Genomic DNA, 56,362 nt, shown 5'->3' on the forward strand with positions numbered 1-56,362 from the left:
TGCTACGTGCACGACCAGCTCGGCGTCGATGGCGAGCAGACCGCTGTCGAACAGACGGTGCACGTCCGACCGCAGGATCAGACCTTCCTCCACACGGTGCTGCTCCGTTTCGGCGAAGGGGCGGAGGTGGGCTGCCTCCAGGACCTCGGCCGGCGCCGCGCCGGTGACGGCGCAGATCAGCCCGTACTCGCGTACCAAGGCACGGCGGAACCCATCCTGGCCACGTCGCACTGCGGACGCCGACCTCCGGCGCCCGCCCGGCAGCTCCTGCGGTCGATGTCCGTCCGCACGGCGGAGTTCACGACGGCTCGGCAGGCGGACTCCCCGGGCATCGATAGCGGTCAAGGTTCGGCGACGGTCCATCTTCTTGATCGACTGCTGGTCGGACCGGCTCAGGCTGAGCTCGCTCAACTGCGCCTTGTCCAGACAGCCGTCCAGAGGCTGCCAGGTCCCTCCGTAGTGCGCCCGGAAAGCAGTGACGCGGACGGTTTCGGAAGTCGGGGTGTCGAAGGCGTTCTTACAGCGACTGCACCAGAACCGGGGCAGCATCGTGGCTCGCTCTTTGAAGCCGGTACTTCTGCAGAAGGGGCATCGGCTGCGGACCTTCTCCTGGTCGGGCAGTACCTGGAGAGCTTCTACGTATCCCGCCCCGAGGGCTTCCTTGCCGTTCCGTACCACCACCAGGTCACCGACCGCCACGTGTTGGTGGTTCCCCACGGTCGAGTCGTAGCTGTACGACTCCTCGATGATGTCCTCGTAGCCGGAGTTTCCCTGAAACTGCCGTTCCTCCCCGGTCACGAGAAAAGACCATGCCATGCCGCGGGTGTTTGGTGCCGCGCTCTCCGCCTCCGTCATGCTCAGGAGCATACGAACGGCCACGGACAACGGGCCCGGCGGTACTCACCGCGGGGCCCGTTGCGTGCCGTCGGAACCTCCGGCCGAAAACACGGCCGCTCCGGGACTCAGGAGTTACAGCACCGGCAGCAACGCCTTCAGCTCAAAGGCGGTCACCTCGCTGCGGTACTCCTCCCACTCCTGCTTCTTGTTGCGCAGGAAGAAGTCGAAGACATGCTCGCCCAGGGTCTCGGCCACCAGCTCGCTCTTCTCCATCAGCGAGATCGCCTCGCCCAGGTTCTGCGGCAGCGGCTCGATGCCCATCGCGCGGCGTTCCGCGTCGGAGAGGGCCCAGACGTCGTCGTCGGCGCCGGCCGGGAGTTCGTAGCCCTCCTCGATGCCCTTGAGGCCCGCGGCGAGCAGGACCGCGTACGTGAGGTACGGGTTGGCGCCGGAGTCGATGGAGCGGACCTCGACGCGGGCCGAGCCGGTCTTGCCGGGCTTGTACATCGGGACGCGGATGAGGGCGGAGCGGTTGTTGTGGCCCCAGCAGATGTACGAGGGGGCCTCGCCGCCCGCGCCGGCCGCGCGGGAGGAGCCGCCCCAGATGCGCTTGTAGGAGTTGACCCACTGGTTGGTGACGGCCGAGATCTCCGCCGCGTGCTTCAGGAGGCCCGCGATGAAGGAGCGGCCCACCTTGGAGAGCTGGTACTCCGCACCCGACTCGTAGAACGCGTTGCGGTCGCCCTCGAAGAGGGAGAGGTGGGTGTGCATGCCCGAGCCCGGGTACTCCGAGAACGGCTTCGGCATGAACGTCGCCTGCACGCCCTGCTCCAGCGCCACCTGCTTCATCACCAGGCGGAACGTCATGATGTTGTCCGCCGTGGAGAGCGCGTCCGCGTAGCGGAGGTCGATCTCCTGCTGGCCCGGAGCGCCCTCGTGGTGGCTGAACTCGACCGAGATGCCCATCGATTCGAGCATGGTGATCGCCTGGCGGCGGAAGTCCATGCCGACGTTCTGCGGCGTGTGGTCGAAGTAGCCCGAGCTGTCCGCCGGCGTCGGGCGGGTGCCGTCGACCGGCTTGTTCTTCAGCAGGAAGAACTCGATCTCGGGGTGCGTGTAGAAGGTGAAGCCCAGGTCGGACGTCTTGGCAAGGATCCGCTTCAGGACATAGCGCGGGTCCGCGAAGGACGGCGAGCCGTCCGGCATCAGGATGTCGCAGAACATCCGCGCGGTGCCGGGAGCCTCCGCGCGCCAGGGCAGGATCTGGAAGGTCCCCGGGTCCGGCTTGGCGATCATGTCCGACTCGTAGACCCGTGCGAAGCCCTCGATCGCCGAGCCGTCGAAGCCGATGCCCTCGTCGAAGGCCTGCTCCAGCTCGGCCGGGGCGACGGCGACGGACTTGAGGAACCCGAGGACGTCGGTGAACCACAGCCGCACGAAGCGGATGTCGCGCTCCTCAAGGGTCCTGAGGACGAATTCCTGCTGCTTGTCCATTGCCACATCCTTGCAGTTCAGACGGTCCGTGCACCACCGCCCGGGGTAGGGGGACACTTCAGTATCGCGACCCGGGATTTCCCCCAGATTACGCACACGGTGTGAGAGAGAGCACTCGGCCACCCACTACGATCGGCGACCGAGCAGCGGTCGGCTTCGGTGCCTGCTTCCTCTCCGGCTTTCCGCCCGTCCGCGCACCCCGGTCCACGGACCGTTCTCCCGTCTCCCGGCCCCTTCGCAGAAGGACTCCACGACATGAGCTTCGACCCCCGGTACCCCCAGCCGCAGGCCCCCGCCCCCGGTGCGCGCTCCACCCGCAACCGGGCCATCGCCATAGGGCTGGGCGCCGCCGTCGTGGCCGGTCTCGTCGCTTTCGGCTCGTTCCTGCTGCTGGAGAACTCCGCGGCCGACGAGAAGTCCGACAACGCCTCGGCGGCCCACGACGGCAAGCACCCGGGCGGGCACGGCGGCGCCAAGGGCGGGGCCATCGAGGGGCTGAAGTCCTGGGACGCGGCGAAGCTCGGCCGCCAGCATGTGGCGGGGACGGTGGACTATCCGATGAAGCCTCCGGTCGGCGGCGACCACAACGCGTCCTGGATGAACTGCGACGGCGACGTATACGAAAAGGCCCTCCCGGACGTCAACGCCGTCCACTCCCTGGAGCACGGCGCGGTCTGGGTCACGTACAACGGCTCGGCAGCCGAGACGGATGTCGCCGCGCTCGCGGAGCGGGTCGAGAAGACCCCGTTCACCCTGATGAGCCCGTACGCCGGCCAGGAGGGCGCGATCACGCTCAGCGCCTGGGGCAAGCAGGTCACCGTGGACTCCGCCGACGACCGGCGGGTGGACCAGTTCCTCACCGAGTACGTCCAGGGCGCCCAGACGCCCGAGCCCGGCGCCCCCTGCACCGGCGGGCTGGCGACGGTGCCGCAGTGACCGGCACGACAGACCCTACGGACCCGGCACCGACTGCCGAGCGGCGGAAGACCGCGCGTGTGCGGTGGGCGGCCGGGGCCGCCGTGGCCCTCGCCCTGCTCTTCGCCGGGGCCGCCGCCGTCGCCGCCGCCCGTGAGGACGGTTCCGCGCCCCGCGCGGCCGGTGCGCCCGCCTCGGACTCTGCCGACGCCGGGTTCGCCCGGGACATGGCCGTCCACCATCAGCAGGCCGTCGAGATGTCGTTCATCGTCCGCGACCGTACGGAGGACGAGGACGTCCGCCGTCTCGCGTACGACATCGCCAACACCCAGGCCAACCAGCGCGGCATGCTCCTCGGCTGGCTCGACCTCTGGGGGCTGCCCAAGGTCGCGGGCGGTGACCGACGCCCGATGGCCTGGATGGGCGGCGGCGAAGGCGACGGTGGGCATGAGCATGGTGGGCACCGGCCGGACCGGGGCAGCGACGGTGTGCTCATGGCCGGAATGGCTTCCCGCGCCGAGCTGGAGCGGCTCGCGCGTCTCGACGGCAAGCAGGCCGAGGTCTTCTACCTCCAGCTCATGACGGACCACCACAAGGGCGGCGTCGCCATGGCCGAGGCCTGCGCCTCCCGCTGCACCGTCCCGGTGGAGCAGCGGCTCGCCCAAGGCATGGTCGAGGGGCAGCAGTCCGAGCTGGGGCTCATGCGCGACATGCTCACCGAGCGGAAGGCCCGGCCCCGGTCCTGAGCCCGGGGCCACGGCCCGGACGACGCGCGTCAGCCTGCGTCCTCGCGTCGGCGCACCCGAACGGGTGATTGCGGTCGCGCGTGCGTCCCCCGCCGATGACGATGGGTGCGCTCGGGGCCGTACGGCAGTGCCATCGGCACGCAGGAGGAAATCCCCCATGACGACCGCCAAAGACATCATGCACAGCGGGGCCCGCTGGATCCCGGCCCACGAGACCCTCGACCGTGCGGCGCAGCTGATGCGCGAGCACAACGTGGGCGCCCTGCCCGTCTCCGCCGACGGCGACTCGGACCGGATGGTCGGCATCATCACCGACCGCGACATCGTCGTCGGCTGTGTGGCCAAGGGGCACGACCCGTCGAAGGTCACGGCGGGCGATCTGGCGCAGGGCACGCCCCGCTGGATCGAGGCGGAGGCCGATGTGGACGCGGTCCTGGAGGAGATGCAGACCCACCGCATCCGCCGGCTGCCCGTCGTCGAGAACAAGAAGCTGGTCGGCATGATCAGCGAGGCCGACCTCGCGCAGCACCTCACCGAGGAGCAGATCGCGGGCTGGGCGGAGAAGGTCTACTCCCGCAGCTGAGAGGCCCCGTCGTGCGCGTGACAGCTGCCCGGCGCCCCTGGTCCGCTTCGGCGGGAGGGTGCCGGGCCGCCGCCCGTCCGTATACCCGCCGGGGGTAGGGTGGCCCGCATGGCGGGCAGGACGCGGAGCAGGAGCGTGACGTACGGGCAGCTGATGCTGTTCGCCGCCCTGCTGTTCGGCATCGTCACCATGCATACGGTCGGGCATCCGGCCGAGCACGGCGAATCGGCCGCGATGTCGGCGACCTCCGCGTCGTCGGCTGCGTCGCCGGGTGCCATGGACGAGCACCCCTCGCAGCACGGCTCCCCCGGGGCCGATGCCCCCATGAGCGGCATGGATCCGCTCTCCGTCTGCCTCGCCGTCCTCGGTGTCTGGGGCCTCGCCCTCGTCGGCTCCTGGCTGCTCGGGCTGCGCGCCGACGGGCGGCCTCTCGGTACGCCGGTGGGGGCGGGGCTCCTGCGCGTGCTGCGGCCGAATCCGCCTCCCCCGATATCGGTGCTCGCCAGCGTCTCGGTGCTGCGCATTTAGGAGTGGGCGTCTCACCTCCGCCCCTTCCCTAAACCACCGGATCACCCAGTACTTCAGAGGTGTCTTCAGCATGCCCATGCACCAATTCCCCCGCCGCGCCGTGCTCGGCGCCGCTCTCGCCGTCGCCGGTACGGGAGCCCTCGCCGCCTGTTCCGACGGCGGCAGCGGCCACGGCGGCGCCCACTCCCCCGGCGGCGGGGCCCAGGACTCCGGTACGTACGTCACGCCCGGCGGCAAGGAGGTCGAGGCCGCCGAGGCGGCGCGCGGCTCCGGGCCCGTACGGAAGGTCTCCCTCACCGCCACCCGGACCCGGCTCGATCTGGGCGGCGGCACCACCGTCGCCTCCTGGGCCTACGGGGACCGGCTGCCCGGGCGTGAGGTGCGGGTGACGGCCGGGGACACCCTCGCCCTCACCCTGGCCAACCACCTTCCGCAGCCCACCTCCCTGCACTGGCACGGGCTCGCGCTGCGCAACGACATGGACGGGGTTCCCGGGCTGACCCAGCGGGACATCGCCCCGGGGGCCGAGTTCGCCTACCGGTTCGCCGTACCGCATCCGGGGACGTACTGGTTCCACCCGCACTCCGGTGTCCAGCAGGACCGGGGGCTGTACGCGCCGCTGATCGTCGAGGACCCGAAGGAGCCGTTGGCGTACGACAAGGAGTGGGTCGTCGTCCTCGACGACTGGGTCGACGGGGTGGACGGGTCCACTCCGGACGCCGTCCTCGATGAGTTGTCCGGAGGTATGAGCGGCGGCGGGCACGGCGGGATGGATCATGGCGCGCACACCATGTCCGGTTCCGGTGAGGACGATCCCGGTGACAGCGGGCCCTCCCGGATGATGATGGGCGCCCGCAGTGAGCTGCTCGGGGGCGACGCCGGAGATGTCGCCTATCCGCACTACCTCGTCAACGGGCGCGTCGCGGACGATCCGGAGACGTTCCGGGCGCGGCCCGGGGACCGTATCCGGCTGCGGATCATCAACGCAGGCGGCGACACCGCCTACCGCGTCGCGCTCGGCGGGCACCGGATGACCGTGACGCACACCGACGGGTTCCCTGTCCGGCACACCACGGGGGACGCGCTGCTGCTGGGGATGGGTGAGCGGTACGACGTCCTCGTCACCGCCGGGGACGGGGTCTTCCCGCTGACCGCCCTGGCCGAGGGGAAGAAGGCGGCCGCCCTCGCCGTCCTGCGGACCGGGGGCGGGGCCGCGCCCGCCGCCTCCGTACGGCCGAAGGAGCTGGAGGGAAAGGTGGTGCAGGCGGGGCGGCTCGCGCCCGACCCGTCGGTGGCGCTGCCCGCCCGTCTGCCGGACCGGACCATCCGGATGAGGCTCACCGGCGGGATGGCGATGTACGACTGGGCCTTCGACGGACAGCCGTACGACGCGAAGCGGCGGCGGCCGGTGGAGGCGGGCGAGCGGGTGCGGCTGATCTTCGACAACGGGACGGCCATGTGGCATCCGCTGCATCTGCACGGGCACACGTTCGCGCTCGGCGGGAACGCCGCCGGGGCCCGTAAGGACACCGCGATCGTGCTGCCGCACCGGTCGTTGACGGTGGACTTCGACGCCGACAACCCGGGGCTGTGGATGGTCCACTGCCACAACGTCTACCACGCGGAGGCGGGGATGATGACGGTCCTCGGTTACCGGGGCTGACCTTCCGCGACTCTCGGTGGGCGGCGCGGACAGCCGCTCCCACCTGCGGTTCCGGTGGGCCGGAGCAGATTTTGCCCGGCCCGCCGGGACATCGCGTCAGAAAGACGATTACACTGGCGGACGTGCCTCAACTACGCCTCGCACTGAATCAGATCGACTCGACCGTCGGCGACCTCGCCGGCAACTCCGAGGCGATCGTCCACTGGACCCGGCACGCCGCCGAGCAGGGCGCCCACCTCGTGGCGTTCCCCGAGATGGTGCTGACCGGATACCCCGTCGAGGACCTGGCCCTGCGGTCGTCCTTCGTCGAGGCCTCGCGGCAGGCGCTCCGCGCGCTGGCCGTCCGGCTCGACGCGGAGGGCTTCGGCGAACTGCCGGTCGTCGTCGGCTACCTGGACCGCTCCGAGCACGCCGCGGCGCGCTACGGACAGCCGGCCGGCTCTCCGCGCAACGCCGCAGCGGTGCTGCACCGCGGCGGGATCGCGCTCAACTTCGCCAAGCACCACCTGCCGAACTACGGCGTCTTCGACGAGTTCCGGTACTTCGTGCCGGGCGATTCGATGCCCGTCGTGCGGGTCCACGGCATCGACGTGGCCCTCGCCATCTGCGAGGACCTGTGGCAGGACGGCGGGCGCGTCCCGGCCGCCCGGTCCGCCGGGGCCGGGCTGCTGCTGTCGATCAACGCCTCGCCGTACGAGCGGGACAAGGACGACACCCGGCTCGACCTGGTCCGTAAGCGGGCCCAGGAGGCCGGCTGCACGACGGCCTATCTGGCGATGATCGGCGGTCAGGACGAGCTGGTCTTCGACGGTGACTCGATCGTCGTCGACAAGGAGGGCGAGGTCATCGCCCGCGCCCCGCAGTTCTCCGAGGGCAGTGTGATCCTCGATCTGGAGCTGCCCGCCGCGGCGGCCGAGGCGCCTTCGGGCGTGGTGGACGACGGGCTGCGGATCGACCATGTCGTGCTGTCGGACGAGCCGGTCGCCGCGTACGAGCCGGAGCTCGCGGGCGGGTACGCGGAGCGGCTGGAGGACGAGGAGGAGATCTACTCGGCGCTGGTCGTGGGGCTCCGTGCGTACGCTGCGAAGAACGGTTTCAGCAGTGTGCTGATCGGGCTCTCCGGCGGGATCGACTCGGCGATCTGCGCGGCCATCGCGTGCGATGCACTCGGTGCGCAGAACGTGTACGGGGTCTCGATGCCGTCGAAGTACTCCTCGGACCACTCCAAGGGCGACGCGGCCGAGCTGGCGCGGCGTACCGGGCTCAACTTCCGTACGGTGCCGATCGCGCCGATGTTCGACGCGTACATGGAGTCGCTGGAGCTCACCGGGCTCGCGGAGGAGAACCTCCAGGCCCGGCTGCGCGGGACGACGCTGATGGCCATCTCCAACCAGGAGGGGCAGATCGTGCTGGCGCCCGGCAACAAGTCGGAGCTGGCGGTCGGCTACTCCACGCTGTACGGGGACGCGGTCGGGGCGTACGGGCCGATCAAGGACGTCTACAAGTCGTCGGTGTTCCGGCTGGCGAAGTGGCGCAACCGGGCGGCGGAGGAGCGGGGGCAGACCCCGCCGATCCCCGAGGCCTCGATCACCAAGCCGCCGAGCGCGGAGCTGCGGCCGGGGCAGGTCGACACGGACTCGCTGCCGGACTACGAGGTGCTCGACGCGATCCTGGAGATGTACGTGGACCGGGATCAGGGGATGGACGCGATTGTCGCGGCCGGGTTCGATGCGGAGCTGGTCGCGAAGACGTTGCGGATGGTGGATACGGCGGAGTACAAGCGGCGGCAGTATCCGCCGGGGACGAAGATTTCGCCGAAGGGGTTCGGGAAGGATCGGCGGTTGCCGATCACGAATCGCTGGCGCGAGTCGTCTTAGTGGGGGGTGGCGGTTGCCGGGGGCGTCCGGCGGCCGCCCTTGTCCTCAAGCGCCGGACGGGCTGGGCTCCCACGGGGGTGTCCGGCCCGTCCGGCGTGTCGGTTCCGTCCTCAAGCGCCGGACGGGCTGGAGTTGGCGGATTTGGCTGCGGGCCCACCCGGCGAACCGGTTCCGTCCTCAAACGCCGGACGGGCTGAAGCGGGTGCCGGACGGGCTGGAGTGGCCGAGTGCGCCGCCACCACCCGGGAGCTCTTCCCCTCGCCCCGGTCCAGGAATCCCGCCGTCGCCGCTATCGCCAGGCCCGCCACCGCCAGGACCGCGCCCACGAACGCCGGGGACGTCCAGCCCCAGCCTGCCGCTATCGCCACGCCGCCCAGCCAGGCGCCGCCCGCGTTGGCCAGGTTGAAGGCGGAGTGGTTGGAGGCGGAGGCCAGGGTCGGGGCGTCCTTCGCCTTGTTCATGACCAGCATCTGGAGCGGGGTCGTCGTCATGAAGCCGACCGCGCCCAGCAGCATCACCATCGTCAGCGCCGCCCACTGCACGTGCACCGTGAACGGGAACGCCACCAGCACCACCGCGAGGGCGCCGAGCGAGCCGTACAGGGTGGGGCGCAGCGCGCGGTCCGTCAGGGGGCCCGCGGCGAGGGCGCCCAGGGTCATGCCGATGCCGAAGAGGGCCAGGACCAGGGTCACGGAGGACTCGCCGAAGCCCATCGCCTTCGTCGTCATCGCCGAGAGGTACGAGTAGACCGCGAAGACGCCGGCGAAGCCGAAGACCGCGGTGAGCAGGCCGAGGAGCACCTGGCGGTTGCCGAGGGCGCGCAGTTCGCGGCGTACGTCCTGATGGGCCTCGACGGGGATGTGCGGTACCAGGCGGGCCAGGGCTGCCATGGCCGCCAAGCCGATCGCCGCGACGACGAGGAACGTGGCCCGCCAGCCGAGGTGCTGACCGAGGAGGGTGGCGGCGGGGACGCCGACGATGTTCGCCACCGTCAGGCCGAGGAACATCGTCGCGACCGCACGCGCCTGGCGGCCCTCGGAGACCAGCCGGGCGGCGACCACCGCGCCGACGCCGAAGAACGCGCCGTGCGGAAGACCGGCGAGGAGGCGGCCCGCGACCAGCCAGCCGAAGTCCGGGGCGAGCGCGGAGGCCAGGTTGCCGATGGTGAACAGCGCCATCAGGAGCAGTAGCATCTTCTTGCGCGGGACGCGGGAGCCGAGGCCGGTGAGCAGCGGTGCGCCGAGGACGACGCCGATCGCGTACGCGGAGACGAGGTATCCGGCGGTGGGCACGGACGTGCCGAGGTCGTCCGCCACGTTGGGCAGCAGGCCCATCATGACGAACTCCGTCGTGCCTATGCCGAAGGCGCTCACGGCCAGGGCGAGCAGGGCCAGGGGCATGGGGAACCTTCGCAATCTCGGAGCGGGGGCAACGAAGAGCCGTCGCCTCGGCGTGGACGCCGGGCGACGGCTGGGTCTTCTTTATGTATGCGACTGGAACAAATTGTCGCAGACGTTTTATGCCGCGCGGTGAACGGGCGGTTGCGTGGCCGTGATCACAGCTCCACGCGGGCCGCGATCGGGAGGTGGTCGCTGTCGGTCGCCGCGAGGGTCCAGGAGGCCATCGGCTCGACGCCCTTGACCATGATCTGGTCGATCCGGGCCATCGGGAACGAGGCGGGCCAGCTGAAGCCGAAGCCGTCGCCCGCCGCGCCCTGGGTGGAGCGCATCTGGGCGGTGACCGCGTTCAGCGAGCGGTCGTTCATCGTGCCGTTCAGGTCGCCGAGCAGGACGACGCGCTCCACGCGTTCGTCGGCGATGGCCTCGCCGAGCGCGTCGGCGCTGTCGTCGCGCTGGTTGGCGGTGAACCCGGCGTGCAGCTTCACGCGGACGGACGGCAGGTGGGCCACGTACACCGCGACCTCGCCCTGCGGGGTCTTCACCGTCGAGCGCATCGCCCGGGTCCAGCCCATCTTGATGTCGACGGGCTTGGTGTCGGCCAGCGGGTACTTGCTCCACAGGCCCACGGTCCCCTGGACCGAGTGGTACGGGTAGCGGCCGGCCAGCGACTTCTCGTACGTGGAGACCTGCCGGCCCGGGAGTTCCTGGAGGGCCACGACGTCCGCGCCGGATCCGGCGACCTGCTGGGCGGTGCCCTCGGGGTCGGGGTTGCCCGCGTTGACGTTGTGGGTGGCGACGGTGAGGTCGCCGCCGCCGCCGGACTTGTCGGTGAGCAGGCCGCCGAACACGTTGAGCCAGACCACGGCGGGCAGCAGGAGCGCGATCAGGGCGGTCGCGGAGCGCCGCAGCAGGCCCAGGACCAGCAGGACCGGGATGAAGAGCGCGAGCCACGGCAGGAACGTCTCGATGAGGCTGCCGAGGTTGCCGAGCCGGTTGGGGATCTGCGCGTGGACGACCATCAGCAGGGTCACCAGCACCGAGCAGAGGGCCAGGAGGATGCCGCGCCGCCAGTAGCCCGGGTCGTTTCTCAGCCGGTCCCACAGGCCCCGGAAGCGGGATCCGCGGGCCCCGGGCTGCTCGGCGCTGCCGTTGTCCGTGTCCGCTCCGTACGCCTGCACCATCGCGCTGTCCTCACTGCCTTGCCCTGCACATCGCCGCGCCCTCGACCCTAGGTGATGAGCGGCGCCTTTCCCGCCGTCGACCTACCGGCCCGCCGGGCCGCCTGTGTGGCGGGCCGGCCGGTGCCCGGTGTGCGACGGCCGTACGGAGATCTCTCGGACCCCGTACGGAGAGCAGGACGACGGAGGCGGGACGAGGGGTTCCGGTCCGGGGCGGACCGGGGCGGCTTGTGACAGAACGATCACACTCGTGCCGCGGGGGCGAGCCCCTGCAGGAGGGCGGTGATGATGCGGTCCGCGAGGTCGTCGGGCAGCGGCGCGTCGGGGCGGTGCACCGTCCGGACGAGCATGGGGCCGACGAAGAGGTCGTCGATCAGCTCCACGTCGAGGTCGTCGCGCAGCTCCCCGGCGGCCACCGCGCGCCGCACCGCCTCCACCATCGCGAGGCGGCGGGGGGCGATGACCGTGCCGTGGTACTCGTTCCACAGCTTCGGGTGGCTCTTCATCTGGGCGAAGATGTTGTGCAGCAGCGCCGAGGAGCGCTGGGCGAGGCCCCGGGTGCGCAGGGATTCCAGCATGACGCGGAGGTCGGCGAGGCCCTCGGTGCCGGAGACCGGCGGGTCGTCGGGCTCCATGTCCCGTACGACGTCGACGAACAGCTCCTCCTTGTCCGACCAGCGGCGGTAGATCGTGGCCTTGCCGACGCCGGCCGTGCGGGCGATGCGCTCGATGGAGAGGCCCGCGAGCGGTTCGCCCGCCTCCAGGAGGGCGATGACGGCGTCCAGGATCGCCCGTTCCGCCGCCGCGGAGCGGGGGCGTCCGCGGCGCGGCTCCGGATCGGGCGTTCCGGGCGGGGGCCCGGGCGGAACCTCTGCCGCCGTCCCGGCCGACGCCCCATGCGGAGACCCTGCCGCCGTCCCGGCCGACGCCCCGGCGGGCATCCCGTCCGGAGCCCCGGGCGACCGGTCGCCCCCGCTCCGTGCCCCGTGCCGGTCCCGCTCGCCGTCCTGGCCTTGCACCGTAAGCCGCCTCTCGCCGCGCCGTCGTCGTCCCTCGTACGCCCGCCGTGCGTTCCGCGTACGTCCGTCGCCTCGATTCTCGCCGACCCGGGGTGCGCGGATCGACGGGCCTCGTCGGTCAGCGGGTCAGCGGCTCAGCGGCTCAGCGGCTCAGCTGTTCCGCCGGGGGGCGGGCTTCCTCGGGGGCCTCGGTCGTCGCCGGGGGCCGGCCCGGCAGGAACAGGCCGACGACCACCGCGCCGATCAGGGCGACGGCCGCCGAGCCGAGCGCGGTCACGTGCATGGCGCTGATGAACGCGTCGTTGGCGGCGGCGGCCAGCGGCTTTCCGGCCACCGGGCCGAGCTTCTCCGCGACGCCGAGCGTGGCCTCGATGGACTCGCCCGCCACGTCCCTGGCCCCGGCCGGCACCGCGCCGAGGTGACCCTCGATGTCGCCCCGGTAGACGGTGGAGAGCACCGAGCCGAGCACCGCGATCCCGAGCGCCCCGCCGACCTGGCGGAAGGTGTTGTTGATGGCCGAACCGGAACCGGCCTTCTCACGGGGCAGCGCCTGCATCACGGCGACGGTGACGGGCGGCATGATGTGCGCCATCCCGGTGCCCTGGACGAAGAAGACGAGGCACATCACCCACACCGGCGTACCGGCGTCGAACAGGGCGAACGACGCGAGTCCGGCCGCGACGAGCAGCATGCCGACCGTGCAGACCGCGCGGGCGCCGAAGCGGTCGACGACCAGCCGGGCCCGGGGCGCGAAGATCATCTGGGCGGCCGCGAGCGGAACGATCAGCAGGCCCGACTCCAGGGCGGTGTAGCCGCGCACGCTCTGGAGGTAGAAGGCGGAGAAGAACGTCACGCCCATGAGGGCGAAGAAGACCAGCGCGATGGCGGCGACGGCGGCGGAGAACGCGGGCTTCCGGAAGTACGTGATGTCGATGGCCGGGTGGCTGCTGCGCTTCTCGTGCCAGACGAATCCGGCCAGGACGAGCAGCCCGCCGGCGATGGCGAGGAGGACGGTGGCGTCGGTGAAGTCGGCCAGTTCGCCGCCCCGGATGATCCCGTACACCAGCAGGACCAGGCCCACGATGGAGAGGGCGACGCCCAGCGGGTCGACCTTGCCGGGCTTCGGGTCGCGGGAGTCGGGGACCAGGACCGCCATCGCGATCAGGGCGATCACGACGACGGGGACGTTCACCAGGAAGATCGAGCCCCACCAGAAGTGCTCCAGGAGCAGTCCGCCGGTGATCGGGCCGATGGCGATGCCGAGGCCGACGCTGCCCGCCCAGATGCCGATGGCCTTGGGCTGTTCGTCGCGCTCGAAGACGTTCACCAGGACGGCGAGGGTGGCGGGCATCACGAAGGCGGCGCCGAAGCCCATCAGCGCCCGCCAGGTGATGAGCTCACCGGGCGAGGCGGAGAAGGCGGCCAGCGCGGAGCCGAGGCCGAAGACCAGGATGCCGGCGAGGAGGACCTTCTTTCGGCCGATCCGGTCGCCGAGCAGGCCCGCGGTGAACAGCAGTCCGGCGAAGACGAGCGTGTAGGAGTTGATCGCCCACTCCAGCTCGCTCTGGGTGGCGCCGATGCCGGTGGGGGCGGGGCTCGCGATCGTCTTGACCGCGACGTTCAGGATCGAGTTGTCCAGCACCACGATGAGCAGGCTGAACATGAGGACGGCGAGGATCCACCAGCGGCGGCGGTGGATCGCCTCGGGAACACGGGGCGCGGCGGCGGGAGCGCCGGACGGTATGGGCATGGGGAGAGCCTAGACCTCATTTCGATACGAGACCGTCTCGTATTGTTAAAGCTTTTCCCAACGAGGCCGTACGGAGGTGGTGTGCGCGGGCCCACTTCACGAGGGGCGGGGCGGGATGCCACCATGGAAGGGATCCGGGGACGCCGTCAGGGCGCCTCGAGATGACGAAGGAGCCGTTGGCCATGTCGCTTCAGGCTGCGCAGAATCAGTCCTCCCCCGCGGGCCCGTCCACCGACAGCAGCAAAGCGCTGTACGGAGGGAAGTCCACCCGCCGCATCACCGTCCACGACATCGCCGCCGCCACCGAGCGCGGCGAGAAGTGGCCCATGCTGACCGCATACGACGCGATGACCGCGTCCGTCTTCGACGAGGCCGGGATCCCGGTCATGCTCGTCGGGGACTCGATGGGCAACGTCCACCTCGGCTACGAGACCACCGTGCCCGTCACGATGGACGAGATCGCTATGCTGTCCGCCGCCGTCGTACGCGGCACCAAGCGCGCCATGGTCGTCGCCGACCTGCCCTTCGGCTCGTACCAGGAAGGTCCCGTCCAGGCCCTGCGCAACGCCACCCGGCTGATCAAGGAGTCGGGCGTCGGCGCGGTCAAGCTGGAGGGCGGCGAGCGGTCCCACGAGCAGATCCGGCTGCTGGTCGAGGCCGGTATCCCCGTCATGGCCCACATCGGCCTGACCCCCCAGTCCGTCAACGCGATGGGCTACCGGGTCCAGGGCCGCGGCGAGGAGGCCGCCCAGCAGCTGCTGCGGGACGCCAAGGCCGTCCAGGACGCGGGCGCGTTCGCCGTCGTGCTGGAGCTGGTCCCCGCGGAGCTGGCCGCCGAGGTCACCCGTACGCTGCACATCCCGACCGTCGGCATCGGCGCCGGGGCCGGGACCGACGCGCAGGTCCTCGTCTACACGGACATGGTCGGGCTGACCGGCGGCAAGGTGCCGCGCTTCACCAAGCAGTACGCGAATCTGCGCCAGGTCCTCGGTGACGCGGCGAAGGAGTTCGCGGACGAGGTCGTCGGGGGCACGTTCCCGGCGGCGGAGCACACCTTCCACTGATCCACCCGGCCGCCGCCGCTCCCTGACGGCGGCTCCCACCAGCCATTTCCCGCACCACCGACAGCCCGCCGACATCCCCCATCGGCGGGCTGTCGCGCGTCCGGAGCCCGGCCGGAGCCCGTGTCGGCGGCCTGTCGGTGAGCTGTCGGCGGGCGCTGGTCTGCTGGTGGGCATGGAACGCATCGACAAGAACCCCAGCAGCGGCCGGAACGCCGTCGAGGTGCGGGGGCTGGTCAAGCACTACGGCGAGACCAAAGCTCTGGACGGCGTGGACCTCGATGTGCGCGAGGGCACCGTCCTCGGTGTGCTCGGCCCCAACGGCGCCGGCAAGACCACCCTCGTACGCTGCCTGTCCACCCTGATCGCCCCCGACGCCGGGCACGCGGTCGTCGCGGGCTACGACGTGGTGAAGCAGCCCCGCGAGCTGCGCCGCGTCATCGGCCTCACCGGGCAGTACGCCTCGGTCGACGAGAAGCTCTCCGGCTGGGAGAACCTCTACATGATCGGGCGGCTGCTCGATCTGCCCCGCAAGCAGGCCCGGGCCCGCGCCGACGAGCTGCTGGAGCGGTTCTCGCTCACCGAGGCCGCCAAGCGGGCGGCCATGGAGTACTCCGGCGGGATGCGCCGCCGCCTCGACCTGGCCGCCTCGATGATCGGCAGCCCTTCCGTGCTGTATCTGGACGAGCCGACGACGGGGCTCGACCCCCGGACCCGTAACGAGGTCTGGGACGAGGTGCAGCGGATGGTCGCCGAGGGCGCCACCGTCCTGCTGACCACGCAGTACATGGAGGAGGCCGAGCAGCTCGCCAAGGAGCTGACGGTCATCGACCGGGGGAAGATCATCGCCCGGGGCGGGGTCGACGAGCTGAAGGCCAAGGTCGGCGGCCGCACCCTGCACATCCGGCCCTCGGACCCGGCGGAGCTCGCCGCGATGGCGCAGGCGATCCGGGAGGCCGGGCTCGACGGCGTCGCCGGGGCGCAGGCCGTTCCGGACGAGGGGCTGCTGTACGTGCCGATCCTCAGCGACGAGCAGCTGACCGCCGTCATCGGGCTGCTGGGCGTGCGCGGCTTCTCGCTCGCCCATGTCTCCACCGCCCTGCCCAGCCTCGACGAGGTGTTCCTCGCGATCACCGGCGACAAGGCCGCCCCCCTCTCCGACCCTGCTCCCCAGGAGGTCGCCGCATGAGCACCACCACCACTGCACCGACCCCCGCGCCCGCCGGCTCCCCGAGCACCGCACCGGTGAAGGCGGCTGCGGCGGACGAGGGCCGGATCGGTCTGCGGGCCAACCTCCGGCACATCGGGGCCCTGGCGCGGCGGAACATGCTCCAGATCAAGAAGGACCCGGAGTCGATGTTCGACGTCCTTCTGATGCCGATCATCTTCATCCTGCTCTTCGTGTACGTCTTCGGCGGCTCGGTCGGCGCCAGCCTCGGCGGGAACCGGCAGGAGTATGTGAACTACCTGGTGCCGGGGCTGATGGCGATGATGGGGCTGAACATCGCCATGGCCGTCGGGACCGGCGTCAACGACGACTTCCGCAAGGGGGTCATGGACCGGTTCCGGACGATGCCGATCGCCCGGTCCTCGGTGCTCATCGCCAAGATCGTGGTCGAGCTGGGCCGGCTGATGGTCGCCATGTTCATCCTGCTCGTCATGGGGTTCGTCGTCGGCATGGAGCTGCACGGCTCGGTGTTCGGGCTCCTCGCGGCGGTCGCGCTGTCGGCGGTGTTCGGCGCCGCCATCATGTGGATCTTCATCCTGCTCGGGCTGTCCATGAAGACGGCCCAGGCTGTTCAAGGGACGGCGATGCTCGTGCTGATGCCCCTGCAGTTCGGATCCTCGATCTTCGTGCCGACCCAGACCATGCCGGGCTGGCTCCAGGCCTTCACCGACTACAACCCGCTCTCCAACCTCGCCGACGCGGCGCGGGCGCTCATGCAGGGCGGCCCCGTCGGCGACTCGGTCTGGTGGACGCTCGCCTGGGCCGCCGGGATCACGCTGGTGATGGCTCCGCTGGCGGTGGCCAAGTTCCGCAAGAAGGCCTGAGCGGAAGGGATGTCACGCCGACGAGTGCGCTCGCCGGTACGTCTCCGCCAGGGCGGTGGCCTCGTCGAAGGTGAGGCCGCCGCCCTGCTCGTACGCCGCCGTGTACACCGCTCCGTCGCCGAGCCGGTCCCGGGCGGCCTGCTCGGTGAGCGCCCAGTTGCGTCTCTCCATCACGGTCGGCACATGCCCCTCCGGCAGAAGCCTCTCCTGGAACCCGAGCAGCCGTACGGCGTCCCGCGCCGCGTCGGCGCCTTCGAACCCGGCGATCGCCTGGGCCATGGCCGTCACATAGGCCGACGGCATCTGCGGGGCCACCATCATCGACAACGGCTCCCGAGCGCTCTCCAGTGCGGTCAGCGCGTTGGAGAGCGCGGACACGTGGTCGCCGTCGAGATTGTCGAGCCAGGCAAGCACGCCGTGGACGAAGCCGCCGAAGATGGCGACGTCCCGGTCCTTGAAGTCCTCCCGGACCAGATGCGTCTGCTGCCGGGCCTCGTCCACCTGCCCCTGGAGCCCGAGGACGAACGCCAGATGCATCCGGGCCATCGGCAGCGCCTCGTGGCTCAGGTGGCGGCCGTTCTCGATGACGTCACGCAGGATGGCCTCGGCCTCCGGGAGCCGTTCGAGCTCGATGAGGGATCCCGCGTACCGTGCCCGCAGCAGCGCCGCCTGGCTCTGGGCTCCGATCTTCCGCGCGTACTCCACGGCCTCCCGGTAGTCGTCCAGGGCGGCCAGGAAGCGGCCCGCCCGCTCGTTGGCCTCGCCCCGCGCGGCGAGTGCCTCGGCGGCTCCCCAGTCGTCGCCGAGCCGGGTGTAGATCTCCAGGCTCTCGTCGGCGTCGGCCCGCGCATCCGCCACCCGCTCGGGGCTGTTGGACCGGATGTTGGCGCGGGTGTGCAGCGCGGAACCCAGCTCCCACTCACCGCCGTGGACCCGCGAGGCCCGGACCGTCTCGTCGAGAACCGTGTTCAGCCGGTCCTCGTCACCGGCGATCATGTTCGCGAACAGCCACAGCGTCCCGGGCAGCCGGCAGGTCTGCGGCATGCCGGGCCGGTAGGTGTCAGCGATGATCCGCAGCCGCTCCTTGCCCTCCGGGCTCGACCAGGTGCTGATCGCGTCGTCCACACCGGCCAGTTGGAGGAGCGCCGCTCCACGCCGCGCCTCCGCGAGCTGGTCGTCGTCCATCGGCGGCGGCCGGTCGATGGGGTGCTCCAGGAGCGCCGGGGCCCGGACGCCGGGCGCCGCGAAGGGGTCGGGGCCGAGCGCCGCCACGGACGCGCTCCACTGGCCGGCGTCCGAGCGCAGGTCCCGCAGCATCCAGTACCAGGCCATCGAGAGCACGATGCACAGCGCCTCGTGCTCGTCCCGGGCGGTGACGGCGTGGCGCAGCGCGGTGCGCAGGTTCTCGTACTCGCGCTGGAGGACCGCGATGGCCTCGCGCTGGCCGCTGCCGCGCACCCGGGGGCCGGTGATCCGGGCCAGCTCCCGGAAGTGGACGAGGTGGCGCCGCTCGACGGCCTCTCTCTCGCCCGCCTCCGCCAGGCGCTCGGCGGCGTACTCACCGACCGTTTCCAGCAGCCGGTAGCGCATCTCCCCGTCGTCGCCGGGTGCGGCGACGACCAGGGACTTGTCGACGAGGGAGCCGAGCAGGGCGGCCACGTCGAGGCTGTCGACGGCGGGGCCGCCCGGTGCGGCGGGCAGAGCGCAGACCTCCTCGGCGGCGGCCAGCGAGCAGCCTCCGGCGAAGACGGAGAGGCGGCGCAGCACGGCGCGTTCGGCGTCGTCGAGCAGATCCCAGGACCAGTCGACGACGGCGCGCAGGGTCTGCTGGCGGGGCAGCACGGTGCGGCTGCCGTTGGTGAGGAGGCGGAAGCGGTCGTCGAGCCGGTCGGCGATCTGGCGCGGGGTGAGCATCCGCAGCCGGGCGGCGGCGAGTTCGATGGCGAGCGGCAGCCCGTCGAGCCGCCGGCAGATCTCGGCGCAGGCGGCGGCGGTCGCCTCGTCGGCGTCCGTGCGGAAGCCGGGCCGGGCCGCCGCACCGCGCTCGGCGAGCAGGCGCAGGGCCATCGGGTCGGGCAGCGGGTCGACGGGGCGCACGAACTCGCCGGGTACGCCGAGGGGTTCGCGGCTGGTCGCGAGAATCGTCAATCGCGGGCAGTGGGACAGCAGTTGGTCGGCCAGTGCGGCGGCCCCGCCGATGACGTGCTCGCAGTTGTCCAGCAGGAGCAGCATGCTGCGCGGGGCGCAGTGCTCGGTGAGCCGTACGAGAGGGTCGGCTGCGGTGCGGTCGGTGGCGCGCAGCTCCTCGGCCCCGGCGCCGCGCAGCACGGTCTCGCGGGCCCCGAGCGCGGTCAGGACGGCCTCGGGCACGGTGTCCGGGTCGTCGACGGGGGCCAGTTCGGCGAGCCAGACGCCGTCGGGCCAGGCCTCGGCAGCGGCCTCCGCGGTCTCCTGCGACAGCCGGGTCTTGCCCGCGCCGCCAGGCCCGAGCAGGGTGACGAGCCGGGCGCGGCCGAGGTCCTCGCGCAGGGCGGCCATGTCGGTGTCGCGCCCGACGAAGCTGGTGAGCCGGGCGCGGAGGTTGCCGGGGGCGGGCGGGGGCGGGGTGGCGGGCGGCTGGGTCGCGGCGGGGACGGCCTCAGGGGCGGGGGCAGCCCTGGTCGCGGGCGCGGACCCAGGGGTAGGCGCGACCCCGGTCCCGCGTACCGGGTGCAGCAGCTCCGCGTGCAGGGCGCGCAGGGCCGGGCCCGGGGCGGTGCCGAGGCGGTCGTCGAGCAGGGTGCGGACCTCCTCGTACGCGGCCAGCGCCTCGGCGGGGCGTCCGGCGTCCCGCAGCGCCCTGATGCGGAGGACCTGGAGCGGTTCGTCGAGCGGGTGGGCGTCGCAGAGCACGGCCAGTTCCGGCAGCGCCTCCCCCGGTCTGCCCAGGGCGAGGAGCGCCCCGAGCGCGGCCCGCCGTGCGTCGAGCCTGCGGGCCTCCCAGCGGGACGCGGCCGCCGTACGGTCGGGGAGATCGGCGAGGGCGGGCCCGCTCCACAGGGCGAGGGCCTCCCCCAGGACGGCGAGGGCGTCGGCGGCGTCGCCGTTCTCCAGGGCCCGGCTCCCCTCCCCCGCCAGCCGCTCGAAGCGGTGCAGGTCCACGGCGTCCGGCGGGGCGGCGAGCCGGTAGCCGCCCGCCACGGACTCGACGGCGCTGTGGCCCAGGGCCCGCCGCAACCGTCCGATCAGGGCCTGGAGGGCGCCGGCCGCGTCGGCGGGCGGGTCGCCGTCCCACACCTCGTCGACGAGGACCCCGGCCGGGACCGTCCGTCCGGGGCGCAGCGCGAGGACGGTGAGCAGGGCGCGCAGCCGCGCCCCGCCGAGGGTGACGGCCGTGCCGTCGTCGCGGAGTGCCCGGGTGGTGCCGAGGACGCAGTAGTGCACGGGCCTATTGTCCGTGACGGACGGCGGACGGGCGTTGACCGGGTGGAACTCCACAAGCGGTCGCGGACGTTCCAGTCCTGCCGGACCGTACGGTCACCCCGTCCCCCACCCGAGGGAGTCGAACGCCGATGACCACCGCAGCCACCCGTGGCGACCGCAGGATCAGCCCGGTCTTCCTCGGCATCGCCGCCGTCACCGCGGTCGCGGGCTGGGCGGTGTGGACGGGCTTCGCGGACGCCACCGGCTTCGCGGTCTTCCTGTTCGTCACCGGGGCCTGGATCGTCTCGCTCTGCCTCCACGAGTACGCGCACGCCCGCACCGCGCTGCACAGCGGGGACCTGTCGGTGGGGGCGAAGGGCTATCTGACGCTCAACCCGCTGAAGTACACGCACGCGCTGCTGAGCATCGTGCTCCCGGTGCTCTTCGTGATCATGGGCGGGATCGGGCTGCCCGGCGGTGCGGTCTACATCGAGCGCGGCCGGATCCACGGCCGGTGGAAGCACAGCCTGATCTCGGCGGCGGGCCCGCTGACGAACGTGGCGTTCGCGATCGTGTGTACGGCCCCGTTCTGGCTGGACGCGCTGGACGGGGTGCCGCGCGCCTTCCAGTACGCGCTGGCGTTCCTGGCAATGCTCCAGGTGACGGCGGCGATCCTGAACTTTCTGCCGATCCCCGGTCTCGACGGGTACGGGGTGATCGAGCCCTGGCTCCCGTACCGGATCCGCCGCCAGGTGGAGCCGATCGCGCCGTTCGGGCTGATCGCCGTCTTCGCGATCCTGTGGATCCCCGAGGTGAACATCGCCTTCTTCGACGCCATCCACGCGCTGCTGCGGGGGCTGGGCGTCGAGGAGTTCCAGCGGTACTGCGGCTATGACCTGTACCGCTTCTGGCGGGGCCTCTTCGACGAGCAGGACCCGGGCTGCGCGGTCGGCTGACCGGGGCCGGGCCCGGCGGGGTGGTTCAGCCCGCGTCGGGGGCGGCGGTCAGGCGGTGCCTGCGCACGTAGAACCAGGTCATGTTGGACGAGAGACCCGCGATGAGCACCCAGACGATCCCGAGCAGGCTGCCCTGGGCGAAGGAGACCACGGCCGCCACGACGGCGAGGACGCAGACGACGAGGGCGTAGAGGGCGATGCGGGGCATGGGGGTCGGCTCCTGTCGGGAACGGGTCGCGCTCCCTGCCGGGAACGGTCGCGGTCCCGTCCAGTGTCCCCCATGCCCCGTTGTGCCCCGCCCCGGGGAGCGCCCGGACCCATGGCCGGAGCGCCCGCCGGGGCCGGCCCGGTCAGACGTCGGTGGTGCGCAGTCCGGCGTGGGCCTTGTAGCGGCGGTTGACCGAGATCAGGTTGGCGACCAGCGACTCGACCTGGTGGGCGTTGCGCAGCCGGCCGGCGAAGATGCCCCGCATGCCGGGGATCCGCCCGGCCAGCGCCTGGACGAGGTCCGTGTCGGCGCGCGCCTCGCCCAGGACCAGCACATCGGTGTCGATCTCCTCGATGGACTCGTCCTGGAGCAGGACGGCCGAGAGGTGGTGGAACGCGGCGGTCACCCGGGAGTCCGGCAGCAGGGCCGCTGCCTGTTCGGCGGCGCTGCCCTCCTCGGGCTTGAGGGCGTAGGCGCCCTTCTTGTCGAAGCCGAGCGGGTTGACGCAGTCGATGACGAGCTTGCCCGCGAGCTCCTCGCGCAGGGACTGGAGCGTCTTGGCGTGGCCGTCCCACGGCACGGCGACGATCACGATGTCGCTGCGCCGGGCGCATTCCGCGTTGTCCGCGCCCTCAACGCCGAACCCCAGCTCGGCCGCCGCCTGCTCGGCGCGGGCCGCGTCCCGGGAGCCGAGGGTGACCTTCTGTCCGGCGCGGGCGAGCCGGTAGGCGAGGCCGCGCCCCTGCGGTCCGGTCCCGCCGAGCACGCCGACGCTCAGGCCGGATACGTCGGGGAGGTCCCAGGGGTCCTTGGCGGGGGGCTTGGGGGCGCTGCCGCTGCTGTCCTGTGTAGTCATGGGCCGACCCTACTGCCAGGTAGGACGCGGGGAAGCCGCCCCGTCCGCCTCGGTCGGGCTCCATCCGGTCCCGGTTCCGCCCGTCGGTTCCGCTCTCCGGTTCCGTTTCCCGCCGGGTCCTCCGTTCGGGTGAGGGGACGGCCGACGGGGCCGGCCGGGGCTGCGGGCCCGGGCAGGATGCCGGGCCATGGATGCCGTACGCGTCGCCCTGCTCCGTGATGTGCTGGCCGGGACCCGGTGGCCGCAGGACGCCCGCCGGTTCGCGCTGGCCCTGCGCTCCTCCGTCGTCCCGCGCGGCGGCGGGCTGCTGCTGGCGGGGACCGAGGCGTACGAGCCGTGGCATCTGGCGGCCCATCTGTCTGACGAGTCCGCCTGGTCGGGGCTGCCGGAGCTGGCTCCCACGCTCGTGCGGCACCGGGTGGCGGCGGGCGACCCCGCGCACCTGGCGGTCGGGCTCGGCCGGATCGCGGCGGCGGGGCGGGGTGAGACGGTGCTGCTGGTCGCGCCGGAGCGGCCGGGCGACGGCCTGCTGGAGCGGGTGCACGACGCCCGGCGGGCCGGGGCGCGGGTGCTCACCCTGGACGGCGGCGACCCCGAGGTCGGCGGGCTTGCGCACGAGTCGCTGGTGGTCGGCGGGGACGACGAGGTGGACCTGGACATCGTGCAGCACCTGGTGAGCGCGGCCGCCGGGGAGAACGGGAGGCCTCCGGCGGGCGGGCGGCACACGTTCCGGGACCGGCTCGCCCGGCTGGCCGACCGGCTGACCCAGCCGCCGCCGGCCCGCTGGTAGCGGGGACGGGCCGGAAACCCGCTTGCCCGGTACACCCTGTTGTACGGATCATGGCCCTTCGTGACCTCTGCACCTCCCCCACCCCCCGCCTCTCCCTCGTCCCCGCCGCCGCCACGGCCGGGGCGGTTGCGCGCCCTGCTGCCCGATCTCGCGCCGTGGCGTTCCTCGCCGGACTTCCGGCTGCTGTGGGTGCAGGGCCTGATCACGTACTTCGGCAGCTTCATGGCGCTCATCGCCCTGCCGCTCCAGATCAAGGACCTCACGGGCTCCCCGCTCGCGGTCGGGGCGATGGGCGCGGTGGAGCTGGTGCCGCTGGTGGTCTTCGGGCTGTACGGCGGGGCGCTCGCGGACTCGGTGGACCGCCGCCGGGTCATCCTGCTCACCGAGGCGGGGCTCGGGGTGCTCGCCGCGATCCTGCTGGTCAACGCCCTGCTCCCGGAGCCGCTGCTGTGGCCGCTGTACGTGGTGGCCGGCGGGGTCTCCGCGCTCGCCGGGCTCCAGCGGCCCGCGCTGGACTCCCTGATGGCCCGGATCGTGCCGCACGCCCAGCAGACGGCGGCGGCCGCGCTGAACTCGCTGCGCTGGCAGATCGGGGCGATCGCGGGCCCGGCGCTGGCCGGTCTGGTGGTGGCGTACGCCGGTCACGGCACGGCGTACGCGGTGACGGTGTGCACGTTCGCCGTCTCCGTCGTGCTCTGTCTGCGGCTCTCGCCCGCACCGCCCGCCAAGGAGGCGGCGAAGCCGTCGCTGCGCGGGATCGTGGAGGGCGCGCGGTACGCCTGGAGTCGGCCGGTGCTGCTGGGGACGTACGCGATCGACCTGGCGGCGATGTTCTTCGCCTTCCCGAACACGATCTTCCCGTTCCTGGCGGACGAGCTGGACGCCGAGTGGTCGCTGGGGCTGATGTACGCGGCGGGCTCGGTCGGTTCGCTGGTGCTGGGGCTGACCAGCGGCTGGACGAGCCGGGTGCGCAGGCACGGGCTGTTCGTGGTGTTCGGCGCGGCGGCGTGGGGTCTGGCGATCGCGGCGGCGGGCTGGTTCTCCAGCGTGTGGGTGGTGCTGATCTGCCTGGCGGTGGCGGGGGCGGGCGACATGCTGAGCGGGCTGGGGCGCTCGACGATCTGGAACCAGACGATCCCGGAGGAGCTGCGGGGGCGGCTGGCGGGCATCGAGGTGCTGTCGTACAGCGTCGGGCCGCAGCTGGGGCAGGTGCGGGCCGGGGCGATGGCCGGCTGGACCGGGACCCGGTCGGCGATCTGGACGGGCGGGGTGGCGTGCGTGGCGTCGGTGGTGCTGTTGACGGCCGCGTTGCCGAAGTTGGTGCGGTACGACTCGGAGACGGATGAGGATGCGGTGCGGAGGCGGGAGGCCCGGGTGGAGGGGTGACCCGGTCCGGGGCTCCGCCCCGCGCCCCGCTCCTCAAACGCCGGAGGGGCTGAAAGATGTCCTCAATCGCCGGACGGGCTGGGGTTACCCCCGGACGGGCTTGATCGGTCGCCCTTGTCCTCGTCGTGCCACTTCGGGTCCGTGTCCCATTCCAGGTTGCGGTCGCGCGCTGTGTCCATCGCGTGCTGGGCCGCCTCGCGGGAGGTGTAGGGGCCGAAACGGTTCAGCGCCGGGCACTCCGGGCCCTCCTCGACCTTCTTGTGCTCCAGGCAGTAGTACCACTCGCCCGGCTTGCCGACCGTGCGCTTCTTGAACAGAGCCATCGACTGCTCCTTTCCTTGTCGCCATGGTGCCCCCGAGGCCGCTGGTTAGACTCGCTGACATGTCTGGCCAGTCGCTTCTCGTACCAGGGGAGATCACTCCCGTCCGTTCCGTCCCCGGAAACATCCGGCGCCCCGAGTACGTGGGGAAGCCGGCTCCGACGCCGTACACCGGCCCGGAGGTCCAGGACACCGACACCGTCGAGCGGATGCGCATCGCGGGCCGTATCGCCGCGCAGGCGATGGAGGAGGCCGCCAAGCACATCGCCCCGGGCGTCACCACGGACCAGCTCGACAAGGTCGCCCACGACTTCATGGTCGACCACGGCGCGTACCCCTCGACCCTCGGCTACCGGGGCTTCCCGAAGTCGCTGTGCACCTCGCTGAACGAGGTCATCTGCCACGGCATCCCCGACTCCACCGTGCTGCGCGACGGCGACATCGTGAACCTGGACGTCACCGCGTACATCAACGGGGTGCACGGCGACAACAACGCCACCTACCTCTGCGGCGACGTGGACGAGGAGTCGCGGCTGCTGGTCGAGCGCACCCGGGAGTCGCTGAACCGGGCCATCAAGGCGGTCAAGCCGGGCCGGCAGATCAACGTCATCGGCCGGGTCATCGAGTCGTACGCCAAGCGGTTCGGCTACGGGGTCGTCCGCGACTTCACCGGGCACGGGATCAACACCTCGTTCCACTCCGGTCTGATCATCCCGCACTACGACAGCCCGCACGCCACCACGGTGATGCAGCCGGGCATGACGTTCACCATCGAACCGATGCTGACGCTCGGCACCCACGAGTACGACATGTGGGAGGACGGCTGGACCGTGGTGACGAAGGACCGGAAGCGAACGGCCCAGTTCGAGCACACGCTGGTCGTCACCGAGACCGGAGCGGAGATCCTCACCCTCCCGTAATCACCCGATCCGCAATCACCCCGAACTGTCCGATATCGGGCCTTCCGCCCCCTCGTGGCGTAGTTTTTTACCGACAAGCAGTCGGGAACCAGTTGACTTAGGTAAACCTAAGTAGGAGGATCGGCGTACCGGCAAGCGCCGCCGCACCGTCGCGGCGGCCGCCTGTCGATATTTCCGTCTGTTTCTGGACTTCCCGTCCCCTCGGTCCCCGGAGGCCCGCCTTGGACGCAACCGCCACCGTCACTCCCTTCTCGACGCTCATCCGCACCGCGTCGCACGAGCAGCACACCGAGGCCGAGACCTCGACCTTCATGAGTGACCTCCTCGGCGGGCGGCTGGGAGTGGACGCGTACACGCGCTACACCGAGCAGCTGTGGTTCGTGTACCGGGCGCTGGAGGAGGCCGCGGAGGCCCTGCGGAACGACCCGGTCGCGGGCCCCTTCATACAGTCCGAGCTGATGCGCTCCACCGAGCTGGAGCGCGACCTCGCCCATCTGCGCGGGGAGAACTGGCGCGAGGGTCTTGAGCCGCTGCCCGCCACCGCGGCGTACGCGGCCCGGGTCGCGGAGTGCGCGCGTACCTGGCCCGCCGGCTACATCGCCCACCACTACACGCGCTACCTGGGCGACCTGTCGGGCGGTCAGATCATCCGCGACAAGGCGGAGAAGACCTGGGGCTTCGAGCGCAAGGGCGACGGCGTCCGCTTCTACGTCTTCGAGCAGATCACCAACCCGGCCGCTTTCAAGCGGGGTTACCGCGAGCTGCTGGACGGCGTGAACGCGGACGACCTGGAGAAGCAGCGCATCATCGAGGAGTGCAAGCGCGCCTTCGCGCTGAACACCGCGGTCTTCCGCGAGCTGGGCGAGGTCTTCCCGCTCAGCGCCTAGTCACTCGTCCACGGTTCGCCGCCGCCCGGGTTCAGCCCCGGGCGGCCATCAGGACGCGGCCCCCGACCTCCACCGTGCCGTCCGGCGCGGGTGCGGTGAGGATCTGGGAGCCGCGTCCTTGTGCGATGTTCAGGGCCCGGCCGAGGTGCGCGCTCAGCAGCATGGCCGCGGCCCCCGTCGCCTCGTCCTCGACGATCCCCGACTCCTCTCCCCGCCTCGGGAAGGCCCGCGCCCGGACCCGTCCGGCCGCCTCGTCCTCCCAGGCCCAGGCGTAGAGCCAGCCCTCGCCGGGCGGCGGTCCCGGCAGCGCCTCGATCTCGGCGGCGCTCGCGTACTGCTGGAGCGTGCGCGGCGGGGCCCACTCCGGGCGGGCGGTGATCCAGGTGAACTCGCCGTCCTGGCGCGCGAACACGTCCCCGACGGCCAGTTCCAGGATCTCCAGGTCGAGCAGCCAGGCCGCGCCGACCAGCGGGTGTCCGGCGAACGGCAGCCGGAGCCCCGGGGTGTGGATGTCCACCCGGCCGCGCTCCGGGTCGTCGACGAACACGGTCTCGCTGAAGCCCAGTTGCCGGGTCAGCCGCTGCCGGGAGGCCTCGTCGGGGTGGCCGCTTCCGTCGCGTACGACGCCGAGGGCGTTGCCGTACCGGCCGTCGGGTCCGCAGAACACCCGTAGGACGTCGATGCCCCGGGGTACGTCGTAGTCGTTCACCAGGGCATTCAAGCACTGCCGGGCACGGGCGCGGGAAGCGAGCGGGCATGACCGCGCGGCCGTACCGGCGAGCACTGCTGCCGCCGGTACGGCCCCGGGGATGTGCGGGAGGATCAGGCGGTGGTGTCGCGGCGGCGGCGCGCCGCGATCACGATACCGGCGCCGGCCGCCACGACCACGCCGGACGCGGCGATCAGGGCGCCGGTCGGGACGTCGGAGCCGGTGGCCGCCAGGGAGCCGGAGCCGCCGACCGAACCGCCGGTGGAGCCGCCGCCGACCGTGCCGCCGCCGGTGGTCGAACCGCCCGCCGTGGAACCGCCGGTGGAGCCCGAACCGCCGGTGGAGCCGGAGCCGCCGGTGGAGCCGGAGCCGCCGGTGGAGCCGCCCGGGAGCTGGGCGTCCTTGTCGACGGAGACCGCGACGTTCAGTGCGTCGAGCGCCTCGCCCTTCTTGTAGAAGCCGCCGAACGCCTTGGCGCCGTCGGTGGTGAGCGTCGCCGGGACGTCTCGGAGGTTCACGATGCCGCCCTTGGCGGCGAGCGCGCCGGCGGGCACCTTCAGGTCGGCGAAGGACAGGCCGGTGAACTTGCTGACCTTGCCGGTCTGCTGGTCCTTGGTGGAGACGTCGGCGAGGAGCGTGCCGGAGGTGCCCTCGATGTCGACCTTCAGGTTGCTGAGGGACAGGTCGAGGACGTACGCGCCCTTGGTCTCGTGGCCGAGGAAGCGCACCTTGCCCTGGAACGCGGCGTCGAGGGTGTTCTTGTCGGCGTCGAGGCGGCCGGTGGCCTTGGTGAAGCGGTAGCTGTCGCCGTTGTCGGACGCGCCGCCGCTCGTCACGATCTTGCCGTGCGCGATCGGGCCGACCACGTAGTCGCGGAACTTCTCCCTGACGCCCCAGTCGAGATTGCCGTCGACGACCGGGCCGCTGACGGGCGCGGCGGTCTCGGAGGCGGTCGGGGCGGGCTCGGTGCTGGGCTTCTCGGTGGGCTTGCCCGTCGGCTTGTCGGTGGGCTTGTCCGTGGGCTTGTCCGTGGGCTTATCGGTGGGCTTATCGGTGGGCTTGTCCGTGGGGGGTGTCGACGGGGTCTTCACGGACAGCGTCGCCGGGTCGAGCTCGGTGCCCACCGGGTACATGCCGCCGAATGCGTCGGAGCCGTCGGCGGTCAGCTTGGCGGGGATGTCGGCGAAGACCATCGCGCCGCCCGCGCCGCCGCCCCGCTTGGCCTTGGTCATGTCCAGATCGGCGATGGGCGCGTCGTTCTTGCTGACGACGGTGCCGTCCATCTTCTTGCTGGTGAAGTCGGCGGTGATCGTGCCGGTCTCCCGGCCCGTGGTGACCTTGACGTCGCTCACCTGGACGTCGAGCACCCCGTGGTGGCCCTCGAACCGGACGCCGCCCTTGAACGCGGTGTCGGAGGCGTGCGTCCCGGTGTCGTAGGAGCCCTTGCCGTCGACGAAGGTGAACACCCCGTTGTCCGCGGCCTGCTTGGCGCCGTCCGCGAGGGTGATCTTGCCCTGCGCGATCGGGCCGACCACGTAGTCGCGGAACTTCTCCTTGATGCCCCAGTCCAGGGTTCCGTCCACCAGCTCCAGCTTCGGGGCGGCGGCGGGCGGGGCGGCCTCGGAGTTGTCGGCGGCGAGTGCGGGGAGGGAGAAGGTCGCGCCCAGGACGGCGGCCGTGGCGACGGCCGCGGCAAGGGCTATGGGGCGGCGGGTTGCTGCCATGTCGGTGGGTCTCCTAGCGAAGAGGGAGGGGGAAGAGAAGCGCGGGGGGAGGGGGTGAGGATCCATAAGGCACGCATGGGGGGGATGCCGGGGTCAGAAAGTCTGCGAGGAGTCGGGGGCCGCGGAGGCGTCGGCGGCCTCGGGGGCCGGCCGCGCGGACCGGCGGCGCAGGGCGAAGAACGCCGCCACGGCGCCGAGGAGGAGCAGCGCACCGCCACCGATGGCCGCCCAGGTGCCGGCGCCCGGGCCGGAGTCGGAGGAGGCGGCCGCCGGTGCGGCGGAGGGCTTCTCGGCGGCCTTCTTCGTGGGCTCGGCGGCCGCGGTCGGCTCGCTGCCGAGGTCGGGCAGCGCGGGCAGCTGGGCCTTCTCGTCGACGGTCACGGCGAGCGAGACCGGGTCCATCGCGGTGCCCGCCTTGTACATCGAACCGAACGCCTTGGAGCCTTCGGCGGTGAGGGCGGCGGGAGCTTCGGTGAGGGCGGCGAGGCCGTCCTTCGGGGCGAAGTCCTCGGCCTCGAAGGTGACGATCGGGACGTTCTTCGTGGTGTTGCCCTCGCTGGTGACGTCGGCCGACAGGGTGCCCTCGCCCTTGGTGACGGCGACGGTGACGGCGGCGAACTTCAGGTCGAGGTCATGGGCGCCGGTGAAGCGGACGCTGCCGCTGAACTCCGCGTCCAGCGTCTCCTTCTTCGCGTCGTACGTCCCCTTGCCCCGCGGGAAGCGGAACAGGGCCCCGCCGTCCTGGGCGCCGTCGGCGAGCGTCCACTTGCCCTGGCCGATGGAGCCGGTGACGTACTCGCGGAAGGTGCGGCGTACGCCCCAGTCGACGGCGGCGTCCTCGAAGCGGCCCGCCTTCTCCTTCTGCGCCTTGTCCTTCTTCTCGCCCTCGTCCTTCTTCTCGTCCGGGGCGGACGGCTTCGGCTGGGCGGCGGCGCCCTTGGTGTCGACGGAGAGGCTGACCGGGTCGAGCGGGGTGCCCTCGGTGTAGTAGCCGGCGAAGGCGGAGGCACCCTCGGCGGTCAGCGTGGTGGGGACGTTGGTGAGGGCGATGGGGGTGGAACCGCCCTTCATGTCGATCCCGCCGAGACCGAGCTCGGCCAGGGGCACCTGGGAGCGGTTGGAGACCTTGCCGGTCCCCCGCTCCTTGCTGACCATGTCCGCGTGGAGCACGCCGCTGCCGCCGCTGATGCGGATCGTGGGGCGGCTGATCGTGAGGTCCAGCTCGTTGCCGCCGTCGGCCTTCTTGTGGCCGGTGAAGTGCACACCGCCGGAGAAGCCGGAGCTGAACGCGCCGGAGTCCGGGTCGTAGGAGCCGGTCGCCGAGTGGAAGCGGAACTGGCTGCCGCCGACCGTGGCCGCGCCGCCGGTCAGGCTCCAACTGCCGTTCGCGATGGGACCGGTGACATAGCTCTGGAAGGAGGCCTTGATGCCCCAGTCCAGCCGTCCGCCCTGCACCGTGCGGCTTGCCGCTTGCGCGGTGGCGGCGGGGAGAAGGGCCCCCAGCAGTACCGCGAGGAGCGCGACGGCGAGCGCGCGGCTGGATCTGGACGACGGCATGACGGACCCTCCGAGGACTGGATACACAGGTAAGGCTAACCTAAGGTATTCCCAGCCCGGGCCGGAACCCCTTCCGGTCACGCCGGTACGGCGAACGGCCGACCGCACGCCGCAGAACGACAGGACGGTGCCCCAGTGCGCATCTCGCAGGACTTCGCCCCGACGGGCCCGGACGCCGCGACGGCGGCCCGCCGTCGCCCGGCCCGGGGCAGGGCTGCCGCCGCGCTCACCGCCGCCGTCGCCTTCGCCGTGGTCCTGACCGGCTGCGGCGGCGGGAGCGACGCGGCGCCGAAGTCCGCGTCCGCGAAGAGCTCCGCCGACGCGGACCGGGTCGAGCCGCTGGCCGGTGCGCCCGCGCCGAAGCTGCCGGTGACGGTCGACTCGGCGGACGGCAAGAAGGTCACGATCGACTCCACCGACCGGATCGTGCCGCTGACGGGGTCGCTGAGCGAGATCGTCTTCACCCTCGGCTTCGGCAAGCAGGTCGTCGCCCGGGACATCACCGCCACCTTCGAACAGGCGGAAAAGCTCCCGGTGGTGACCCGGGCCCACGACGTCTCGGCGGAGAGCGTCCTCTCCCTGAAGCCGACGATCGTGCTGGCCGACACCACCACGGGACCGTCCGAGGCCATCGACCAGATCCGGGACGCGGGCATCCCGCTGCTGGTCGTCGAACCCGCCAAGGGACTGTCCGACGTGGGCCGCCGGATCGACACCGTCGCCGAGGCCCTCGGCGTACCGTCGGCCGGCACGGAGCTCAAGGAGCGCACCGAGAAGCGGATCGCCGACGTCCAGAAGTCCATCCCGGACCGCACCGACGGCAAGAAGCCCCGGGTCGCCTTCCTCTATCTGCGCGGCTCGGCCTCCGTCTATCTGCTGGGCGGCGCGGAGTCCGGGGCCAGTTCGCTGCTGGAGGCGGCGGGCGCGGTCGACGCCGGGAAGGAGTCCGGTCTGGACAAGGACTTCACCGCCATCACCAGCGAGGCCCTCGCCAAGGCCGCCCCGGACGCGATCCTGCTGATGACCAAGGGGTTCGAGTCGGTCGGCGGCATGGACGGTCTGGTGAAGATCCCGGGCATCGCGGAGACCCCGGCCGGGATGGACCGCCGGGTCGTCACGGTCGACGACGGCGTGCTGCTGAACTACGGGCCGCGCACCGACCGGGTGCTCACCGAGATTGTCGAGCAGCTGTACGCGAAGGGCGGAAAGGGCCAGTGACCACCTCGTACGAGGAACGCACCGGGTCCGTGGAGAAGTCCCCGGACGGGCCGGTGGCGAAAGCCGCCCCCAAGTCCTCGCGCAGCACGGCGTATCTGCTCACCGTCGGGCTCTCCCTCGCCCTGCTCGCCGGATGTCTGCTGTCGGCGGCGATCGGCGCGTACAACATCCCGCTCGGGGACGTCCTGTCCTCCGTGCAGCACCGGATCGGGCTCGGCGGGCAGGCACTGGACCGGGTCGGCGAGAGCGTCCTGTGGAACGTGCGGCTCCCCCGGGTCGCCCTCGCTGTGCTCGTCGGCGCGTCGCTCGGCTGCGCGGGCGCCCTGATGCAGGGCGTGTTCGGCAATCCGCTCGCCGAACCCGGCGTGATCGGGATCTCGGCGGGCGCGGCGGTCGGCGCGGTCGCCTCGATCGCGCTCGGCCTGACCTTCTTCGGCAACTGGACCATCACCGTCTTCGCGTTCATCGCGGGACTGGCCACCGTGCTGCTCGTCTACGCGCTGTCCCGCTCCGGCGGCCGGACCGAAGTGGTCACGCTGATCCTCACCGGTATCGCCGTCAACGCCTTCGCGGGCGCGCTGATCGGGCTCTTCATCTTCTTCGCGGACAACGCTCAGATCACCCAGATCACCTTCTGGCAGCTCGGTTCGCTCTCCCAGGCGACCTGGCCCAAGGTGCTGGCCGTGCTGCCGTGCGCGCTGGCCGGGCTGCTCATCGCCCCGTTCTACTCCCGCAAGCTGGACCTGCTGGCCCTCGGCGAACGGCCCGCCCGGCACCTGGGCGTGGACGTGGAGCGGCTGCGGATCGTGCTGGTGCTGGTGGTGGCGCTGCTGACGGCCGCCGCGGTCGCCGTGGCCGGGATCATCTCCTTCGTCGGGCTGCTCGTCCCGCATCTGCTGCGGATGGCGAACGGCCCCGGTCACCGCTTCCTCGTCCCGGGCAGCGCGCTCGGCGGCGCCCTGGTCCTGGTGGCGGGCGACCTCGCGGCCCGGACGGTGGCGGCCCCGGCCGAACTGCCGCTCGGGGTGCTGACCGCGCTCTTCGGCAGCCCGTTCTTCTTCTGGCTGCTGCGCAGGACCCGTCGTAAGCAAGGTGGTTGGGCATGAGGACGCTGAGAGATCTGTTCGCGGTACGCACCCGGGAGCTGCCCTCGCCCGTCGCGCCCGGCTCCCCCGCCGTCGAGGCCGCCGGGCTCTCGGTCCGCCTCGGGCAGCGGCAGGTGCTGGACTCCGTCGACCTGACCGCGCACGCCGGGGAGGTGGTCGCCCTGGTCGGGCCGAACGGGGCCGGCAAGTCGACGCTGCTGGCCGCGCTCGCCGCCGATCTGGCCCCCGCGGGCGGCGAGGTGCGGATCGACGGCCGCCCGGCCGCCGCGTGGTCCGCGCCCGAACTGGCGCTGCGCCGCTCGGTGCTGCCGCAGTCGGCCGTGCTGTCCTTCCCGTTCCCGGTGGAGGACGTCGTACGGATGGGGCGGGCGCCCTGGGCGGGTACGGAGCGGGAGGACGAGGACGACGCGGCGGTGGCCGCGGCGATGGCGGCGACCGAGGTGACCCGGTTCGCGGCCCGCCCGTTCTCGGCGCTGTCGGGCGGGGAGAAGGCGCGGGTGGCGCTGGCCCGGGTGCTGGCGCAGCGGGCCCCTCTGATGCTGCTCGACGAGCCGACCGCCGCCCTGGACCTGCGCCACCAGGAGCTGGTGCTGCGGATCTGCCGGGAGCGGGCCGCCGCCGGGGACGCGGTGGTCGTCGTCCTGCACGATCTGGGTCTCGCCGCGGCGTACGCGGACCGGGCCGCCGTGCTGCACGACGGGCGGATCGCGGAACTGGGCCCGCCGGAGACGGTGTTCAGCGGCGAACTGCTCGGCGAGGTCTACCGGCAGCCGGTGGAGGTCTTCCCCCATCCGCGTACGGGCACACCGCTGATCGTGCCGGTACGTCAGAACTGAGGCGGTTCCAGGGGGTGTCCGGCCGGCAGGTCACGGTGTGGACGCTGTATCCGGTCCGCGCCCGCACGCCCGTCGCGGCCCCGGTAGGGTTTCGACGGTCAGTGCGGGCGACGGATGCAGAAGGCGCAGAGCAACGGATGACGAGACACCCTGGGCTGGGTCGGCTGACGGCGGGGCTCGCGACGGCGACGGTGCTGTGCGTGACGGCGACCGGCTGTGTGACGGTGCACGGGGAGCTGGAAGTGCTGCCGGGGGCGAAGAAGTCCGAGGCCGCCCAGGCGCTCAAGGACTTCACCGACGCCTACAACGCGGCGGACAAGGCGTTCGATCCGGCGCTGGACGCGGACCGGGTGACGGGTTCGCTCGGCGCGATCAATCAGGCCGGGTTGAAGGCCCGGCAGACGTACAACCCCGACGGGAACAAGGCGCACAAGCCGTTGGTGCTGGACGACGCGACGTACGTCATCCCCAAGAAGGCGGGCTGGCCCCGCTGGTTCCTCGCGGACACCGACTCGAACCGGGACCAGGACGGCGGAAAGCTGGACACCCGCTGGCTGGTGGTGTTCGTGCGGACGGGCCCCGACGCGCTGTGGAAGGCGGCCTACCTCGGGGTTCTCCCGGCCTCCCAGGTGCCGGAGTTCGCCCTGGACGGGGACGGGCTCGCGACCCCGGTGAAGCCGCAGGACGACGAGCTGGCCGTGGCACCGGCGGACCTGAGCGCCTCGTACACGGGCTATCTGCAGAACGGCTCCCCGGACGTGTTCACCCCTTCCACGTCGACCTCCGGCTGGCGCGAGACGCGCCGCACCACACGGCGGGCGGGGTTTTCGTACCAGTACATCGACCAGCCGCTCACGGGCAGCACGTTCGCACCGCTGGGGCTGCGCACCGAGGACGGCGGGGCGCTGGTCTTCTTCACCAGCAAGCACTTCGAACGGCAGGTCGCCGCGAAGGGGCTGCGGCCCGAGGTCAACCCGGATGTGAAGGCGCTGCTCACCGGCGAGGTGAACAGCACCCTCACCAAGGAGCGCGTCTCCAGCCAGCTGGTGCACGTACCGCCGCGGGCCGCTGGGGCCGGTTCCGGTGCGGACACGGGCTCCGGCGGCAAGGTGCGGATGCTGAACCGGCTGCCGGGCCTGATCGCGGCGAAGGGCGAGTAGCGCCTCCGCGCTGCTCAGCGGCTCAGCGGCTCAGCGGCTCAGCGGCTCAGCGGCCAGGCGATCGCGTCGTGGTCCAGCTCGCTCTGCTCGGCGCTGCCCGCGTACCGGGCGCAGGCGTCGGTGAGCGTCTCCAGCAGGGTCAGCGGGTCGGGCAGCTCGTGCTCGGGCCCGCGCACCCAGTGGACGTCCAGCTCACCGGGGAGCCGGGCGGGCGGCAGGAGGACATAGCTGCCCCGGCAGTGCCAGCGCAGGCCCGGGTGGGCGTCCAAGGTCTCGGGGTGGCAGTCCAGCTCGCAGGGCCACCACTCGTCCTCGTCCTCGGGGGTGCCGCGGGTGGCGGTGAAGAAGAGCAGACGGTCGTCGCCGGACTGCGCGACCGGGCCGACGTCGATCCCCGCGTCGAGAAGACGCTCCAGGGCGCTGAGGCCGGCGGTGAGCGGGACGTCCAGCACGTCGTGGATCATGCCGGTCGCGGTGATGAAGTTGGCCTCCGGCTGACCGGCGGCCCAGCGCTCGATCTGGGCCCGGTCGGTGGTCGACTGCGTCTGCCAGGCGAAGGAGACGGGATGCCGGGCGGGGGTGGGACAGCCGATGCGTTCGCACGAACATCGGTATCCGACGGGGTGGGCAGCGGGCGCGATCGGCATGCCCGCGTCGGCGACGGCCACGAGCATCGCCACCCGGGCCGACTCGTCGGTCTCGGCCCCGGATGATTTGGGACGTCGCCGCAGCCACTGGGAGATCCTGCTCTCTGTGCCGCGGAAACGGCCGGAATCGGCGCCCATCTATCCCCTCACCTCAGCAGTTCACCTCAGCGTTGCCTGTCCATGGTCGCACCATCCTGCGGTTCGGGTGGCCAGAGTTCACCAGCGGGGCCGTGTACCACTGCACCGAGTGAGCACCATCACGCCCGATGTCGCCACATATCGGATACGACGGCGGGTCCGGCGTCACGGTCGCGGGGCGAGCCCGCCGACCGCGTACTCGACGATCTCGTCGGCGTACGCGTGGGTGAGCGGCAGCGTCCGGAGCAGCCAGCGGTGCATCAGCGGGCCGATGAGCAGCTCCAGGGCGATCCGGGGATCGACGTCGGCGCGGACGTCCCCGGCCTCCTGGGCGGCCCGCAGCCGTGTGACGTACAACGCGAGCTGCGGGTCGAGCAGCTTGTGGACGAATGCGGCGCCGAGCTTGGCGTCCACGATGCCCTCGGCGGTCAGCGCGCGGGTGGGGGCCTCCAGCACCGGGTCGTTCAGCTCGTCGACGGTGGCCCGCAGGACGAGCTTGAGGTCGGCGACCAGGTCACCGGTGTCGGGGATGCCCGGCGCCTGCTCTCCTTCGTCCGGCTCACCGGCGGACTCGGACTCGGCCGCGACCCCCTCGGCGGACCGGCCCGCCAGGTCCAGGAAGGCGTCCATCAGCACGGCGGCCTTGGAGGGCCACCAGCGGTAGATGGTCTGCTTGCCGACCCCGGCACGGGCGGCGATACCCTCGATCGTCGTACGCCGGTACCCCACCTCCGTGACGAGGGCGAGGGCGGCGTCGAGGATGGCGCGGCGGGAGCGGTCGCTGCGGCGGCTGGAGTCGGGGGCCTTGGTGGGTGCCATGCGGCCAATCTACCCCGCACGAGCCGATACGTATCGTCTTGCAATACCCCGGTGACGTCCTGATGATGTCCTGTGCGGCGTCCGGTGAACCACCCGATCGGATCACTGCGGATCCGGCGCGCACGGCGCACCATGGGCTCACGCACAGACCGTGCGCATCCCACCGTTCCGCGGCCCCGGCCGCCGATCGCGAGGAGCCCGAGTTGAACCGTGACGCCACCCCTCGTCGCTACCTGATGTGCGCACCGACGCACTTCCGGGTCACCTACTCCATCAACCCGTGGATGGACCCGTCCAAACCCGTCGACCTGCCGCTGGCCCAGACCCAGTGGGAGGACCTGCGCGACCGCTACCGCGCCCTCGGCCACACCGTCGAGCTGCTCACTCCCCGCCCCGACCTGCCCGACATGGTCTTCGCCGCCAACGGCGCCACGGTGATCGACGGCCGGGTGCTCGGCGCGCTGTTCGCGTACCGGGAGCGGTTCGAGGAGGCCGGGGCCCACCGGGACTGGTTCCGGGAGAACGGCTTCGCCGAGGTCCATGAGCCGGAGCACGTCAACGAGGGCGAGGGTGACTTCGCCGTCACCGCCTCCTACCTGCTGGCCGGGCGCGGCTTCCGCTCCAGCCCGCTGTCGCACATGGAGGCCCAGGAGTTCTTCGGGGTGCCGGTGATCGGCCTCGATCTGGTGGACCCGCGCTACTACCACCTGGACACCGCGCTCTGTGTGCTGGACGCGGCGGCCGACGAGATCATGTACTACCCGGACGCGTTCTCCGCGGGCAGCCGGGCGGTGCTGCGCCGGCTGTTCCCGGACGCGCTGCTGGCCCGGGAGGAGGACGCGGCGGCGTTCGGGCTCAACTCGGTGAGCGACGGGCGTCATGTGCTGCTGCCGCAGGGGGCGACCGGGCTGCTCGATCCGCTGCGGGACCGGGGCTTCGAACCGATCCCGATGGACCTGGGCGAGCTGCTCAAGGGCGGCGGCAGCGTGAAGTGCTGTACGCAGGAGCTGCGCGGCTAGCCTTCGGTGCCATCGGCGCCTTCCGGCGGCCAGGGTTCGCCCCAGGCGACGTCCCTGGCCGCCCGGTACAGCTCGCCGTGGCGCTTGCTCACCGTGGCGCGGGCCAGCCCTTCGTCCCGGGTGCACAGCTCCAGCTGGACCAGGCCCTTGCGGATCTGCGGTTTGCGGGTGATCCGGGCGGGCGCCGGGGCGGCCGGGAAGCGGGTGCCGACGACGTAACTGAACTTCTCGTCCTCGTGGCTCAGCGAGCCGCCCTTGACCTGCCGGTGCAGCGACGAGCGGCTGACCCGGGCCGAGAAGTGGCACCAGTCGGCCCCGGGGGTGATCGGGCAGGCGTCGCTGTGCGGGCAGGGGGCCGCGATCCGGAGCCCGGCGGCGATCAGCCGGTCGCGGGCCTCGATGATCCGGGCGTAGCCGTCGGGGGTGCCGGGCTCGACGATCACCACGGCCTGCCCGGCTGCCGCGGCCGCGTCGACCAGTTCGGTCCTGGCGGCGGCCGTCAGCTCCTTGAGGACGTAGCTGACGGTGATCAGGTCGGCCGGGGCCAGCTCCAGGGCCGCGCCGATCCGGGCCCGCTCCCAGCGCGCGTCGCGCAGCGAGGGCACGCCGGACGCCTCGGCCAGCTCACGGCCGAGCGCGAGGGCCGGTTCGGCCCAGTCCAGGACGGTGGTGGCCGGGCCCTCCCAGGCCCCGGCGACCGCCCAGCTCGCCGCGCCCGTGCCGCCGCCGACGTCGGTGTGGGTGGCCGGCGTCCAGTCGGGCGCGGCCTCGACGAGGGCGTCGAGGGCGGACCGTACGGCTTCGAAGGTGGCGGGCATCCGGTACGCCGCGTAGGCGACGACGTCGGAGCGGTCCCGCAGGATCGGGGCGTTCGTCGGGGTCTCCCCGCGGTAGCTGGCGATCAGCCGGTCGACGGCCTGCGTGGCCTGCTTGGGCGGCAGTCCGTCGAGCAGCCCGGCCAGCGCCGCGCGCAGGGACTGTGCGGTGGGGAGGGTGACGTTCACCGCCGAATTGTAGGCGGAGGCGACCCGTCGGCCGCATTCCGCTTCCGCCGGGGCGGGAGGGGGTACGCAGGGACGTACGCGAGCGGGACGGGGCACGGGCCCGGGGCCGGGTGGGCCCGCACCGAGGGTTCACGTAACCGGTACGGAACAGGAATCCGGCGAACTCCACGTGGCCGGAGGCCTGTTGCTACGCTGGCCCGCGCGTGCACGGCACCAGATCAAGATGGTCCAGCGGGGGAGCCATGAGGCAGAAGATCGTGCGGCTGACGCTGGTCGGCGGGGTGGTCTTTCTCGCCCTGCTCCTGCTGCTGGCGACCTGCGGCGGCGATCCCGAGGGCGAGAAGAAGGACGGCGCGGCCACCGCGACGGCGAAGCCGGTGCTGCCGAGCGCGGGTCCGGTGACCCGGCTGACCGTTCCGCCCGAGTACGCGACGGACCGGGGCTGGGAGATCATCGGCTCCTCCCCGGATGTCGCGGTCTCCCATACGACGGGTCTGCTGGCCTATCTGGAGCGCTCCGAGGGGAACCGCTACCGGCTGCGCACGGTCGACACGGCCACCGGCGAGCTGGGCTGGCGGGGACAGGCCTGGCAGCCGCCGGACCCGCTGCACTACCCGAAGCTCGCCACGGTGGCCAAGGGCGACCGGCAGTACTTCGTGACCTGGTCCTACGGGAAGGTCGGCGACGGCCTCTCCCCGTCGAGCACCTTCCTCGCCCTCGATCTGTACGACGTGACGAACGGGAACCGGCAGCGCGTCGAGGTGCCGTGGTCCGGGGCCCCGAAGGTGACCACGACCGGGCCGGGCATCGTGATCAGCGACGCGAAGGCGAACAGCACCCTGATCGACCCGGTCACCGGCGAGGTGACCGAGCTGGGCGCGGACAAGCTCGGGTATCCCAAGGGCTGCCCGGCCTGCAAGCAGCTCACCGAGGTGCACGGGCAGACCGCCGACGGCCTGCTGCTGGGCGGGGCGCGGGAGTTCTGGGTGCGCGGCGGCTGGTTCAGCCGGAACGTGGCCCCCAAGGGGACCGAGAAGGGCAGCGGCGTGGTGACGTCGATGACCCCGGACCAGGTGCTGGCGAAGTGGCAGCCCGCGAAGAAGACCAAGCGGGCGGCGACCCATGAGCTGTGGGCGGTGCACGACGCGGCGACCGGGGAGGTGCTCACCTCGGTGGAGTGCCACAAGCCGGCCATAAAGCCGGGGCGCTACCCGCAGGCGGTCCTCTCCCCTTCGGGCGACTACCTGATCGCCGGGAACCTGGCCTTCGACCTGGAGGCCAAGCAGGGCCGCTGCTTCGAGGACGAGGGCGGCACCGCGCATCTGACGCTGGCCACGGTGACGGACGACGGCATCGCGTACGGGGCGGAGAACGCCCGCGACGCCTCGGAGGCGCTGTCCGGCGGCGGGCTCCCGGTCGCGATGGACTTCGCCACCTGGAGCACCGAGCGGCTGTCGCGCAACGCCCGGCTGCCGGGGACGGAGACGACGGGGGTCGGGGTGTTCCGCTGGACCGACCGGCAGGACCGTACGCATCTGATCGGGTATCCGCGCACGGGCTGAGACCGCCCGGCCGCGTACGGGCCGAGCCCTCCCCGGCCGGCCCCTCCGGACCTCAGAGGCCGCCGGCCTCGCGTCCCGCGCGCTGCCAGGGGCGGCACAGGAGCAGGAAGCAGCCCACCGCCGCCACCGCGCAGACCACCTGGACGACGGCCATCGGGACGGCCGTGTCCTCCCCCGCGATGCCGACCAGCGGCGAGGCGACGGCCCCGATGAGGAACGAGGACGTGCCGAGCAGCGCGGAGGCGGAGCCCGCCGCGTGCTTGGTCCGCATGAGCGCCTGGGCGTTGGTGTTCGGCATCGCGAGGCCCATGGCCGACATCAGGACGAACAGCCCGGCGGCGACGGGGACGAGCCCGACCTCGCCGAAGACGCCGGTCGTCATGAGGAGCAGCGCGACGGCGGCCAGCACGATCACGGCGAGGCCGAAGCCGAGCACCTTGTCGAGGCGGAACCGGCCCACGAGGAGCTTGCCGTTGATCTGCCCGACGGCGATCAGGCCGATGGAGTTGAGCCCGAAGAGCAGGCTGAAGGTCTGCGGCGAGGCCCCGTAGATCTCCTGCACGACGAACGGAGAGGCGGAGATGTACGCGAACAGGACCGCGAAGGCGAGCCCGCCCGCGATCATGTAGCCGGTGAAGACCCGGTCGGCGAGCAGCCCGCGCATGGTGCGCAGGGCGTCGGTGACACCGCCGGTGTGGCGGGCGGCGGGCGGCAGCGTCTCGTGCAGCCACTTCCACACGACGAGGGTGAGCGCGATGCCGACGGCGGTCAGCACGACGAAGATGCCCCGCCAGTCGGTGAACCGCATCACCTGCCCGCCGATCAGCGGCGCGACGATCGGTGCGGCCCCGGAGATCAGCATCAGGGTGGAGAAGAACCGGGCCATCTCCACGCCGTCGTAGAGGTCGCGCACCACGGCTCGCGCGATGACGATCCCGGCCGCGCCCGCGAGCCCCTGGAGGAGGCGGAAGCCGATGAGGAGTCCGGCGGTGGGGGCCAGGGCGCAGAGCGCGGTGGCGAGGACGTAGACGACCATGCCGAGGAGCAGCGGGGTGCGGCGGCCCCACCGGTCGCTCATCGGTCCGACGACGAGCTGGCCGAGCGCCATCCCGGCCAGGCACGCGGTCAGCGTGAGCTGGATGGTGGCGGCGGGGGCGCTCAGGGAGTCGGTGACGGCGGGGAGCGCCGGGAGGTACATGTCCATGGACAGCGGCGGCAGGGCGGTGAGCCCGCCGAGGACCAGGGTGACCAGGAGTCCGGTGCGCCGGGCGGCCTTCGCGGCCGGGCCGGACAGCGCGGAGGGTCCGGGCGCTCCCGGAATGCCCGCGGGGGCGGTGGTCTGCGGCGCCGCCGGGTCGACGGCGAGGGCTCCCGCGTCCCCGTGCGGGACGGCCGGGTGGCCGTCGGCTCCGGTGGCGAGGTCCGCGTCGGTTCCGGGTCCGGTCCCGGAGGTGGGTATGTGTGCTCGCTGGGCCCGGCTGCCGCCGCTCTCCGGCATTCTCATCTCCGCATCGTTGAATCCGCATCTATGCTCTCAGCTCGACCGGAGTGGTCGATACCTTTTTCGGGCGGGCTGGGGTGGCGGGCATGGGTGACAGGGTGCGCTGGGGTGTTCTGGCGACGGGCGGCATAGCCGGGACCTTCACGGCGGACGTTCAGGGGCTCCCGGACGCCGAGGTGGTGGCCGTCGCCTCGCGTACGGAGGCCTCGGCGCGGGCCTTCGCCGACCGGCACGGGATCGCCCGGGCGTACGGGAGCTGGGCGGAGCTGGTCGCCGACGACACGGTGGACGTGGTCTACGTGGCCACCCCGCACTCGGCGCACCACGCGGCGGCCTCGCTCGCGCTGAAGGCCGGAAAGCACGTGCTGTGCGAGAAGGCGTTCACGCTCAACAGCCGGGAGGCGAAGGAGCTGGTGGCGCTCGCCCGGGAGCGCGGTCTCTTCCTGATGGAGGCCATGTGGACCTACCTCAACCCGGTGGTCCGCCGGCTGACCGAGCTGGTCCGGGACGGGGCGATCGGCGAGATCCGTACCGTCCAGGCCGACTTCGGCTTCGCGGGCGACTTCGCCCCCGGCCACCGGCTGCGCGACCCGGCCCTGGGCGGCGGGGCCCTGCTGGACCTCGGGGTCTACCCGGTGTCGTTCGCCCACCTGCTGCTGGGCGAGCCGGACCGGATCCAGGCCGACGCGCTGCTGTCGCCGGAGGGTGTGGACCTGAACACGGGGATGCTGCTCGGCTGGGACTCCGGTGCGACCGCGCTGCTGTCCTGCTCGATCGTCGGGCACCATCCGACGGCGGCCACCGTGATCGGCACGGCCGGGCGGATCGACATCCCGCGCGACTTCTTCCACCCGGACCACTTCGTCCTGCGCCGGGTGGGTGCGGAGCCGGAGACGATCACGTCGGGGCCGGGCCCGCAGGGGCTGTCCGGCATGCAGTACGAGGCGGTCGAGGTGGCACGCGCGGTGCGGGCGGGCGAGCAGGAGTCCCCGCTCGTCCCGCTGGAGGGTTCGCTGGCGGTGATGCGGACGCTCGACGCGGTACGGGACCGCATCGGCGTCCGCTACCCGGCGGATGCCTGAGCCCGGTTATGCGGGCGTGAGCCCCGGGTTCCCGGCCTCCGTGACGAACGAGGCCGCGGTGGTGACGGGCGCCCCGGGGGTCGTGACGGCCGCGACCGTACGGAAGTCGGCGCGGGCCTCCTTCGTGCCGAGGGTGACGACCGCGTAGCCGCGCCGCCCGTTGTAGTGCTTGAGGTGCGGGTTGGCGCGGGTCTGGTTCTCCCAGTTGGCGGGCCGGTCCGCGCCGTCCTTGCCGCTGGCGATGGAGGTGGTGACGATCTCCGTGCCGATCGTGCGCGAGGCGGGGTCGGCGAAGTCCTTCTTCAGGTCGAAGGCGTACGAGACGTGGACGTCGCCGGTGAGGACCATCAGGTTGTCCACCCCGGCGGCCTCGGCGCCGGCCAGCACCCGCTGCCGGGAGGCGGGGTAGCCGTCCCAGGAGTCCATGGAGAGCTTGAAGGCGCCGGTGGGCACATCGCGCCGCTGGGCGAAGGTGACCTGCTGCGGGACGACGTTCCAGGTGGCGTTCGAGGCCCGCCAGCCGTCGATCAGCCAGCGTTCCTGGGTGGCCCCGGTCATGGTGCGCGCGGGGTCCTCGGACTCGGGGCCCGGGGTGCGCCAGCCGTCACCGTACGCCTGGTCGCTGCGGTACTGCCGGGTGTCGAGGATGTCGAACTGGGCGAGCCGCCCGAAGCGGAGGCGGCGGTACAGCGTCATGTCGGGTCCGGTGGGGCGCTGCGGGGTGCGCAGCGGCTGGTTCTCCCAGTACGCGCGGTACGCGGCGGCCCGGCGGAGCAGGAACTCCTCGGGGGTGACGTCGTTCTCGGGGATCCCGCCCGCGTAGTTGTTCTCGGTCTCGTGGTCGTCCCAGGTGACGACGAAGGGGTGGGCGGCGTGGGCGGCGCGCAGGTCCGGGTCGGACTTGTAGAGGGCGTAGCGCAGCCGGTAGTCCTCCAGGTTCTGCGTCTCGCGGTTGTAGTGCGCGGGGAGGGTGCGGTCGGTGTAGTTGCGGGCCCCGCCGGTGGCGTTGACGGCGTACTCGTAGAGGTAGTCGCCGAGGTGGAAGACCACGTCGACGTCCTCGGCCGCGAGGTGGCCGAGGGCGGTGAAGTACCCGTCGTGGTACGCCTGGCAGGAGACGGCGGCCAGGGCGAGGGAGCTGTTACGGGCGCCGGGGGCGGGGGCGGTGCGGGTGCGGCCGACGGGGCTGGTCCAGTTGCCGGTGCGGAAGCGGTAGTAGTAGAGGCGGCCGGAGGCGAGGCCCCGGACCTCGGCGCGGACGCTGTGGGCGAACTCGGGGTGGGCGGTGACGGAGCCGCGCCGCTCGATCCGGCGGAAGCGCTCGTCGCGGGCGATCTCCCAGCGCACCTCGACCCGGCCGTTCGGCAGTCCGCCGCCCGGCTCGTAGGGGCGGGGGGCGAGCCGGGTCCAGATGAGGACGGACGTGGGGTGCGGATCGCCGGAGGCGACGCCGAGGGTGAAGGGGTCCTCGGCGATCCGGCGGGCGTCGACCTCGGCGGCGCTCGCCGTGCCGGCGGCGGGCAGGTTGACGGCGAAGGCGAGCGCGGCGGCGGCTCCGGTGACGGTCAGGAAGCGCCGGCGGCCGACGCCCGGTTCCAGTAAGCGGGCGGCGGTGCGGAGTTCGATGGCTCGGGTGCCCTGATCGGGCGTCATGATGGTCCGTGCGGCTGTCATATGCCCCTCCTCAGCCCGGATGCTGTCGGGATTCATGGCAGTGGGAGGGAACGACGCACCGTTGTCGCGTGCACAACATCCACATGGCGGGTCGATGAGCACCGCGTGCCCTGTGCACGGATCTGTCCCGTACGCTGCCGGGCCATGAACACAGAGCAGACAGAGCAGGCAGGGCGGACCGAACGGGCCGCGCAGACCGGGCGCGCCGGGGACGCCGGGCAGTCCGGCCGGAAGGTCGCCGTCGTCACGGGGGCGGGGTCGGGGATCGGACGGGCGGTCGCGCTCGCCCTCGCGAGCGGGGGCTGGTCGCTGGCGCTCGCGGGCCGACAGGCCGAGCCGCTGGCGGAGACGGCGGCCGCCGCCGGGGACACCGAGGCGCTGTGCGTCACCACGGACGTGACGGACGCCGACGAGGTGGCCGCGCTCTTCACCGCCGTACGGGACCGGTTCGGCCGGCTGGACCTGCTGTTCAACAACGCGGGCACGTTCGGTCCCGGCGGCGTACCGCTGGAGGATCTGACCGTCGCGGACTGGCGGGCGGTCGTCGATGTGAACCTGACGGGCGCTTTCCTGTGCGCGCAGGCGGCCTACCGGCTGATGAAGGAGCAGGACCCGCAGGGCGGCCGGATCATCAACAACGGTTCGATCTCCGCCCACGCACCGCGCCCGCACTCGATCGCGTACACGGCGACCAAGCACGCGATCACCGGGCTGACGAAGTCGCTGTCGCTGGACGGCCGTCCCTACCGGATCGCCTGCGGCCAGATCGACATCGGCAACGCGGCGACGGAGATGACCGAGCGGATGCAGACCGGGATCCTCCAGGCCAACGGGGAGCTGGCGGTGGAGCCGGTGATGGCGGCGGCGGACGTGGCGCGGACGGTGCTGCACATGGCGGAGCTGCCGCTGGAGGCGAACGTCCAGTTCGCCACGGTGATGGCGACGAACATGCCGTACGTCGGGCGGGGCTGAGACCCGGGGCGGGGCGGAGCCGGGGCCGGGCGCGGCGGCGCGTGATCACCTGCGATCACATCTGATCGAACTGGCCAACGGATAACCGGATTTGCGGATTTCGCCGCCTGTGACCGGGCAAGCGCGTGCTGTCCGTATGATCGCATCCTGTTACGCCTTCACCAGAACGACACAGAAGGAACACCGCATGCGCATACGCACCGCTGCGCCGATCGCCCTGGCCGCCGCCACCGCACTGGCCGGCTCGCTCCTCGCCACGGCGGCACCGGCCTCGGCGGCCGCCCACCAGGGCGGGCTGCACTTCGGGGCTGTTCAGTTCGACGGCCCCGGCAAGGACGACCGGTCGAAGAAGTCGCTGAACGCCGAGTGGGTGAACATCCACAACAACAGCAAGAAGAAGGTGCAGCTCAAGGGCTTCAAGGTGAAGGACAACACGGGCTACACCTACACCTTCGGCAGCTACACCATCGGCGCGGGCAAGACGGTCAAGGTCCGCACCGGCAAGGGCAAGAACGTCTCGGGCACCGTGTACTGGAACCGGGGCTCGTACGTCTGGAACAACACCGGCGACAAGGCGCGGCTGATCAAGCCGAACGGGAAGCTCCAGGACTCCTGCTCCTGGGGCAAGTCCACGAAGGCCAACAAGGGCGCCAAGAACTGCCACTGACCCGCCCGGCGCCTTCGGGGAGGGCTGGTCGCGACTGCCGGGGAGTCGCGACCGGCCCGCTCCCACGGCCCCGGCCGCCCCTCCCCACGGGCCGGGAATGGCGGGGGCGGCGGCACGGTTGTCTGCTGCATGACACATGATCACCGGGCCGAGGTCCTGCGCTACACCGCCTTCTCCGCCGATCCCGCGGGCGGGAACCCCGCCGGGGTCGTCCTGGACGCCGCCGGTCTCGACGAGGAGCGGATGCTCGCGATCGCGGCGGAGCTGGGGTACAGCGAGTCGGCGTTCCTGACGGAGCGGACCGGCGAAGGCGCGTACACGATCCGCTACTTCAGCCCGAAGGCCGAGGTGCCGTTCTGCGGTCACGCCACGGTCGCCACGGCGCTCGCGCTGGCCGAACGGGACGGGCCGGGCGCACTGGAGTTCACGACGCCCGCGGGCCTGGTCCCGGTCTCCGTCGTCCGGGAGAGCGGCACACTCCGCGCCACGCTGACCAGTGTGGCGCCGCACGTCGAGGAGGCCGCCGAGGCCGATCTGACGGAGGCTCTGGCGGCCCTGGACTGGGCGGCCACCGATCTCGACCCGGCCCTGCCGCCCCGGATCGCCTACGCGGGGGCCCGGCACCTGGTGGTGGCCGCCGCCACCCGGGAACGGCTGGCGGACCTGGACTACGACTTCGCGCGGCTGGAGGCGCTGATGCGCCGGCTCGATCTGACCACCCTGCAACTGGTGTGGCGCGAGGGGCCCGAGGTGTTCCACGTCCGGGACCCGTTCCCGGTGGGCGGGGTCGTCGAGGACCCGGCGACGGGCGCGGCCGCGGCCGCCTTCGGCGCGTACGCACGGGAGCTGGGGCTCGTCCCCGAGGCGGCGGTGCTGACCCTGCACCAGGGGGCGGACATGGGCCGCCCCGGCACCCTCACCGTCGAACTGCGCGCGGGCGACGCCCGGATCCGGGTCAGCGGAACGGGGACCCGGATCGGCTGAGAGCGGGAGGGCCGGGGGCCCGCGGGGGCCAGGGGCCGGCCGGGCTTCCGGCGTACGGGCCGGGACAGGACGGAAAGGGCGGGGCGAGGTCCGGACTCAGCCGGTCGTGTTCTTGGCCGGGGAGACGTGGGCGTACCAGCGCTCCGTCTCCTCCTGGTCGAGGGCGCGCTCCAGCAGGGCGTCACCGCGCATGCCGGGGAAGAAGCGGCCCGCGGGCCAGGTCCGCCGGTAGGACGGCTCGTCCAGGACCAGCAGCCGGACGCCGTCGACGACGGGGATGTCGGCGGGGGTGCCCTCGTTCCAGATCAGTTCGCCGTCGGGGGCCACCAGGTCGAAGGAGCCCACGGTGCCCACCTGGCCGGGGGTCTCCCGGCAGACGGCCACCTCCTGCGACGACGGCGCGTGGCCCGCCACATGGCCACCGCCGATGAGCGCGTCGGCGAGCAGCGTGTGCAGCTGGAAGTTGTCCCCGATGCCGGAGATCCGCAGCAGGTAGCCGGTGCCGCTCGTCCGGTGGAGGGCGACGAGCGGTTCGTCGTCCAGCACCAGGAGGGCGTGGGCGAGGGACTTCAGCTCCAGGCCGGAGGCCCGCTCCACCGCGCCGAGCAGCCGCAGCGCGTCACCCCGGGAACCGGCCTCCCGCCGTACGCCGGGGTGGTTCAGCATCGCGACGGCGGCCATCTCCCACTGGGAAAGCGTCAGCCAGCCGACGGCCGCCTCGAAGCCGACGCGCTCCACGAGCTCCGGGCCCGGCTCGCCGCCGTCCGGGGCGGGAAACGCGCCGCCCCCGGTCGCGGCCCAGGCGTCGGCGAACGCCACGGCCTGCTCCAGGGCCCACCGCAGTCCGGCCAGCACCCCCGGGGCACAGCGCTCGGCGTCCGCACCCCGCTCGACGCAGGCCCCGACGAGCACGGCGACGACGGCACGCGGGCCGGGCGGCACCTGCTCCAGCAAGGCGGCGAGCCGCGGCCCGCCGTCCAGCAGTTCCGGCTCCCTGGCCTGCCCGAAGGTCTCCTGCAACCGGACGAACGCCTTGCCGGACCGCTTGGCGTCCTGCGCCGACACCGCCGCCTCGAAGTCGGCGACGGCTCCCCCGAACCCGGCTTTACCGAATATCATTCCACCACTTTATCGACGGCCCGTTCGGTGCTACGAAGCCGGTCCCGCCCAAGGGAAACCAGCCCGGCCGCGGACCCCTCGCACCCCTCACCGTACGAACACTCCCGCCCGCGCGGCGGCGACGGCCGCGGCGGCCGCCCGGTCGGCGGCCTCCTCGTCCAGCGGGGCGCCGCTGGCGAGCAGCCGGTAGTACAGCGGTGCCGACACCGCCGCGATCACCTCACCCGGGTCCGTACCCGCGGGCAGTTCACCGCGTTCGACCGCCGCTTCGACGCAGCCGGACCACTCCCCGATCCGCACCGCGTAGAAGCGGTGGAGGGCCTCGGCGGTACGCGGATCGCAGGCGGCGGCCGCGATGACGGCCACGAAGAGGGCCCCTTGGCGGGGGTCGGTCAGCGTGCGGACCACCAGGCGGGCGTTGGCCCGGAGGTCCTCGGCCAGGGATCCGGTGTCCGTGCGCGGCAGTGACTGTTCCGCCATGTCCGTGAGCAGGTCGGCGACCAGCCCGGCGGGTGCGGACCAGCGACGGTAGACGGTCGTCTTGCCGACCTCGGCCCGCCGGGCGACGTCGGCCAGGTCGAGCCCGTCGAAGCCGTGCTCGACCAGGGCGTCACCGGCCGCGCGCAGCACCGCCTCGCGCACCCGGGCGGTGCGACCGCCGGGACGCACGGTGCCGGGCTCCACCCCCTCGAAGCCGACACCTTCGGCGCCTTCAGCACCTTCAGCACCTTCAGAAGTCATAACGGGTCTCCAGTTCCATTAACAACGCCTCCCCTGCTACGGTGACACCACCTTAACGGAACCACAGAACCGTTTAGCGTTTCCCGTGTCCAGGAAGGCGCACCTGCCATGCCCTCACCCTCACCCACTCCCCGGACCGCATCCTCCGACATCGGTCCCGCGGTGGGCCCCACGACCGCTCCGACCGCCGCCTCCCTCCGCATGTCCAGCCGCCAGAAACTCGTCCTGGCCCTGCTGCTCGGCTCACAGTTCATGATCGCGGTGGATTTCTCGATCCTGAACGTGGCGCTGCCCGTCGTCGGGGAGGGGCTCGGCTTCTCCCTCGCCGGTCTCCAGTGGATCGCCACGTCCTTCGCGCTCGCCGCCGCCGGGTTCACCCTGCTCTTCGGCCGCGTCGCCGACCTCGTCGGCCGCAAGAACCTGTTCGTCGGCGGCATGGCCGTCCTCGGCCTCTCCTCCGTGCTCGGCGGCCTCGCCACCTCGCCCGAGGTGCTGCTCACGGCCCGGGTACTGCAGGGCCTGGCCACCGCGGCCGTCACCCCGGCCGGACTCGCGCTGCTGACCACCGCGTTCAGGGAGGGGCCGCTGCGTGAACGGGCGCTGGGGCTCAACGGGGCCCTGATGTCGGCCGGGTTCACCGCCGGGGCGATCCTCGGCGGGCTCCTGACGGACCTGCTCTCCTGGCGCTGGGCCTTCTTCATCAACGTCCCGGTGGCGGCACTGGTCGTGATCCTGGCTCCGTCCGTGATCGCCGACTCCCGGCCGGAGGACCGCCCGAAGCTGGACGTGCCCGGAGCCATCACCGTCACCGGCGGGCTGCTGCTCCTCGTCCTCGGGCTGACCCGGGCCGGCGAGACCGGCTGGACCAGGCCGACCACCCTGGCAGCGCTGGCCGCCGGAGCCGCCCTCCTGATCGCGTTCGTCCGCATCGAGCAGCGAGCTGCCGCGCCGCTCGTCCCGATCCGCATCCTGAAGCGGCGCAGCGTCGTCTGGGGCAACACCGCCGGGCTGATCGCCTTCGTCACCGAGACCTCGCTGGTCTTCCTGCTGACCCTCTATCTCCAGGAGGTCCTGGGCTACTCCGCACTCGCCACCGGGCTCGCGTTCGGCGTGCTCGGCGCGGGCACGGTCGTCGGTGGTGTGCTCGGCGGACGGGCGGTGGGCCGCTTCGGCAACCGCCGCGCCATCGTCCTGGGCGGCACCGTCCAGGCGGCCGCCACCCTCTCCCTCGTGGTGCTCGGCACCTCCGGGGCGTGGATCTGGCTCCTGCTGGCGGCCACCTTCGTCGGCGGCGTCGGCAACATGCTGATGATCGTCGGGTTCATGGTCACGGCGACCTCGGGCCTGCCGGACGAGGAGCAGGGGCGGGCCACCGGGCTGGCGACGATGACGCAGCAGGTGGGCATCGCCCTCGGCATTCCGGTGATGAGCGCGGTGGTCACCGCCCGGATGGGGGCCGCGAACGGGCCCGCCGCGGTACTGTCCGGCGTCTCCACCGCGATCCTGGTCAACTCCGCGCTGGTCCTGGCCGGTGCCGTACTGGCCGGGTACTTCCTGGCGGGAGGGGCCCGGAGGCGGGAGGACGGGTGAGCCGGTCCTGCGCCCGGGGCCGGCCCGGAAAGCGGGAACAGACCGGAGGGCGGGACGGCCCGGGAAGGCGGGGACGGCCCGGGAAGGCGGGGACGGCCCGGGAAGACGGGGACGGCTCAGGAACCAGGACCGGCCCGGGAAGCGGAATCGGATCGACAGCGGGAGGATACGGACATGGCTGCTCCCGAGCCTGACCCCGACCGCGCCCCCGGCACCGGCTCCACCCCCGGCACCCCCGGCACCACCGCCGACACCGACGACAACCCCGGCTCGGCCCCCGACACCACCCCCGGCCCCGAGCCGCTGACCGTCCCGAGCATGTCCGCGGGTCCGGACTTCGTCCTGCGCCCCTGGGAGATGAGCGACCTCCCGCTGATCCGCGAGGCCTCGCTCGACCCGTACATCCCGCTCATCACCACGATCCCGGCCCCCTACTCCGAAGCGGCGGCGGAGGCGTTCGTCCGCAGGCAGTGGGAGCGCGCGGCCACCGGCGCGGGGTACCCCTTCGCCATCGTGCGCTCCCGGGACCGGCGCCCGGTCGGCGCGATCGGGCTCTGGCTCCGGGAGCTGCCCGAGGGCCGCGCCTCCCTCGGCTACTGGCTCACCGACCTCGCCCGCGGCCAGGGCGTCGCCCGGGCCGCGCTGCGTACGGTCACGGGCTGGGCCCTGCGCGACCTCGGCGTCCCGCGCCTCCAGCTCTACATCGAGCCGTGGAACACCGCCTCCGCCCGGATCGCCGAGGACATCGGCTTCCGGCGGGAGGGCCTGCTGCGCGGCTGGCAGCAGGTGGGCGACGAGCGGCGGGACATGGCCGTGTACGCGCTGCTGAACAGCGACGGACCGGCGGATGGCCGGGCGGTAACCGCACACTGAACACCGAGGCGTTACGATCGCGGGCACCGCTGCCGACCAGCAGCCGGCCACCGGCAGCCGAGCTCCAGGAGTACCGACCGTGTCCGCACCGCGCATCGGCGTATCCATCGTGACCATGGGAGACCGCCCGCAGGCGGTCGAGGCGCTGCTGGCGTCCGTGGCCATGCAGGACGTCCGGCCCACCCGGCTCGTGATCATCGGCAACGGTACGGCCCTCCCGGACTACTCCTCCACTCCCGGCCTGGAGGACCTCGACGGCGGGGTGACCACCATCGAGCTGCCGGAGAACCTCGGCTGCCCGGGCGGCCGGAACGAGGGGCTGCGCAGGCTCGCCGAGATCGGCGACGTGGACGTGGTGATCGAGCTGGACGACGACGGGCTGCTGGTCGACAAGGACGTCTTCCGCCGGGTGCGGGACCACTTCGCGGCCGACGACCGGCTCGGCATCGTCGGCTTCCGGATCGCCGACGAGACCGGCGAGACGCAGCGCCGCCATGTGCCGCGGCTGCGGGCGGGCGACCCGATGCGCGGCGGTCCGGTGACGGCGTTCCTGGGCGGCGGCCACGCGTTCTCGATGAAGATGCTGGCGGAGACCGGTCTGTGGCCCGCGGAGTTCTTCTTCACCCACGAGGAGACGGACCTGGCCTGGCGGGCGCTGGACGCCGGCTGGAAGGTGGAGTACGACCCCGAGCTGCTGCTCCAGCACCCGAAGACGAGCCCGGCCCGGCACGCGGTCTACTACCGGATGACGGCCCGCAACCGCGTCTGGCTGGCCCGCCGCAACCTGCCCCTCCCCCTGGTCCCCGCCTACCTCGGCACCTGGACGCTGCTCACCCTCGCCCGCACCCGCGACCCGAAGGGCCTGCGGGCCTGGGCGGGCGGCTTCGTCGAGGGCGTCCGCACGCCGTGCGGTGAGCGGCGCCCGATGCGCTGGTCCACGGTGTGGCAGATGACACGGCTGGGCCGCCCGCCGGTCATCTGACCGGCCGCCAGGGCGTGTCCGGCGGATCAGGGCCGGCCGGCCGAGCCGCACCGGAAGGGCCTCGGAGAGGTCACAATGGAAGGGCTTCCAGATCCGTTCCGAGGGAAGGCCCGTCCTCCATGGCCGAGGAACTGCCGCACCGGCACGCCACGCTCGACGAGGTGGCCGCGCTGGCCGGTGTGTCGCGGTCGGTGGCCTCCCGGGTGATCAACAACGCCCCTCATGTCAGCCGGGCCAAGCGGGAGTCCGTCGAGAAGGCGATCAGGAAGCTCGGCTACGTACCCAACCCGAAGGCGCGCGCCCTGGCGACCCGTCAAGCGGGTGCGGCCGCGCTGGTCATCTCGCGGGACGACCCGGAGGTGCTGACGGACCCGTTCTTCGGGCAGCTCATCGCCGGAGTGGCCGGCGCCCTGGAGGAGGCCGACCTGCACATGATGCTGTGCGTGGCCGCCACACCGCGCGGCCGGGAGCGGGTGGAACAGCTCGTGCGCTCCCGGGCCGTCGACGGGGTGATGCTAACGGCGTCGCACGAGGACGACCCCCTGGCCCGGATCGCCAAGGAGAGCCCGCTGCCGGTCGTCTTCGGCGGGCGCCCGGTGGACTTCGAACCGCGCTGGTACGTCGACATCGACAACGTCGGCGGCGCGCGCGACGCGACCGAGCACCTGCTCGCGCGGGGGCGGACCCGGGTGGTCACGATCTGCGGGCCGCAGGACACCGAGGTGGCCAGATCCCGGCATCGCGGCTACCGGGAAGCCATGACCCTCGCCGGTCTGACGCCCCGTCCGCCAGAGGTCGGGGACTTCTCCGAAGCCGCCGGAGCCGCCGCGATGACCCGGCTGCTGGAAGCGCATCCGGATCTGGACGGGGTGTTCGCGGCCAACGACAACATGGCGGCGGGTGCGTTGCGCGCCTTGCGCGGAGCCGGCCGGTCGGTGCCCGAGGACGTGTCCGTGGTGGGGTTCGACGACCTCGCCGTCGCACAGCTCACCGATCCCGCGCTCACCACGATCCACCAGCCCATCCGGGATCTCGGGCGCGAGATGGCCCGGATGCTCGTCGGGGTCGTCGCGGGCCGTACGGCCGGCCCTCTGATCCTGCCCACGCATCTGGTGAAGCGTTCCAGCACCTGACGGCCGACCGGCTGCGTCGGCGTCCAGCCAGGCACCGATTCCGGGAGCGCTTCCATACAGACCGAGCCTGTCCGATCCATTGTCGGCCAGCTGGTGCGCTGCTACTTTCTGGAAGCGCTCCCAGTTTCTCCCCCACGTAGGCGTCCTTCCCTCGCACAGACGTGCCGTCAGCGGACGCCGAGCCTGTCCCCGCACATGGGTTTCACGGCACAAGGAGGCCGAGATGCACTCCCGCACGAGATCACGTCGGTTCCCCCCACCTCGCTGGCTGCTGGCTCCGCTGGCCGCCCTCGCGCTGATCTTCCAGCCGATGACCGCCCCCGCGTACGCCGTCGGCGGCAGCTTCACCGACACCTTCGACTCCTACGACACCGGCCGCTGGCACAAGGCCGACGGCTGGTCCAACGGAGGCATGTTCAACGTCGGCTGGCGCGCCGACCACACCTGGTTCAACGGCGGCGTCATGGGCCAGAACCTCGACGTCGCGACCTGCCCCTCCGGCTGCTCGGGCAAGCCCTACGCCTCCGGTGAGTACCGCACCAACGAGCTGTACTCGTACGGCCGCTTCGAGGCCCGGCTACAGGCGGTCAAGCGCGAAGGCGTCGTGACCGGGTTCTTCACGTACACCGGTCCGAGCGACGGTCAGGCCTGGGACGAGATCGACGTCGAGATCCTCGGCAAGAACACCACCCAGATGCAGACAAACTACTTCACCGACGGTGTCGGCGGCCACGAGACCGTCATCGACCTCGGGTTCGACGCCTCCGCCGGCTACCACGACTACGCCATCGAGTGGTGGAACCAGGGCACCATCAACTGGTTCGTGGACGGCAAACTCGTCCACCAGGAGAACGGCTCCCGCGGACCGCTCCCCACCCGCCCGATGCGCATCATGACCAACCTGTGGCCGGGGACGGGGGTCGACGGCTGGCTCGGCCCGTTCACGTATCCAGGCACGCCGCTGACCGCCCGCTACGACTGGATCAAGTACACGAAGTACTGATGCCAGCAGAGGAAGCAGGGAAAAAGCCAAGAGCCCCTGACCGGCTCGACGCCGGTCAGGGGCTCTTGGCGGCAGACGAGTCGTGCTGTACGCCGGGTTCTGTCTCCCGGTCGCCTCGCGGCGGCCGGGGAGACGGCCATCCATCTAGGGCCGGCATTGCTGCCGGCCTCGTGCGGTCTACCCGCGAACTCGGGCGAGCAGCCCTCGAACGTCCGCGCAGGGCCGTCCCGTTTCCGGCACGGCCCCTCTTGACCTTGCTCCGGGTGGGGTTTACCTAGCCGCCTGAGTCACCTCAGGCGCTGGTGGTCTCTTACACCACCGTTTCACCCTTACCCGCGACCGAAGTCGCGGGCGGTCTGTTTTCTGTGGCACTGTCCCGCGGGTCACCCCGGGTGGCCGTTAGCCACCACCCTGCCCTGTGGAGCCCGGACGTTCCTCGGGAGGATCCGGGGATCCTCACGCGGCCGTCCGCACGGCTCGTCTGCCGTGATCGCCATCCTACCGGGCTGTACCGACCGCCCCCTGTCGGTGCCCCTCAGCCGAAGTCCCCGGTCTCCAGGTCGAAGGCGAAGGGCTCGGGGAGCGGGAGCGGTTTCCCGTACGGGATGGTCATGTGCTGGCGGTAGTCGTCACCCTCGGGCTCGCTGAACAGCGTCACCGAGCTGTCGTCCCGGTCGATGAGCAGGTAGAGCGGGATGGCACCGCGTGCGTAGCAGCGGCGCTTGGCCTCCCGGTCGGCCTGCGGCTTGGTGGAGGTGACCTCGACCACCAGGGCGACGCCCTGGGGAGGCATCCAGGGGTCGGCGCCGCGGAAGAGCCGACGCTCGGTGGGAGCGAAGGTCCCGTCGGGGATGGCGTGGTTCTTGGGGCAGCCGCCCCCGCTGCGAAGCTTCAGGCCCTTGTTTCCGGAGAAATCCATGTCGGTGCGGGACTTCCTCAACACCTGCTTCAGAACCAGGCTGATGTAGTCCTCGTGGTCCCCGTCCGGCGGCGGCGTCACGACAATCTCCCCCTCGATCAGCTCGGCCCGGAAGCCTTCCGGCGTGTCCAGGGCCAGGAAGCCCTCCAGAAGGACTTCTGCCTGCGTGAGCGGCTCGTGCGCCATGGCAGTCATGTCACGCTCCTTCCTCGGTCGCTCGCCAGACTCGGGCATCGGGGGACCAGCCGTCCGTGAGAGGGGAATTCTTCCTCCGATCGTGGCACAGGACCGCTCGGCTTGGACGAAAGCGCGGGAAGGAACGCGCCGCTTGACCTTGTCGCAGCGGCAACGTTTCTACTGGCCGCATGCGTATCGGAGAGATCGCCGCGCTCGTGGGAGTCACCTCCCGGGCCGTCCGGCACTACCACCACATCGGCCTGCTGCCCGAGCCCGCCCGGCAGGCCAACGGCTATCGGGCGTACACCGTCCGCGACGCCGTACTGCTGGCCAGGATCCGGCGGCTGACGGAGATCGGGCTCTCGCTGGACGAGGTCCGGGACGTGCTCGCCGATGACGCGGGGCGGGAGCTGGGCGAGGTGCTCACGGAGCTGGACGCCGATCTGGCGCGGCAGGAGCGGGAGATCCAGGAGCGGCGGCAGGTGCTGGCCGTGCTGCTGGAGGCGCCGCTCACGTCGGACGGGCCGCTCTCGCCCGCTCTGGCCGCGCTGCTGGAGCATGCGCCCGCCACCACCTCCCCGGCCGCCGCGAAGGACCGGGAGCATCTGGCGCTGCTGG

General features: G+C 72.2%; 51 protein-coding genes and 1 other RNA gene (2 of these 52 only partly in view). 30 read left to right on the forward strand and 22 right to left on the reverse strand.

Features of this window, described 5'->3' with window-relative positions; genetic code table 11:
- On the reverse strand, positions 1–855 hold the 5' portion of the coding sequence (locus tag IE134_RS10050) for an HNH endonuclease (RefSeq protein WP_189430254.1). 126 nt of this gene lie to the left of the window's left edge; 855 of the gene's 981 nt are visible here — the first part of the coding sequence; the start codon lies at positions 853–855; its stop codon lies off the left edge, out of view.
- Positions 856–969: 114 nt separating this feature from the next.
- Positions 970–2,331, reverse strand: coding sequence for a gamma-glutamylpolyamine synthetase GlnA2 (gene glnA2, locus IE134_RS10055; RefSeq protein WP_006124033.1), 1,362 nt, complete (start codon positions 2,329–2,331; stop codon positions 970–972).
- Positions 2,332–2,586: 255 nt separating this feature from the next.
- Here glnA2 and IE134_RS10060 point away from each other — a divergent pair, with 255 nt between their 5' ends.
- The 6 genes from IE134_RS10060 (at position 2,587) to IE134_RS10085 (ending at position 8,643) form a co-directional block, all read left to right on the forward strand.
- On the forward strand, positions 2,587–3,267 hold the full coding sequence (locus tag IE134_RS10060) for a thioredoxin-like domain-containing protein (protein ID WP_189430256.1): 681 nt from the start codon (positions 2,587–2,589) through the stop codon (positions 3,265–3,267).
- Positions 3,264–3,992, forward strand: coding sequence for a DUF305 domain-containing protein (locus IE134_RS10065; protein WP_030707772.1), 729 nt, complete (start codon positions 3,264–3,266; stop codon positions 3,990–3,992). The genes IE134_RS10060 and IE134_RS10065 overlap by 4 nt, the downstream gene beginning before the upstream one ends.
- Before the next feature lie 157 nt (positions 3,993–4,149).
- The gene (locus tag IE134_RS10070; protein ID WP_010057672.1) at positions 4,150–4,575 is read left to right on the forward strand and encodes a CBS domain-containing protein; all 426 of its coding nucleotides are present in this window, start codon (positions 4,150–4,152) and stop codon (positions 4,573–4,575) included.
- A 108-nt stretch (positions 4,576–4,683) separates the two neighbouring features.
- Complete coding sequence (locus tag IE134_RS10075; RefSeq protein ID WP_030707776.1) at positions 4,684–5,103, forward strand: DUF6153 family protein; 420 nt, start codon at positions 4,684–4,686, stop codon at positions 5,101–5,103.
- Positions 5,104–5,173: 70 nt separating this feature from the next.
- A complete protein-coding gene (locus tag IE134_RS10080) occupies positions 5,174–6,766 on the forward strand; it encodes a multicopper oxidase family protein (RefSeq protein ID WP_189430258.1) in 1,593 nt (530 codons plus the stop codon).
- 122 nt (positions 6,767–6,888) lie between these two features.
- The gene (locus tag IE134_RS10085) at positions 6,889–8,643 is read left to right on the forward strand and encodes an NAD+ synthase (protein WP_098894886.1); all 1,755 of its coding nucleotides are present in this window, start codon (positions 6,889–6,891) and stop codon (positions 8,641–8,643) included.
- A 110-nt stretch (positions 8,644–8,753) separates the two neighbouring features.
- Here the strand turns inward: IE134_RS10085 and IE134_RS10090 are convergent, their stop codons facing one another.
- The 4 genes from IE134_RS10090 to IE134_RS10105 all read right to left on the reverse strand — a co-directional run bounded on the left by IE134_RS10090 (position 8,754) and on the right by IE134_RS10105 (position 13,990).
- Positions 8,754–10,043: an MFS transporter gene (locus IE134_RS10090; RefSeq protein ID WP_189430259.1), complete on the reverse strand. Its 1,290-nt coding sequence runs from the start codon at positions 10,041–10,043 to the stop codon at positions 8,754–8,756.
- Between the two features lie 155 nt (positions 10,044–10,198).
- Positions 10,199–11,224 (reverse strand): endonuclease/exonuclease/phosphatase family protein, encoded by a 1,026-nt coding sequence (locus tag IE134_RS10095; RefSeq protein ID WP_189430261.1) that lies wholly within the window; start codon positions 11,222–11,224, stop codon positions 10,199–10,201.
- Between the two features lie 239 nt (positions 11,225–11,463).
- Positions 11,464–12,240, reverse strand: a complete 777-nt coding sequence (locus IE134_RS10100; RefSeq protein WP_030707785.1) for a TetR/AcrR family transcriptional regulator — start codon at positions 12,238–12,240, stop codon at positions 11,464–11,466.
- A 142-nt stretch (positions 12,241–12,382) separates the two neighbouring features.
- On the reverse strand, positions 12,383–13,990 hold the full coding sequence (locus tag IE134_RS10105; protein WP_030707787.1) for a DHA2 family efflux MFS transporter permease subunit: 1,608 nt from the start codon (positions 13,988–13,990) through the stop codon (positions 12,383–12,385).
- A 182-nt stretch (positions 13,991–14,172) separates the two neighbouring features.
- Here IE134_RS10105 and panB point away from each other — a divergent pair, with 182 nt between their 5' ends.
- The 3 genes from panB (at position 14,173) to IE134_RS10120 (ending at position 17,103) form a co-directional block, all read left to right on the forward strand.
- Positions 14,173–15,054, forward strand: a complete 882-nt coding sequence (panB, locus tag IE134_RS10110; RefSeq protein ID WP_030707789.1) for a 3-methyl-2-oxobutanoate hydroxymethyltransferase — start codon at positions 14,173–14,175, stop codon at positions 15,052–15,054.
- Positions 15,055–15,226: 172 nt separating this feature from the next.
- The gene (locus IE134_RS10115; RefSeq protein WP_030707791.1) at positions 15,227–16,240 is read left to right on the forward strand and encodes an ATP-binding cassette domain-containing protein; all 1,014 of its coding nucleotides are present in this window, start codon (positions 15,227–15,229) and stop codon (positions 16,238–16,240) included.
- Positions 16,237–17,103 (forward strand): ABC transporter permease, encoded by an 867-nt coding sequence (locus IE134_RS10120; protein ID WP_030707793.1) that lies wholly within the window; start codon positions 16,237–16,239, stop codon positions 17,101–17,103. Before IE134_RS10115 ends, IE134_RS10120 begins: the two co-directional genes overlap by 4 nt.
- A gap of 12 nt (positions 17,104–17,115) precedes the next feature.
- Here IE134_RS10120 and IE134_RS10125 read toward each other — a convergent pair whose 3' ends face one another.
- Positions 17,116–20,526, reverse strand: a complete 3,411-nt coding sequence (locus IE134_RS10125) for an AfsR/SARP family transcriptional regulator (RefSeq protein WP_229823481.1) — start codon at positions 20,524–20,526, stop codon at positions 17,116–17,118.
- 128 nt (positions 20,527–20,654) lie between these two features.
- Between IE134_RS10125 and IE134_RS10130 the strand changes: the two genes are divergently transcribed.
- Positions 20,655–21,461, forward strand: a complete 807-nt coding sequence (locus IE134_RS10130) for a site-2 protease family protein (RefSeq protein ID WP_030707795.1) — start codon at positions 20,655–20,657, stop codon at positions 21,459–21,461.
- 25 nt (positions 21,462–21,486) lie between these two features.
- Here IE134_RS10130 and IE134_RS10135 read toward each other — a convergent pair whose 3' ends face one another.
- Together IE134_RS10135 and npdG are read right to left on the reverse strand one after the other, a co-directional pair.
- A complete protein-coding gene (locus IE134_RS10135) occupies positions 21,487–21,669 on the reverse strand; it encodes a hypothetical protein (RefSeq protein ID WP_030707796.1) in 183 nt (60 codons plus the stop codon).
- 142 nt (positions 21,670–21,811) lie between these two features.
- Complete coding sequence (gene npdG / locus IE134_RS10140) at positions 21,812–22,525, reverse strand: NADPH-dependent F420 reductase (protein WP_030707797.1); 714 nt, start codon at positions 22,523–22,525, stop codon at positions 21,812–21,814.
- A gap of 187 nt (positions 22,526–22,712) precedes the next feature.
- On the opposite strand from npdG, the gene IE134_RS10145 reads away from it, so the two are divergent.
- Positions 22,713–23,315 carry a hypothetical protein gene (locus IE134_RS10145; protein ID WP_098020551.1) on the forward strand — a complete coding sequence of 201 codons (603 nt, stop codon included), beginning with the start codon at positions 22,713–22,715 and terminating at the stop codon, positions 23,313–23,315.
- A gap of 126 nt (positions 23,316–23,441) precedes the next feature.
- Complete coding sequence (locus IE134_RS10150) at positions 23,442–24,701, forward strand: MFS transporter (RefSeq protein WP_032767745.1); 1,260 nt, start codon at positions 23,442–23,444, stop codon at positions 24,699–24,701.
- A 62-nt stretch (positions 24,702–24,763) separates the two neighbouring features.
- On the opposite strand, the gene IE134_RS10155 is transcribed toward IE134_RS10150, so the two are convergent.
- Positions 24,764–25,024, reverse strand: coding sequence for a hypothetical protein (locus IE134_RS10155; RefSeq protein ID WP_010057650.1), 261 nt, complete (start codon positions 25,022–25,024; stop codon positions 24,764–24,766).
- A 59-nt stretch (positions 25,025–25,083) separates the two neighbouring features.
- Here IE134_RS10155 and map point away from each other — a divergent pair, with 59 nt between their 5' ends.
- Positions 25,084–25,941 (forward strand): type I methionyl aminopeptidase, encoded by an 858-nt coding sequence (gene map / locus IE134_RS10160; RefSeq protein WP_010057648.1) that lies wholly within the window; start codon positions 25,084–25,086, stop codon positions 25,939–25,941.
- 221 nt (positions 25,942–26,162) lie between these two features.
- Positions 26,163–26,828: a biliverdin-producing heme oxygenase gene (locus IE134_RS10165; protein WP_030707805.1), complete on the forward strand. Its 666-nt coding sequence runs from the start codon at positions 26,163–26,165 to the stop codon at positions 26,826–26,828.
- A 31-nt stretch (positions 26,829–26,859) separates the two neighbouring features.
- On the opposite strand, the gene IE134_RS10170 is transcribed toward IE134_RS10165, so the two are convergent.
- The 3 genes from IE134_RS10170 to IE134_RS10180 all read right to left on the reverse strand — a co-directional run bounded on the left by IE134_RS10170 (position 26,860) and on the right by IE134_RS10180 (position 30,818).
- Positions 26,860–27,537 carry a PhzF family phenazine biosynthesis protein gene (locus tag IE134_RS10170; RefSeq protein WP_030707807.1) on the reverse strand — a complete coding sequence of 226 codons (678 nt, stop codon included), beginning with the start codon at positions 27,535–27,537 and terminating at the stop codon, positions 26,860–26,862.
- A 113-nt stretch (positions 27,538–27,650) separates the two neighbouring features.
- Positions 27,651–29,261 carry an HtaA domain-containing protein gene (locus IE134_RS10175; RefSeq protein WP_189430265.1) on the reverse strand — a complete coding sequence of 537 codons (1,611 nt, stop codon included), beginning with the start codon at positions 29,259–29,261 and terminating at the stop codon, positions 27,651–27,653.
- 93 nt (positions 29,262–29,354) lie between these two features.
- Positions 29,355–30,818 carry an HtaA domain-containing protein gene (locus tag IE134_RS10180; protein WP_189430267.1) on the reverse strand — a complete coding sequence of 488 codons (1,464 nt, stop codon included), beginning with the start codon at positions 30,816–30,818 and terminating at the stop codon, positions 29,355–29,357.
- 135 nt (positions 30,819–30,953) lie between these two features.
- On the opposite strand from IE134_RS10180, the gene IE134_RS10185 reads away from it, so the two are divergent.
- From IE134_RS10185 to IE134_RS10200, 4 genes are all read left to right on the forward strand, one after another.
- Positions 30,954–32,036, forward strand: a complete 1,083-nt coding sequence (locus tag IE134_RS10185; RefSeq protein ID WP_126931315.1) for a heme/hemin ABC transporter substrate-binding protein — start codon at positions 30,954–30,956, stop codon at positions 32,034–32,036.
- Positions 32,033–33,142 (forward strand): FecCD family ABC transporter permease, encoded by a 1,110-nt coding sequence (locus tag IE134_RS10190; protein WP_032784736.1) that lies wholly within the window; start codon positions 32,033–32,035, stop codon positions 33,140–33,142. Before IE134_RS10185 ends, IE134_RS10190 begins: the two co-directional genes overlap by 4 nt.
- Entirely contained in the window at positions 33,139–33,978 is an 840-nt protein-coding gene (locus IE134_RS10195; RefSeq protein WP_030707816.1) for a heme ABC transporter ATP-binding protein, read from the forward strand. Before IE134_RS10190 ends, IE134_RS10195 begins: the two co-directional genes overlap by 4 nt.
- Positions 33,979–34,115: 137 nt before the next feature.
- A complete protein-coding gene (locus tag IE134_RS10200) occupies positions 34,116–35,138 on the forward strand; it encodes an SCO2278 family lipoprotein (RefSeq protein ID WP_098020106.1) in 1,023 nt (340 codons plus the stop codon).
- 38 nt (positions 35,139–35,176) lie between these two features.
- Here the strand turns inward: IE134_RS10200 and IE134_RS10205 are convergent, their stop codons facing one another.
- Both IE134_RS10205 and IE134_RS10210 read right to left on the reverse strand, forming a co-directional pair.
- Positions 35,177–35,923: a bifunctional DNA primase/polymerase gene (locus IE134_RS10205; protein ID WP_030707818.1), complete on the reverse strand. Its 747-nt coding sequence runs from the start codon at positions 35,921–35,923 to the stop codon at positions 35,177–35,179.
- A 165-nt stretch (positions 35,924–36,088) separates the two neighbouring features.
- Positions 36,089–36,742: a TetR/AcrR family transcriptional regulator gene (locus tag IE134_RS10210; RefSeq protein ID WP_030707819.1), complete on the reverse strand. Its 654-nt coding sequence runs from the start codon at positions 36,740–36,742 to the stop codon at positions 36,089–36,091.
- A gap of 101 nt (positions 36,743–36,843) precedes the next feature.
- Between IE134_RS10210 and ddaH the strand changes: the two genes are divergently transcribed.
- Complete coding sequence (gene ddaH, locus IE134_RS10215) at positions 36,844–37,761, forward strand: dimethylargininase (RefSeq protein ID WP_373296743.1); 918 nt, start codon at positions 36,844–36,846, stop codon at positions 37,759–37,761.
- On the opposite strand, the gene IE134_RS10220 is transcribed toward ddaH, so the two are convergent.
- Positions 37,758–38,765 carry a small ribosomal subunit Rsm22 family protein gene (locus tag IE134_RS10220; protein ID WP_030707822.1) on the reverse strand — a complete coding sequence of 336 codons (1,008 nt, stop codon included), beginning with the start codon at positions 38,763–38,765 and terminating at the stop codon, positions 37,758–37,760. The two genes, ddaH and IE134_RS10220, sit on opposite strands and share 4 nt — an antisense overlap.
- Positions 38,766–39,007: 242 nt before the next feature.
- On the opposite strand from IE134_RS10220, the gene IE134_RS10225 reads away from it, so the two are divergent.
- Positions 39,008–40,327, forward strand: a complete 1,320-nt coding sequence (locus IE134_RS10225) for a hypothetical protein (RefSeq protein WP_030707823.1) — start codon at positions 39,008–39,010, stop codon at positions 40,325–40,327.
- A gap of 52 nt (positions 40,328–40,379) precedes the next feature.
- Here the strand turns inward: IE134_RS10225 and IE134_RS10230 are convergent, their stop codons facing one another.
- Entirely contained in the window at positions 40,380–41,825 is a 1,446-nt protein-coding gene (locus IE134_RS10230) for a multidrug effflux MFS transporter (RefSeq protein ID WP_030707824.1), read from the reverse strand.
- A gap of 89 nt (positions 41,826–41,914) precedes the next feature.
- Between IE134_RS10230 and IE134_RS10235 the strand changes: the two genes are divergently transcribed.
- On the forward strand, positions 41,915–42,910 hold the full coding sequence (locus IE134_RS10235; RefSeq protein WP_030707825.1) for a Gfo/Idh/MocA family protein: 996 nt from the start codon (positions 41,915–41,917) through the stop codon (positions 42,908–42,910).
- Between the two features lie 6 nt (positions 42,911–42,916).
- Here IE134_RS10235 and IE134_RS10240 read toward each other — a convergent pair whose 3' ends face one another.
- The gene (locus tag IE134_RS10240) at positions 42,917–44,584 is read right to left on the reverse strand and encodes an alkaline phosphatase D family protein (RefSeq protein WP_126931317.1); all 1,668 of its coding nucleotides are present in this window, start codon (positions 44,582–44,584) and stop codon (positions 42,917–42,919) included.
- A gap of 144 nt (positions 44,585–44,728) precedes the next feature.
- Between IE134_RS10240 and IE134_RS10245 the strand changes: the two genes are divergently transcribed.
- From IE134_RS10245 to IE134_RS10255, 3 genes are all read left to right on the forward strand, one after another.
- Positions 44,729–45,556: an SDR family oxidoreductase gene (locus IE134_RS10245; RefSeq protein WP_189430269.1), complete on the forward strand. Its 828-nt coding sequence runs from the start codon at positions 44,729–44,731 to the stop codon at positions 45,554–45,556.
- A 187-nt stretch (positions 45,557–45,743) separates the two neighbouring features.
- Positions 45,744–46,223 carry a lamin tail domain-containing protein gene (locus IE134_RS10250; protein ID WP_030707831.1) on the forward strand — a complete coding sequence of 160 codons (480 nt, stop codon included), beginning with the start codon at positions 45,744–45,746 and terminating at the stop codon, positions 46,221–46,223.
- A 129-nt stretch (positions 46,224–46,352) separates the two neighbouring features.
- The gene (locus tag IE134_RS10255; protein WP_126931319.1) at positions 46,353–47,207 is read left to right on the forward strand and encodes a PhzF family phenazine biosynthesis protein; all 855 of its coding nucleotides are present in this window, start codon (positions 46,353–46,355) and stop codon (positions 47,205–47,207) included.
- Between the two features lie 96 nt (positions 47,208–47,303).
- On the opposite strand, the gene IE134_RS10260 is transcribed toward IE134_RS10255, so the two are convergent.
- Both IE134_RS10260 and IE134_RS10265 read right to left on the reverse strand, forming a co-directional pair.
- Positions 47,304–48,326 (reverse strand): hypothetical protein, encoded by a 1,023-nt coding sequence (locus tag IE134_RS10260; RefSeq protein ID WP_098020112.1) that lies wholly within the window; start codon positions 48,324–48,326, stop codon positions 47,304–47,306.
- An 87-nt stretch (positions 48,327–48,413) separates the two neighbouring features.
- Positions 48,414–49,067, reverse strand: a complete 654-nt coding sequence (locus IE134_RS10265; RefSeq protein WP_189430271.1) for a TetR/AcrR family transcriptional regulator — start codon at positions 49,065–49,067, stop codon at positions 48,414–48,416.
- A 108-nt stretch (positions 49,068–49,175) separates the two neighbouring features.
- Here IE134_RS10265 and IE134_RS10270 point away from each other — a divergent pair, with 108 nt between their 5' ends.
- The 5 genes from IE134_RS10270 (at position 49,176) to bglS (ending at position 54,648) form a co-directional block, all read left to right on the forward strand.
- Entirely contained in the window at positions 49,176–50,657 is a 1,482-nt protein-coding gene (locus tag IE134_RS10270) for an MFS transporter (RefSeq protein ID WP_373296737.1), read from the forward strand.
- 174 nt (positions 50,658–50,831) lie between these two features.
- Positions 50,832–51,530: a GNAT family N-acetyltransferase gene (locus tag IE134_RS10275; RefSeq protein ID WP_199750292.1), complete on the forward strand. Its 699-nt coding sequence runs from the start codon at positions 50,832–50,834 to the stop codon at positions 51,528–51,530.
- A gap of 79 nt (positions 51,531–51,609) precedes the next feature.
- Complete coding sequence (locus tag IE134_RS10280; protein ID WP_089114992.1) at positions 51,610–52,512, forward strand: glycosyltransferase family 2 protein; 903 nt, start codon at positions 51,610–51,612, stop codon at positions 52,510–52,512.
- Between the two features lie 119 nt (positions 52,513–52,631).
- Positions 52,632–53,645: a LacI family DNA-binding transcriptional regulator gene (locus tag IE134_RS10285; RefSeq protein ID WP_032784751.1), complete on the forward strand. Its 1,014-nt coding sequence runs from the start codon at positions 52,632–52,634 to the stop codon at positions 53,643–53,645.
- A 223-nt stretch (positions 53,646–53,868) separates the two neighbouring features.
- Positions 53,869–54,648 carry a beta-glucanase gene (gene bglS / locus IE134_RS10290; protein ID WP_098020114.1) on the forward strand — a complete coding sequence of 260 codons (780 nt, stop codon included), beginning with the start codon at positions 53,869–53,871 and terminating at the stop codon, positions 54,646–54,648.
- Between the two features lie 72 nt (positions 54,649–54,720).
- Here bglS and rnpB read toward each other — a convergent pair.
- Together rnpB and IE134_RS10300 are read right to left on the reverse strand one after the other, a co-directional pair.
- Positions 54,721–55,128: RNase P RNA component class A (rnpB, locus tag IE134_RS10295), an RNA gene on the reverse strand.
- Between the two features lie 55 nt (positions 55,129–55,183).
- The gene (locus IE134_RS10300; RefSeq protein ID WP_030707845.1) at positions 55,184–55,753 is read right to left on the reverse strand and encodes a Uma2 family endonuclease; all 570 of its coding nucleotides are present in this window, start codon (positions 55,751–55,753) and stop codon (positions 55,184–55,186) included.
- A gap of 179 nt (positions 55,754–55,932) precedes the next feature.
- Here IE134_RS10300 and IE134_RS10305 point away from each other — a divergent pair, with 179 nt between their 5' ends.
- Positions 55,933–56,362: the 5' portion of a MerR family transcriptional regulator gene (locus IE134_RS10305; RefSeq protein ID WP_030707847.1), read on the forward strand. 320 nt of this gene lie beyond the right edge of the window; only the first 430 of its 750 coding nucleotides appear in the window; the start codon lies at positions 55,933–55,935; the stop codon falls past the right edge of the window.

It is taken from the genome of Streptomyces rubiginosohelvolus (assembly GCF_014649875.1).
Classification (GTDB): Bacteria; Actinomycetota; Actinomycetes; order Streptomycetales; family Streptomycetaceae; genus Streptomyces; species Streptomyces rubiginosohelvolus.

Coding starts and splice junctions, on each gene's coding strand:
- IE134_RS10120 (WP_030707793.1), top strand. CDS start 16,237: ATGAGCACCACCACCACTGCACCGACCCCCGCGCCCGCCGGCTCCCCG.
- IE134_RS10090 (WP_189430259.1), bottom strand. CDS start 10,043: ATGCCCCTGGCCCTGCTCGCCCTGGCCGTGAGCGCCTTCGGCATAGGC.
- IE134_RS10235 (WP_030707825.1), top strand. CDS start 41,915: ATGGGTGACAGGGTGCGCTGGGGTGTTCTGGCGACGGGCGGCATAGCC.
- IE134_RS10205 (WP_030707818.1), bottom strand. CDS start 35,923: ATGGGCGCCGATTCCGGCCGTTTCCGCGGCACAGAGAGCAGGATCTCC.
- IE134_RS10210 (WP_030707819.1), bottom strand. CDS start 36,742: ATGGCACCCACCAAGGCCCCCGACTCCAGCCGCCGCAGCGACCGCTCC.
- IE134_RS10095 (WP_189430261.1), bottom strand. CDS start 11,224: ATGGTGCAGGCGTACGGAGCGGACACGGACAACGGCAGCGCCGAGCAG.
- IE134_RS10250 (WP_030707831.1), top strand. CDS start 45,744: ATGCGCATACGCACCGCTGCGCCGATCGCCCTGGCCGCCGCCACCGCA.
- IE134_RS10245 (WP_189430269.1), top strand. CDS start 44,729: ATGAACACAGAGCAGACAGAGCAGGCAGGGCGGACCGAACGGGCCGCG.
- map (WP_010057648.1), top strand. CDS start 25,084: ATGTCTGGCCAGTCGCTTCTCGTACCAGGGGAGATCACTCCCGTCCGT.
- IE134_RS10105 (WP_030707787.1), bottom strand. CDS start 13,990: ATGCCCATACCGTCCGGCGCTCCCGCCGCCGCGCCCCGTGTTCCCGAG.
- IE134_RS10200 (WP_098020106.1), top strand. CDS start 34,116: ATGACGAGACACCCTGGGCTGGGTCGGCTGACGGCGGGGCTCGCGACG.
- IE134_RS10060 (WP_189430256.1), top strand. CDS start 2,587: ATGAGCTTCGACCCCCGGTACCCCCAGCCGCAGGCCCCCGCCCCCGGT.
- IE134_RS10155 (WP_010057650.1), bottom strand. CDS start 25,024: ATGGCTCTGTTCAAGAAGCGCACGGTCGGCAAGCCGGGCGAGTGGTAC.
- IE134_RS10260 (WP_098020112.1), bottom strand. CDS start 48,326: ATGATATTCGGTAAAGCCGGGTTCGGGGGAGCCGTCGCCGACTTCGAG.
- IE134_RS10070 (WP_010057672.1), top strand. CDS start 4,150: ATGACGACCGCCAAAGACATCATGCACAGCGGGGCCCGCTGGATCCCG.
- glnA2 (WP_006124033.1), bottom strand. CDS start 2,331: ATGGACAAGCAGCAGGAATTCGTCCTCAGGACCCTTGAGGAGCGCGAC.
- IE134_RS10265 (WP_189430271.1), bottom strand. CDS start 49,067: ATGACTTCTGAAGGTGCTGAAGGTGCTGAAGGCGCCGAAGGTGTCGGC.
- IE134_RS10300 (WP_030707845.1), bottom strand. CDS start 55,753: ATGGCGCACGAGCCGCTCACGCAGGCAGAAGTCCTTCTGGAGGGCTTC.
- IE134_RS10240 (WP_126931317.1), bottom strand. CDS start 44,584: ATGACAGCCGCACGGACCATCATGACGCCCGATCAGGGCACCCGAGCC.
- IE134_RS10255 (WP_126931319.1), top strand. CDS start 46,353: ATGACACATGATCACCGGGCCGAGGTCCTGCGCTACACCGCCTTCTCC.
- bglS (WP_098020114.1), top strand. CDS start 53,869: ATGCACTCCCGCACGAGATCACGTCGGTTCCCCCCACCTCGCTGGCTG.
- IE134_RS10115 (WP_030707791.1), top strand. CDS start 15,227: ATGGAACGCATCGACAAGAACCCCAGCAGCGGCCGGAACGCCGTCGAG.
- npdG (WP_030707797.1), bottom strand. CDS start 22,525: ATGACTACACAGGACAGCAGCGGCAGCGCCCCCAAGCCCCCCGCCAAG.
- IE134_RS10195 (WP_030707816.1), top strand. CDS start 33,139: ATGAGGACGCTGAGAGATCTGTTCGCGGTACGCACCCGGGAGCTGCCC.
- IE134_RS10135 (WP_030707796.1), bottom strand. CDS start 21,669: ATGCCCCGCATCGCCCTCTACGCCCTCGTCGTCTGCGTCCTCGCCGTC.
- IE134_RS10175 (WP_189430265.1), bottom strand. CDS start 29,261: ATGGCAGCAACCCGCCGCCCCATAGCCCTTGCCGCGGCCGTCGCCACG.
- IE134_RS10075 (WP_030707776.1), top strand. CDS start 4,684: ATGGCGGGCAGGACGCGGAGCAGGAGCGTGACGTACGGGCAGCTGATG.
- IE134_RS10180 (WP_189430267.1), bottom strand. CDS start 30,818: ATGCCGTCGTCCAGATCCAGCCGCGCGCTCGCCGTCGCGCTCCTCGCG.
- IE134_RS10230 (WP_030707824.1), bottom strand. CDS start 41,825: ATGCCGGAGAGCGGCGGCAGCCGGGCCCAGCGAGCACACATACCCACC.
- IE134_RS10270 (WP_373296737.1), top strand. CDS start 49,176: ATGCCCTCACCCTCACCCACTCCCCGGACCGCATCCTCCGACATCGGT.
- panB (WP_030707789.1), top strand. CDS start 14,173: ATGTCGCTTCAGGCTGCGCAGAATCAGTCCTCCCCCGCGGGCCCGTCC.
- IE134_RS10285 (WP_032784751.1), top strand. CDS start 52,632: ATGGCCGAGGAACTGCCGCACCGGCACGCCACGCTCGACGAGGTGGCC.
- IE134_RS10225 (WP_030707823.1), top strand. CDS start 39,008: ATGAGGCAGAAGATCGTGCGGCTGACGCTGGTCGGCGGGGTGGTCTTT.
- IE134_RS10080 (WP_189430258.1), top strand. CDS start 5,174: ATGCCCATGCACCAATTCCCCCGCCGCGCCGTGCTCGGCGCCGCTCTC.
- IE134_RS10275 (WP_199750292.1), top strand. CDS start 50,832: ATGGCTGCTCCCGAGCCTGACCCCGACCGCGCCCCCGGCACCGGCTCC.
- IE134_RS10130 (WP_030707795.1), top strand. CDS start 20,655: ATGACCACCGCAGCCACCCGTGGCGACCGCAGGATCAGCCCGGTCTTC.
- IE134_RS10145 (WP_098020551.1), top strand. CDS start 22,713: ATGGATGCCGTACGCGTCGCCCTGCTCCGTGATGTGCTGGCCGGGACC.